Raw genomic sequence first — 57671 nt, 5'->3', positions numbered from 1 at the left:
CAAAATGGGTGATTATAAAAACCCATTATTATTGGCTTTGCGTTCCATAAATGAAAAAGGGGAAAAAGAAATTGTTAAAGATCCAAGAAGCCCAATGTTATCAGAACAATGGTTAGCGACAAACAAATTAGTATACATTTATGGCGCATATGATATTCGTGTTTATGGCCGCAAATATCATCGAACTTCTATTTATGTCAGCAAGCCGCTTCCACTTAACAGTAATGTTCGTCAAATTAGTTTAAGTACAAAAGAAAAACATCATTATATAACGATTGGTGGACAAGAAATAGATCCTGTCACAAAACAATCAACAGAACAACAAGTCAAAATTACGGATATTGAATATTATGTGACCTTTAAGAAAAACCCGCTTCCGAAAGATTGGAAGCCTATTTTGCCAGTAGAACAAAAGTATGTAGAAGGTGAATTATTATTAGGAGAAAATGTACAAGGGGATTATCCAGAGTTTCGAAATATGGACTTAATCATTTTTGAATTTCGTTTCCCGGTCGTCTCGAAAGAAACTGTAACCATTCGTCAAAATGGATATCCGATGACACCAGACATGTATATTATTAGTGATGATGGAAAGAAAGTTGGCATTAAACGTGAATATTATTCGCCATCCAGTATCTATACAGCAGATTATAAACCAGTGGATGACGCTTATATCATACGTATTGATCAACAAGACATAGGAATTGAACCAATGCCTTTTATAAATAAAAACGGTGAACTTGGAGAACGATTCGAAAAAGCAGATCATAACAATTCGATTGAACTAACATATTATCCTTATTTGTATCGAGATGTGTTGTTTCAATATAATCCAACAAAAGAAGGATACGATCAAGATGAAACTAAATATACCCCTCAAGAAATTTATTATCCAGTTATTGTTCGAGTAAATGGAGAAGAATTTAAAAATATTACTGACTATACAACAAATACGTATGATCCAGAACGATTAAAAGAAAATGGCGGAAAAACATTTGCGCATATTGGGAAAAAGATTATTTTTGGAACACCAATCAACGGCCAAAAAATCGAAAACATTGTTGTAGATTATCACTATGTTGCTACAGATATGCGAATTAAAGCTATTTTGCGTAGAAATCATGCGGGATATGAAAGTATTACACCAAGTTTATACAGTTACCAAATTCGTTGCCAATCTTTTGATCAGGAGGAATAGTGCATGAGTATTCGTCCAGTAGAACAAAATTCCAAAATGTTATACCTGCAAGCAAAATATCAATTTGACAAAGCAATGAAAAAATTCGAAGATGGCACCATTAAAAGCGAACCGCAATTAATTCAATCTGTATTTCAGGCATTTCAAGACTTCTTTACTTCTATTGGAAAACCTCATATGATTCCGAGATACGTAACGGAGCATGGTCCAGCATGGAGTGAAGATTACAATGAAATGTTAGATGAAATTCGAGCAGACTTGGAGTTATTATTCGAGGAAGCAAATTTATTAGGAAAAGCATTATATACAGACTTTAACTATAATGTGATGCAACATGATATGTTGCAGAAAGAATTTGAAGAAGTATTAGATAAAATGAGGGATCTAGAAATTTATGCAGGGTATTCGAAAGATGGCATCATTCGTATTGGCCGTGACGACTTTTTAAATACAAACAAAATCGATTTTGAGCATATTTCAGGAGTTCCTTTGGAAATTACCAAAGATGGTGTCACATTGGCGAAACGAGGAGAACCAAGAAATGTAGCCAAAAATGCAAAGGTAACGATTGTCACAGGAAACAAAAGATATAGTGATTTTCTTATTGGAGCAGATTCCAATGGATTTCCTGGCAACAATACCGAAATTACCGTTATTGCTGATCCTTTAATTTCTAGCGGAAATATGTATTCTTTTGTGGGGAGAGAAGATAATCACGGGAATTATGGCGCAGTCATTGATGGTAATCCAAACACTTGGTTTGAATATGAAAAAGTAAATCTTCGAGAACATGAAAAAGTAAGAGTGGCTAAAAATCTAGGATGGAAATACCAAGTATATGATGACAAAACTATAGAATATATAGGGGAACCTGAAAATGGCGTATTAAAACTGCATCTTCAAATTGTGTTGGATAAAGTAGAAATCATTAACCAAATCAATATTCGCATGTATACTCCACCAAATTATGGGGCAAAACCGGCCATTGTTAAAAACATTTTAATTTCTGATGGAGTAGAAGCACCAAAATCTATCCTGAAAGAAAGTAAACAAGATACGGATTATACATTTATTTTTCCGCCAATGAAAGCAAAAGTCATTTCTATTTTATTTGAGCAACCAGAAAAATACTATACTGATATCGGCCACATTTATTATGAGCAAAAAACAAATATACAAAATCCAAAAGATTATGTATTTGATACAGTAACGAAACAATACAAGCCGAAATATGCAACAAGAGTAGAAGGGCCATTAATCAATATTGAAGAGTTAGGCGTAAAAGTGGATATGAACAAAACAGATGTTAATGTGTATTATCCAATGAAAACAGCTGAAGACAGCAAAGGATACTCATTGCAAAATATCATTAACAATTTAACAACTCGTGTAGATTTAAGTACAGTGGATATGGGTGTTGAACGCTTTGAAGGATGGCGTTATTGTATCGGTATCCGAGACATTGAAATTCTGTCTTGCGAATACGAAACGACAGGAGAAATCGTAACAAAGCCGTTTTATTTCGATAAGCCATTAACCAAAATTTCGTTGTCTGTTCATGAAACTTTACCTGAATTATTTGCGAATAATCCAACGATTAAATATGATTGGATACAATATTTCATTTCAATTGACGATGGATTAACATGGCATCCGATTACTCCAATAGAACACGAATTATTATATGAAGATCAACCGCCAAAAATTTATACGATTGGGAAAGTATCTGAAGAAGAAGCGACAAGTGAAAAATACGGGTATTTAGAATCCGAATATCCGGTATATAGTATACGTTTAAAAATTCTATTTACTCGTCCAGAAGAAGGGGAATATGATACTTTTGCTGGTGAAACAGAAGAAAAGAATTATGCATTTATGACACCAACATTAAAGAAATATCTTTTCCAAGTAGAGACTTATAATGATGAATCAGACAGCCAAGAAAGTAAGAAACAAATTGTAAATTGGAGCAATTTAGAACAGCCGCCAAGTCCCTCTGATGATGATAATGAATATGGAAACAATGATGGTGCAGGAGGTTCTGATAATGGAAACGAAGGAGGTTCTGGCGGTAGCGGAAGTGGAGGATCTGGTGAAAGTGACACAGGCGATGACAAATTAAAAGTAACGATCACCAACAACGTTTCAATGTGGTGTTCTGATCAAGACTTTATCTTAAAAGGATACGCACAAGGACCTAACGATATTATAATGATTGAGCTTTATATAAATAATCAATTATTTGCGACAGTAGAAGGAAATGGAACACAACAGGAATTTTCATTTTCTATTCCAAAGCAAAACTTTCAACCGGATCAAATATTAACACTCACTGTGAAAGCATATGATTTTGAAACAGTTGGCCAAGCAAGCAAAATCCTGCAAATTATTGATTGTACAGGAATGCCAGAAGAAGATCGACCATCTGACGAGACAAATCAAGAACATATAAAAGTATCCATTGATAACAAAATTTCAACCCTATGTGTATGCAATCATTTATCCATAGTAGGAACAATTACAAGCGGCAACGCTATTCAAGGATATAAATTATTTATTAACGGTATTGAAATTGATCCAATGAATATAGGAGAACCGCCAAATGAATTGCCATGTGAAGAATCAAATTGGCCGGCATCGGTAACGAATGTGGTTTCTTCTAATGTCATTTCATTTTCTTGGACAATTCCATATTGGAAATTACACGAATTAGGATTTGAAGAAGGAAGTATTGTTGAAGTAACTGTAGCAGCGAACGATGAGCAAGAAGTTGGAAGTGATAGCTTCACATTTACAATTACAGCCTGTGGAGCAGGTGGATCAGAAGGCGGTTCAGGAGATGGTGAAGGAGGCGGATCAGGAAATGATTCCGGTCCTACAGTAAATGGATGCTACATTTTAGATACTGTGATCATTCAATATTATCATGAAGAAGAACGCAGAATTATGGAATTAGAAATTGGTTCAGATATGCTGCCATTTGAATTTAATAATGGTGGAGGCACTTGGGTAACGGTTGGATGGAGTGACAGCTTTAAAGGTGTTACAGTCATGATTACTAACGGATTTAACGAAAGCGGATCTGCATTTCAATTAAATGCAATTGGCGTTCGTTATCGAGACTTTTACGATAACCAACAAATAAAATGGGCATACAATATCTTAGAACAAAGTGAAGGAAACCGTAATTTAGAACTCATGTTAGGAAATCCAGAAGAAAGAGATTCAAGTACATGGGTGGATGAAATACAAAACGGAAACTATTCTAATGCGCCAAGTTTAGGTGGCATTAATGACTACGTTTCTGTTGTGTTTGGCAATGAGTGGGCGACTAATTCTTGTGGTATTGGACAGGAATTTAACATAGAAGAGCATAAAAAAGATCCAGACGCACCTCTAGAAGAAGATAAAGAACGAATTAGAGATTGCAAATTGCTGAAAAAAATTGTGTTTCAATATTACAATGATGCAAAACAATTAATGGGAATTTATCAAATTGATTTGAATGAAAACTATAAAGCTCTTTATAAGGTGGAAACGAAAAACGGCCAATGTGAAGTGCTGGTTGGATGGTATGATTTATTCAAAGGCATCTTAATGAATATTAAAACAGCTAGTGGAGATAACAATATATTATTGACTGCATTAGGAGCTGTTTATGAAGACGAATACGGGGATTTACGAACGACTTGGATAGAATCTATACGTTATCAAACATATACCGTGAAAAATTCCAATTTAATGATAGGAAAACCAAAATCATTAGACGAATGCCCATGGATTGAGGAAGTTAATCAAGGTAATTATGCTAATGCTCCAGTTTTAGGAAAACAAGGGGCAACATTGGTTGGTTTAATCAATGAAGAAATAAAAAATAGTATGTGTCCAGTGCAGTATGTTATTGATAATCATCCAGAAATGCCACCATTAGATCAAATTCCGCCGACAATTACGATAAATTCTGTGCCAAATCCTTATTGTTATCAACAGCTAAATCCAGATAACACATTAACGGTTTCTGGAACTGTACAAGATAATAATGGCATTGATCGATGGGAAGTATATAAAGATAATCAATTGATTGCTAGTGGAACAAGCACAGATTTTTCGACTAATATTCCAATTACTTTGCCATCTAAAGACCCAAAATTAGATATTTACCCAGACATGAATGTTTCAATTACGGTTAAAGCACGAGATATTTTCCAGAATGAATCGTCGCAAACTATTGTCATAACACTTAAAGATTGCACACCATATGCTTACACAGAAGGAAGCATTACTGTAAATGCAGAGATTTTATATGAAACAGATGTAACCATTGATTTAGGAAACTTTATGACAGAGTGGACAGAGTGGAACCAAAATCCTTCAGATCCAGGAAACTGGAGCGTTGTTAATAATGCAGGAAGAACGGAATTAACTAACCTTGTGAATCAAGGCACTCGTTCTGCTTGGTACAATAAAGCTCATTTAGCAAATACAGATTATAAAATTCAAGCAATAATACAAAGCAGGGGCAGCGATGATGACATGATGGGATTATTCTTCAGAGTCAATGAAAATGCCTCTGGACAAGTAATCGGCTTTTATTCTGTTGAATTTGATGGCCTACCTGGATCACATGTAAACGGACCGGGATTCCGTATTTTAAAATGGAGCTATAATGGAAGCTGGACAAGAACTGTACTTGCAGAAAATACTTCTTGGGCATGGACACAAATGCAATATAAAGTGTATCGTATTACAGTTTCTGTTTTAGGAAATCAAATATCTGCAAAACTAGAAGTAGATCCAAGTACAGGTGGATCTAGTGCAGCACCTTCTGGACCATTTACATTTACTGAAATAGGAACTCTTTATGCAGAAGATAATACTTACACACAAGGAGCATGGGGACCAATGACCGCATCTAACCCAAGCACATTTTTCTGGGATTTAAAAATGTCTGGTGTACAAAGTATTACGGCAAACGATGATTCAAACTTACAACAAGTAATTTGGGGTCAAGGACTGAATAAACCAACAAACAATGTTGATTTTGTAGATATTCCATTAACGAAAGCTATTAGTAGTTATTTCCAAACTCATATTACAAATGCGATCAATAACAGAGGAATTTCTCCTTCAAAAGTAATTGATGTACGATATGAAATTGTTAACGATACTGTTCCAGAAGATGTGCGTTTTGAACCATATGATGTCAATGAAAAACAAACATATAATGACAACGCTGTAATTGTAGCCAAAAACGTACAAGTATATAAATAGAAAGGGCGAATCATATGGGAATTAGAGATATCCAAATGAAAAGGATAATTGAACGCATCATTCGATATTATTTAAAACATGGGCGATATCCTACTTTTCAGACGATCACATATCATTTCAGCAAATGGCTTCGGGAACATACTCCCGGAGCTCCATCTTTTCATCCATTGACTTTTTTCAGAAAAGAAGTGTCTGATTCTAAACGACATAACCAAAATATCGAAAGAATTTACACGGATATATGTGATGCTTATCAAGCCACCATTGAACAACACAAACGAATCATGAGTAATTTTTATTACATCGAAACGGAAAGAAATAAATTATGGAATGAATTATCACGCTTATCAAATCAAATTGACGAATTGATTATGACAACAGGAAATGCCGATTTTAAATATTTTCAAGGTCAAACCATTAGTTTTGAAGATATGTCCATGATTGACCAAGAAAAAACTACAGCTTTTGTTGATTTATCTAATCAGCAAGTGACACTGAAAGAAAGCATCGCCAATACAAAAATCATCCCTATCAATCCAAAAAACGTAAAGTTTTCATTGTTAATGCCAGCAGAAAAAACAGAAGCATTAGAAAGTATTCAACGTGCATTTGATGGGAATCTGAATACAGCTTGGTGGCAGGTAGTAAAAAGCAAAACTCCTGGCTCTATTGAAGAAGAAACGAGCATGGGAATGAGGGCAGAACTAATCATTATGTTTGATAAAGAGGAAGAATTTAATGAAATTCGATATGTTGGTCATCATGGAAAACCAATTTACATGAAAATTGAATTCACTACAGATGGAGTTCAATTTATTTCATTGCCGGACAAAAACAACTATCGTAAAGTGATTCATGGAGATGTATGGCAGTTTCCAAAAATAAGGGCAAAGGGCATTAAAATGATATTTGAAAAGAAAGAACATGATGATCGTTCTGCAGGAGTATACCAATATTATTTCGGAGCGAAAGATATAACCATTATGAATAAAAGCTATGTAAGTGAAGGTGTATTATACACAAATCCGATTGAATTTTCTCAATCGATTCAAGAAATTAGCGGCTACTATGAGGATGATATCCCATTTAACACCAATATTCATTATGAAATTGCTTTGTATGAACCAGAAAAACATGTCAATGAATTAATTTGGTATCCAATTAGCTCATACGATGACGATCAAGCAAAATATCCAAAAGTAATTCAATTCAATTTCAAATATGTTCGAACTGTAGAAGCCAGTAAAGCAGAGCCAACCGGTCAAGTTATTAATGGCATGCAAGTATTCCGACTTATCAAAGACAACGGAGAAAGCATTGTATCTGAAATTTTGAAAGATGAAAACTCTACGGAAACCGAAGAAGCATTTGATCAAATCAAAAATGCACAGCTATTCCGGGGCATTAATCAATGGAGAAGGGAAAAGTGTTATGTTCCTTTTGACGGAACTATTCCATTGAACAACAAATGGACACAATTATATGCAGAACAACCATCTGTTATTAAAATTGATTATTTACCAATTGGAAACGTATTAACACTTCAAAAACAAAACGAAGGAATAGAAAACTTTTATCGTTTTACCACATGTGTATATATGGAAGAACCAAAAGTGCAGCCATTAAGTTTATCGATGGTTCACACTATGCCATCCGGAGCAAGAAAACGATTAGGCACATATTCTATTTACTTAAATAATGAACGATTAATTCCTCTCAATGATGAGGTTACGTTAAATCTAAAAAAGGGATGGAACGAAATTCAAATTTTATATCATTGGGGTGATTTAGAACTTCGGAAGGATATGAAAAGAGAAGACCTGCCGTATGAAACCTATATAGGGAAGTTTAATTTTGCAAAACAAAAGAAAATACGAGCTGACCTTATTCCTTTAACATATGTAGATGTTCATAGTCTGTATCATAATATCTCTCCTAATAATCGGAACTATTTCTCTATCCACGAAAGACAAATTGTATTAAATTATCAACCAAAAAATTGTATTTTCCAACTTGTTTATGAATCAGATACAAATGTAACACAAAACAATACTATTATATTAAGAGCCACATTAAGTCGAGACCCAAACGTTGTAGACATTACTCCAAAAATCAAAAGAATACGTCTTCGAGCAAAGTAGGTGAAACGCAATGGTTAATACACCAGCAATTCAAGAAATTCATTTGTATTTCATTGATCCTAACGGTCCATTTCCAGTTAAAATACCCTATGATGAAATTCAAAATGGTGTTACTTTAAGTACAGGGGAACAATTTTTAATTGAAGTTGATAAAAACAATGATCATCATATTCGTATCATCAATTTATTTAACAACTTTCAAAGCACTAAATTCGGAAGCATACTAGGGATTAAATATGTATATGATGATGGCAGCGTAGGATGGATTAAAAGAATTGTATCATCTGGCCATGGTGAATCTACCGCTATTCAATATGGAGAACGATTGGATATTGCTATCGGAAACTGGGTAGAAGAGAAAACATTAAATGAAGCAATGACATCTCCTCAATATACAGGAAGGCCATATATTGGATATGTGGAGAGTTGGGTTGTATATGAAATTGAACGTGTAGCACCAGAACCGGAACCGGAGCCGGATCCTGAACCAGAACCTGAACCGGAACCAGAGCCGGAACCTGATCCTCAACCAGATCCAGATCCAACACCAACTCCAGATCCTGAACCAGAGATTGAGCCAGAACCTGAGCCAATTCCAAATCCAGAACCAGAAGAGCAACCTAAAGATGAGCTGACATTGTATGATATTAAACCATATATACCTAATTATCCTTTACCGAACGTTGTAAAACGAAATGCAAGATACAGAGGTCCAAGAGAATCAGAAAAATATTTGCATAGCCACCAAGAGCAGATTTATGAAATTCGCCAAAATTGGAAAGCAATCAATGACTTCGCAGAATTACAGCAACAAACCATTCAATCGTTTTTCGAAGGAGAATCAGAAAAACCAAAGAAAAATATTATGATTTCAAGCACTAAAACTTTTCAAATTGAAAATAATATCAATGAATACGTATTATTGCCTCATATCGTTGTACGAAAAATCAATCACATTATGGTAAAATTAGATGGAGATGAAATATCCAACACATTTTATCAAGTTGCTGAAAATCGCTTGCAGATAGATTCATCCATATTAACCAATCATAAAGAAATCACAGTTAGCTTTGTAGCAGAAGTAGAAGTAGCTGAAGATCACATATTTGGATTAGAACCAATAAAATCGAAATTGCAATATCTAGATAAAAAGCTAGGGGAGCTAGAAAGGAGATATCAAACTTATGAGAATGCCTATCAGTAAAGGTGGTGGGGCTCGATTTCGAGGCCCTACTTCTTCTCATGAATATAATGTGAACGAAGATAATAAGTATTATGATTTACTAGAATTATATCGCCAATCTAATGAAAATGAACTGCAATTAAAAGAAGCTTACAAAGTCATCTTATCAGAACACCTTGCTTTACAAAATTACACCAAAATCTTAGAAAGTCGCATTTACGAATTAGAGAAAAAACTAACTGAGTTAGAAAACGATCAATTAATAAACGGTCGCTTTTTCAAAACAGCTTTTGTAGAGGATATGACGACCAAATTTCCAACAGAAACACAAGACCAAAACGAACGAGAAGCACGCTGTCAAATTGATTTACAATACCGTTTTGCTACCATCCCAATTATTCATCAAATACCGAAAACACATGCCATAGGAAAAGATCAGCAAGTAATTGTGCCAGAAGATCTCGTTGTCAAAGTAGGTCGAACAAATACAGGTGGAACAATCATCGAAAATGATATTAAGAATGCTTTTAATGGAGATAACAACTCTTATTGGAAGCGAGAAGTCATTTATTCCTTTGCAGAAGCACCAGAAGAAGAAGATGTCATCCTAGAAATTGAATTGCCATTAAAGTTAGTCAATAACCTTAATATTAATACCATTCTTGTTCATCCTCACCCGGAAAAAGGAATACAGATTAAAGATATACAAATTCAATATAACGGCAGCTGGAAACAAATTGAGGGCTTTGAGCAGATTGAATTACAATCTGTTAACATAAATGAATTCTCTTCACGCAAGAAATGGTACTTTCCAAGCAGACCAGTACAAAAAATTCGTATCACTTTAGTGCAAAAACATCCAATTACTATTCAAGATAAAAAAGTATTTGTGTTAGGGGCGCAAGAGATTGGAGTATATCTCTCCATTTTTGATCCAAATGGTGGTATTGTTTTAACACCTTTTGACATGTCTGATGTAGGAGTTTACAACATTGAAAGAATTGAACATATCTTCACTAATCGAAAAGCATTCAGCATAACAGAAGGATTAGATCATTTATTAGAAGGAACCATTTTTAATTATGAAGTTTATATTGAAAATAATGGTATTTTAACGCCAATTACAAACGTACAATGGGACAACCAAACAGCAAAACGTATATGGGTAAAAACACACTTATATCCTGATCCATCTACAGAGAATGGGGTGAATCCATGCTTGCATGCCGTTCGATTGCATTATACAAAAAGTTAAGAAGGGAAGATTATTATGAGACCAGTTATCAATGTATGGAGCTTATCTAACGTTCTGAATACAGACACAGGCATATTTGTTATGTTTGGAGCAGCAGTAGCACCAATGATGGAAAAAATTTATGGAAAGGATCACACCGCTGTGGTCTTATTATTAATCCTTATCATTATTCACGATTGGATTATGGGAGTTGCCGCTTCCATTAAAGATCGAACATATTCTTCTGAATACGGAATCAAAGGTATCTTCCGAACAATTTATATATGCTTATATCCGGCATTGGGAAATTTCATTGATTATGTATTAGGAACTCCAGGATTCCTGTTTCATGCAATTACGTTTGGTTTAATTTATCACTATTGGAAATCTGGCGTTGCTAATGCCGCAAGAGCAGGACTTGATAAATGGATTCCAGAGTCAATTATTCGGTTAGTCGAGTCAGAGATACAAGCTAAAGCTATGCGTGCATTAGAGCGACAAGCCTATTTAGAAGAAAGAATCGAAATACTATCAAAACAAAAGAAAAAAGAAGAAAATTAAAGAAAATGGAAGATGCCTATTGATTCTTCGTGTTCAGCATGCTATTATATTCGTGTGTAACACAATACATTATGATTTAGATAAAAACAAAAAGGAGAGTGCTCACCTTGCGCCCAGTTCTTGTTGAACAATTCTTCCCAAAAAACTTTGATGAAATCAAAAAAGTAAAGAAAGCATTAAAACAATGCAAAGATGAGTGGTTGGAGCAAAAGAAAGGGAAAAACGGCCAAATGGTCTCTTACATAGGTCATAATACGGTAAAACAAATTCTAGATCATGCTGTAGATGGAATTACATATTGGGATTTTGGGATCATTGACCAATGGAGAGAAGAAGTATACGCATATAACAAACAAACAGGGCAATGGTATTTTGATGGATATGTATATCATGTAAAAGGCTATATGTTTATTCCAGGCATCGGATATCGTGAACAATTTGGCTGTAAAGTTGCAGTAGGTGGAGTAAACAATCAAGATTCAGCATATAAATCAGCTGCTTCTAACTGCTTTACAAAATGTGCTTCCATGTTTGGTGTTGGAGAAGAAATCTACTCCAAAATCAAAGTGGAAATGGAAGCAGAAGAAGAAGACCAACAATATCAGCAGTTGCAAAAAAATCCAAATTACATGATTCAATCGAATCAACAACAAATTTGGGATCAACCTCCACAATACCAACAATATCATATATGGCCTGAACAAATACAGCAACCAGCACAACAACCGATAGCAACAAATGAGCAACAAGAATTAACGCAAATGTATCAAACTATTCAAGAAACAGATAGAGAAATGCAACAAGGAAACATACAAACACCGTTTGATTCACAGCCAAATTATCAAGCTACACAACAAAATTTCTATGCGCAACCACAACAAGCGGGAATGCCTAATCAGTACCAGCCTGAAACGAAACAATATGGAGCACCGGTAAATGTTCAACCACAAACACAATCATCATCAACAAATCAACAACAACAACAGCAACAACAAAATCAAGTAACCACAAATCCATGGCAAGAACAAGGAGTTATTGCTGAATTGCAACGATATCAACAACATAAAGCACGATTAAATATCACAGATGATAGTCAAATGATTGGATACTTGCGAGATTACTTCAAAGATGAAAAAGCAAACATCAATTATTTAACGCCAGAAAACATCAAAGGATTTAATGATTACTTAGAAACCATCACCGCATGAGGGGACGGAGGCTGGAAAAGATGAATAAAGAGTGGTTGGCATATTACTTTGTAACACAAATCACTCAAAAAACAGGAAACATCCAAGCACGTCTCGAACGTGCTTTGGATGCTATTGATAAATTATTGGAAAAAGGTTGGACATTGGAAGAGATTAAAAACGAATTAGATTTATTTGCGCAAATGTATCCACTTGCAGTGAAAAACATTTATCATATGGAGGAAATCATGGGGAATAAGCAACCACCTGGCAATTTGTTAGAGCCAGATGCTTTTTATTATCATAATGCATTACGAGAGACTTCTGCGCCAACAAAATTAGTGTATAACAAAGAAAAACAATGTTATGAACGAATTGATCAACCTTTCTTCTTAGAAATGAAAAAATGTTTTACCATGAATGATCTGTTGCGATATTGGTATAAATCCAATGGTATGAATCCAACAGAACATCATATTAAACAAGATACAGGACGTTTTGAATATCTCTTAGGAATGTACGACATTGATGAAATCTTGTTTGCCATTGATATTGCACAAGCAACTAGAAAAGACAATCAACAAAAGCCATTGAGAAATGTATTTGAATTAGAAAAATACATTGAAGAAGCAAAAGAAGCTATTCAATTAAAGAAAAGCGCAAGCCGTTTAGAAGGGATTGATCGAGTGTTTAAAAGAAGGGAAGCGCAATGACAGAAAACATGGTGTTTGTAGAATGTGGCGCAGATATTGTTTATCCAAATCAACAAAGATCTTTTACACGCAAGCATTATTTGCATCCATCTCAAGTGGATATGTTTCGTTATCATTTTCAAAACATCGGTGTGTATCACACGATGATGCAATACATTAATCCAATCTGGTATCAAGATGAAAAGGGAAGATGGTTGATTAATGCTAAAGACAGCCTAAAATATGGGGATTTTTATTTAGACTTTGACACCAATATTGAAACAGAAGATGATTTCCAAAAAATCAAAGAAGATGTAAAAATGGCAGTTCGATATCTGCAAGTAATTTTGCAAGTACCAAAAGAACAAATTCAATTTTATTTTTCTGGATATAAAGGTATTCATGTAGTAGTGAACGCACAAACCATTGGAATTGAACCACATGTATCATTGCATTTAATTTATAAAGAAATTGCACAAGATATCGCTAAATTTTGCAAACATGAAACGATTGATACTAGAGTATATGACGATAAACGAATGTTTCGAATGGTTAATAGCATTAATCGAAAAAGCGGAATGTACAAAATTCCGATCACTTATGAAGAACTGCAAACACTCACATATCAAGAAATTACAGTATTAGCACAACAACCAAGAGTAATTCCTATTCCTAAACCATCATTGTCTACAAAAGCCAAATTAGCGTTTCAACGAATTGCTGAAGAATGGACAAAACGATTGGAAAAACAAAAAGAGTTTACAGGAAAAATCATGGAGTTAAAAGTAGAACCTCCATGCATTAAAGCAATGAAAGAAAAAATCTTCCGGGAAACCATTGACGAACGAAATAATAGCGCAACTGCATTGACGAGCTTCTATTTTCAACAAGGAATAAGTCGAGAAGAAGCTTTATATCGAATGAAAATTTGGGCACAAGAGAATTGCACACCGCCGTTACCTCAAAAAGAAGTAGAAGTCATTGTTAATTCCGTATATAACCATCATTATCGATATGGCTGCGAAACATTTAAACGATTAAGCGGCGTATGCGACAAAGATCAATGTCCAATATTCAATAAAGAATTAAACAAAGAAGAAAATAAAGAGACCGTCACAGCATCATGAACAAAAAGAAGGGGGCAAGCCTATGTGGAATAACACAGCAGCGAATTCACCTATTAACTTTCAAACAATTCTTCAACAAATGGAACAACAAATACAAACAGAACAAAATGTCTTCGTAGAAGATCCAGAAAACAAAAATCAAATACGTGTAGCAAATCCAGAAAAACTTTACAATCGTGAACTAAATCCGATTGAATCACAAATGTTGCGCAAAATTGAAGCAGTGGATAATTACTCATGGAAACGTGGGAAAACTGGCGGTCCAACAACTGGATTTCCGCTATTTGATGCTGCCATTGAAGGTGGCATTCAACCTGGGCTAATTGTTCTGGCCGCTTCTCCAAACGTAGGTAAATCAGCATTTATGATGCAAATGCTCAAACAAATCTCAGAGAAAAACGAAAACGTATTTTGTGAGTATAATTCATTTGATGATACTGCATTTGAAATGCTTCCTAGATGGATTGCGTGCGATCAGCATATTACGATTGCACAAGCGAAAAACCCAGAGCGTTTTGAAGATCAACCGGAGATTTTAGAAAAACGAAATGAAGGATTAAAAAATTTATATCGCAATATCCATCGTTTTAGTTTGCGAGATGCGCTGGATGGCGGAACAAGTGTAGAGAGTATGGAAGAACGCATTAAAGAATTAAAAATGTATTTGCCAGAAGATACTCGTATTATCATCGGTATTGACAGTTTTTATGATTTGACTACAGAAAAACGTAACTTGCAAGATAAAGCGTTGTGGGATTACTTAGCACAAACAGTAAAAGGTTGGGTAGAAGAATACGACATTACAGTTATTTGCACAGCGCATTTACGTAAATTAAATGGCAACCGCAGACCAACGAATGATGATTTAAAAGAAACAAACCGTTTAGAATACGAAGCAAACTTGATTTGCTTGCTATACAACGAAGTGGGGATTAAAGAAGAAGGTGCAGATATTTATTGGTTGCATGAAGATGAAGAAACTAAAATGCCAGTAGTCGAAGTAAAATTCAGTAAGAACAAATTTGGTTCATTCAAAGGAACTCGTTTCTATGAATTTATTCCAAGCCAATCTTATTTTGTGGAAGCATCATTAGAAGCATGCAAGCGTTATGCGGCACTTATCCATCAACGATAAATCAAAACCACGGGGGAGAGTTGCCACTATGGAAGCTGTATACCTTTCATTTGACGTATACACAAATATGATTCAAGAATTAAAACATAAGTTTGAAAAAGTGGAATTTATTCTAAAACATTTTCCCGAAGCCAGAAATAACGACAACTATCTAATTTATTTATATTGGAGATTAGTAGATCAATGTGAAGCATTAGAAGATATTGTGCATGCAACTTCTCCAGAAGTCATTCGGCGAGCAAGACAAAAAATACAAAATGAATTGGGATTGTATCAGCCAACCAATGATAAAGTGCGCAAACGCAGAAGACAAGCAGAAAAAGTAATACGAAAACATATTCATGAATTATAAGTGAGGCGATTGATATGAACGTTACATTGGTACGAAAGTATTTGCGACAATTCATTAAAAACAGTGCAAAACAAAAGTTTCGATTAGATGAAACTATTCGGAAATACCAAGAAAACGAAAACACATTAAAAGAAAACATTATTGACCTGAAAGATTTAATTGCAGATATGAAAGCTAATCACAAAGATACTGCACAAATTGATATTCTCAAGCAAAATCAGCAACATAAAGAAGATATGCGCAATGACATGTTATCCATTATAGAAAGCTTAAAAGCAACAAAAGAAGAATTAGTGAAAAACATTCAAAGTCAGTTGAGTGAACTAACTGAAATTGAAATCAATATCGGTGGATTTATTCCTCATATTGTAACAACAGATTATCAAACAAAATTTGACGAAGAAAAGAATATCATTTCATTTGAAGAAAAAGGACATGCAGAAATCCATATTTCCACTTACTTAGAAAGCTGGAAAGATAGTTCACAATTGCGCATTTTAACGGAATAAAGGAGTGAGTATGTTGCTATTTTCTTATTATTTTGATATAGAAAAAACACATTTACTGAATTGTGGCTTTCAAATTCGCAATATAAAAGCAAAGCAAGATGGCAGCAAAGAAGTAGAATTCCTCGCCTACATTGAAGAAACACAAAATGGATATGCGGAAAAACGAGAATCCATAACAGGCGTATTTACATTTCCTATTAGTAGTCAAGAAGAACACGATATTGACTTTATTCGCACCCGTTACGAAAGCGAGAAGAAATGGATATTCGAGATCCGAAATAATAAAAATCCAGGCGAAAAAGTGATTATTGGTTTGATTAGTAAAACAGCAAATAAAAATCCATTAGGACTAGATATTTACCATGATGAAGATAATTATAAAGCAGAGCTGCGTGCTAATAACTTGTCTCAGTTAGAACAAAGCTATGTAGCACCAAAATTGACACAAACCGTTGCTTATGGAGATTTTAACGAGCCGGGATATCCATATGGATTTACTTCTTTAACAGCAAAGTATGATACTACTAATAAGTTATTCGAATTAAGTGATTTCAAACAAACATTCCGTGATCCGATTCCTCCATCTTCGGCATTTAGAATAGAAATGGATATTGCACCATTATCCGTTACGCCAAAAAGCGGATCTCATATTTTTTCATTATTCATTCGGAATTTAGGAGCAATTTGTTTATTGACGGATCGAATCGAATATAAAAAAGAAAATGATACAAACGTTCTTGAAGCTTATTTTGAATCTTATATTGATCCTTCTTATTTTTATAATAATGGATTTAAAACTAATGCAAAATTGATCATTACTGGAAATGAGAATGGAGAAATAAAAATTCAATATGGAGGATTAACAATTCAAGGAACATATGATAGCACGAAAGAAATTTCAGAAATGACACTCCAAAGTTATGAAGATCAAACTTCTACAGAGGGTTCTATTAAATGGATTCGATACTATCTCGATAACGTAAAAGTAACTTATACAAAATAAAGAGAGGAGAATGCATATGTTAATTGGACCAACATTAACACTAGAACAATTGGAGCAACATATGAGAACAAAAATCGATGACAATAAAATGGAGATTAACAAACTCAGCAAAGAATACACAAAAGCAAAACAAGAATTTCAAGTTACACCAAAAATGATTATTGATGAAGATGGTAAGCAAATTGTGAATCCTCGTTATTTAGAACTAGTAGATGAAATTAAAAAAATAGAAGAACGCATGAATGAAATTCATGAAGAAAATGATTTTCTAGCTTATCGCATTGAAGAATTGGAAAATATTGAAGAACGTTCTTCCGGAAAAGTTAAAAAAGATCGTGACAAAATCACTTTAACACTTAATGATTGCTTGAAATTAGGAATTATACCTAATGAAGAAGAAAAAGAAGAAGAATAATAGGTGATGTGTATGATTACTGTAGAAAAACAACGCATGTTAAAAAAATATGAAGAACGATTAGAGTTAAGGGAACGTTATGAAAAAGAACGCATTCGAGAAGTAACCATTCACGCAAAGAGAAGAGAACGCTATGGTAAAGAAGATATGTTGAATCTTCCTCGGCATTATACAAATTGCCCTAATTTTGTCGAATGTCCATTAGATTATAAATGCCGAAATTATAATCCGGCTTATATCGCATGTGTCAATTGTAAGCTGCATGAAATAGACGGCATTTGTCACAAAAAAGAAATTCACAATGAATCCACTTTTGCTTTCATGCTTACTCGTGAAAGAATCGATTTAGATGACCATAGAAGGGTATAAATTCATTCAAAAGATATTGCCAGTTTGAATAGGAGGTAAAAAATGAATCAGTCTAAAGAAACACCTGTAAAAACTTTTACATCATTTAACGGAATGGATGCAGTAGCAGTATTAAATGATACAATCATTGGTGAATTTGAAAAATATGAGTTTACAGAAAAATTGGGTGTCATTTTAGATGAAAATAGAAACAGAACCAATAAAAAATACTTCCAAGGTGTAATAACAATTTGTGTATTTGATAGAGAACCTACATTTAGGAAAGTGATGAAAAAAGAAGGAAATGAATTTACTATTTTCTTGGCAAATGAATTGGGACAAAAAGCAGCGATTCGATTTGATAATATTAGATTTATCAAACGGGAAGGTGGATTAAAACTTGATGATTGTGTAATGAGAGAAAAATACTATTTTGAATGTGATGATCACTATATCACCAATGAACCTTGGATATATGAGCCATTTGGAGAAAAACCATATCGTTTTATTGAAGAGAATCCTATAGATATAATTGACGATTATACTAGAACATTGTTTGAAAAACATGGAGAAATTGAATTCCTAAAGCACACTGTTAATCAAGGTTTGATTGTAAAAATCGAAAGAGATGATAAAAGAAATATATTTAAAGTGCGCATTAAACCTAAAGATAAAGAAAGACTGAAACCACGCTCAGTGACTAGTGGATTCCAAACAGAAGAAGGAACAATTCAATATGCAAAAAATCGAATAAATCATTATATTAGGGAGATGTCATATGATAAAAAAGAGTAAATTAATTACCATTATCGCATTTTTATTATTACTAGCTGGATGCAAAGATGCAGAATACTTTATGAATTTAAAAACTATAGAACATGTAAAAGTAAAAAATATTGAAGAAGAAAGAGAAGGGAAAATAGAATATACTTTTGTCACTTATGAAAAGAATGGCAAGGAATATGAAACAAGATTTGAAACACCAGATGATCAAGGGCTTGCAGATTATTATAAATCTGCAAAGTTATTTAAAAAAGAAATCTATCTTAATCTAGTTGTGGACAAAAAAGGTTACATTATCGTAGCTACATTATCAGAAGATAATAAACACTCCAAAGGGGTGAAGTAAATGGTTCGTAGAAATCAATCTGCATGGACAGGAATGAACTTTCATCAAATTATGATGCAACAAGCGATGCAACAAGCAAATAGTCCGGTCTACTGCCGCTACTGCGGCCAGGATATTAAACAACCGGGAAGAAACAGTACACAAACAGATTCTGGTCGTTGGTATGATGATTGGGAATTAAGATATAACGCTCATCATAAATGTCATGCCGCACACTTAGCTCAACAAAGAGGATATTAATTGTAGGGGGCAGGGGAAAGATGGAACAACATAAAGGTGTAGCCAAGTTCGAGAATGAATTAAAAGCAATTGAATCCGAAGACATTCGTGCATTTGCGCACAATGCCATTGTTGCAAGCCCACCAAGCTTTTGGAAAGATAAAGAGCTTGTAGCTTACACAAAGAAAGTATTTAAAGTAGTAAAAGAATTATTAGATCATGATAAAGTAAAATCGCCAATTAAAGATGTCATTTTAACCGGTGTATTATTAAGTGACGTAGCACTCAATGAATTAAGCGATCGATTTAAACATCTTCATCCATTAGCGGCTGCCAAAATATTAGAACCAGTTTCAAAAGATTTACATAAAGCATTATGGGAGGGTATTACTCGTATTATTGAGGCACACGAAGGAGAAAACACACCTTCCAAATTATTAGAGCCAAAGCCGGGAACACCAGAACATTTAGTATCATTAGCCCACCGATTAGTAAAAAATGAAGCTATTGATGTAAAAATTGAAGAATAAACCCCAACATATTGAGTTGGGGTTTATCTTTTTTGTCAAGATATTGATTATAAAATTTTTTGAGTTATAATAAGAATTGCATCTAATTGTAGCACAATACATAATTAAAATAAGATAAATAAAAAAGTGGAAGTGAAGGAGAGATTATTATGTATACAGATGAACTTATAGAATCATTAAATAAAGATATTGAACATTTTCCGCAAGTCTATCCAATTACACCAGACATGAAACATCATTTCGTAGGAATTTCCCGATTAGTCATGTTAGACCGATATTCATTTAAAGACACCAAATTAAAAACATTGAAAGAAAAAGATTTAGTTGTTCTCACAGTTAAAGAAGATCCAAAATGGCCTACTCGTGGTGTTGGATACATTCAAGAAATCGATTGGGATCAACGAATCGCCAAAATTCAAGTAGAAGAAGAATTCGTATTTGCATTAGAAGGGGAAGAAGCAGAAACAGGGATTGTTACACGACATTTAGATAGCATTGAAAAACCACTGGAGCTTTATTACGAACAGATTGCTAAACGTAATGCAACAGGGTTATCTGCAGTAGAAAAAACAAAAGAAAAACAAAAAGAATGGTTTGAAAAATTTTATAAAGTATTAAATCGATTAGATTTCGTTCCAGCTGGTCGAGTATTATATGGAGCAGGATCCGGAGCAAACGTCACATATTTTAACTGCTATGTCATGCCATATCCTCAAGATTCACGAGAAGGAATTGCTGAACATCGTAAAAAAGTAATGGAGATTATGAGCCGTGGCGGTGGAGTAGGGACAAATGGTTCTACATTACGTCCTCGCAATGCATTAGCTCGTGGAGTAAATGGAAAATCTTCAGGTGCAGTATCTTGGCTTGATGATATTGCAAAATTAACTCACCTCGTTGAACAAGGCGGGTCTCGCAGGGGTGCCCAAATGATCATGCTTGCAGATTGGCATCCAGACATTATCGAGTTCATCATATCCAAAATGCAAAATCCTAATGTTCTTCGATATATCATTGAAACAACAAATGATGAGCAAATTAAACAAGCAGCACAAGAGAAACTCAAATTTACACCATTAACAAATGAAGAACGAGCATTCTTAGAAGCTGTAGTGGAAAATATGGGTACAGTTACAGAAGCAGGGGAATTAGCTCAAAAGAAATTAAAAGAAGGTGGCACATGGTCTGTACACAATCCTGACTTTTTAACTGGAGCAAACATCTCTGTATGTATTACTAAAGAATTCATGCGTGCCGTGGAATTTGATTTGGATTATCCATTACGATTTCCAGCTATTGAAGAATACACTCCAGAGGAGATGGAATACTACAATAAACATTGGCATGAAGTAGGCGATGTTCGTGAATGGGAAAAAACCGGATTAAAAATACGAACATATCGATATATTAAAGCACGTGAACTATGGAAACTTATTAATATTTGTGCTACCTATTCTGCAGAACCAGGTATCTTCTTCATTGATACTGCAAATGAAATGACAAATGCTCAAGCTTACGGACAAAAAGTAGTAGCAACCAACCCTTGTTTTACAGGGGATATGAGAATACTAACAGATGAAGGATACAAAACATTTAAAGAGTTAGATGGAAAAGAAGTAAACATTATCAATATCAATGGAAAATCTACAAAAGGTCGTGTATGGAAAACAGGAGAGAAACCAACTGTTATTATTAAACTGTCAGACAAAAGAGAAATCCGATGCACCAAAGATCATCGCTTCATGCTAATTAATGGAGAAGAATGTGAAGCAAAAGATTTAGCAGGCAAACAAATTATGCCATACATTTTCCACAACGAAGAAACAGAAAAAGAGTTTGTAAAATATGGGTACATTCAAGGAGATGGAAACACTGGAAGATTAGCATCAAAAAGACACAAAGGACTAGAAATTAATTTTGGGAAGAAAGATAATGAAGTTAGAGCATATTTTAATCTGAATGGAACAAAACGAAAAGAGTATGTAACAGAATACAATAAAATATTAAAAGAATTAGGATTTAGTTCCAAACCATTGCCATATAGAACATTACCAAGTACATTTGAAAAATGGACATATGAACAAAAAAGAGCATTTTTGAAAGGGATGTATTCAGCAAATGGTTCAGTACTCAGTGTAGGAAGAATCGCATATAAAACCACTTGTTATGAATTGGCCCATCAATTAAAGCAAATTTTAAACGAACTGTTTGATATTGAAGCTTATATTACAACAAATTGTGAACATGATGTATCTTTTGAAAATGGAACATATACTTGCAAACAAAGCTATGATGTAAATATTGGAAAGTACAAAGATATGGTTACATTCTTCAATTACATTGGATTTATTCAATCATATAAAATGAAGAAATTAAAAGACATTTTAATGAAAAAAGCACCAAAAGTAATAAGTGTCAAAGAAACAGGTCAAATTGAAGAAGTATATGATTTCCATGAACCAGAAACACACTGGGGTATTGTAGAAGGAGTAATTGCTCACAATTGCGGAGAACAGCCACTCGCACCGTATTCCGTCTGCAATCTAGCGGCAATTAATTTATCGAATATGGCAAGCTTTGAAACAAAACAAGTGGATTGGGAACGTCTGAAAGAAGCAGTCAAAATTGGAGTTCGCTTACAAGATAATGTCATTGATGCTACACCTTATTTTTTAGAAGAAAACCGTAAACAAGCATTAGGAGAACGTCGTATTGGCATGGGTGTTATGGGATTACATGATTTATTAATTAAATGCGGTATTCGATATGGATCTAAAGAAGGCAATGAACTAACAGATAAAATTTTTGAAACCATTGCCACTACTGCGTATCGCACTAGCATCGAATTAGCCAAAGAAAAAGGATCATTCCCATTCCTAACACATGAAGACAAAGAAAAAGAATTAGAATTACGCATGAGATTTATTAACAGTGGATATATGAAACGAATGCCGGAAGATATTCGTCAAGACATTTTGAAATATGGTATTCGCAATTCGCATTTACTCACTGTTGCTCCAACTGGATCCACTGGAACCATGATTGGTTGCAGTACCGGACTTGAACCTTACTATGCATTTACGTATTACCGTAGCGGTCGATTAGGAAAATTCATTGAAGTAAAAGCAAAAATCGTTGAAGAATATCTAAAACATCATCCAGAAGCAGATCCAGATCAACTGCCAGATTATTTTGTTTCAGCAATGGATCTCACCCCAGAAGAGCATGCAGATGTACAATGTGTCATTCAAAGATGGGTGGACAGCTCTATCTCTAAAACGGTAAACGCTCCAAAAGGGTATACAGTAGAACAAGTGCAAACCATTTACGAGCGTTTATATCAAGGTGGAGCAAAAGGTGGCACCGTCTATGTGGATGGCAGTCGTGATGCTCAAGTATTGTCATTAACTGCAGAAGAAAACAAAGTTGAAGAAGTAGATGTTCAAGAAGAAATAAACAAACCACAAGAAGAACGAAAAGTAGGAACTGATATTGGCGATATTTGCCCGATTTGTCAAATAGGAACTGTTATTGATTCCGGAGGATGTCATACTTGTAATAACTGTAAGGCACAATTAAAATGCGATCTATAAATAAAAAGCGGGATATATTCCCGCTTTTACATATAAATATTAGGAGGGGATTCAAGTTGGAATTAATTGAAGTATATATAAAGAAAAAGAAAATAAAACAAATAGAAAATAAAAATAGAAGAATATATAAAAAAATTATCAAAGAAACATTCTTCAATAAAGATCCATATGAAGAAACATTTTTCAATAAAGATCCATATATAGATCAAGAAAGATTTATTATTAATTGGGATACAAATAAAAATATTATTAATATAACAAATAAAAATGGTTTTAATTGATCAAATAGAAGTTAAATCATATCTTCACAAACATAGGAGGTTATTTTATGGAACTAATCGAAATGTATATGAAGAAAAAAGCAAAATACATGGCAAAAAAATATTATACAAGAGCACCATATCCAATTCACTATAATTATTCCTATAATACAAATTCCCAACAAAAACAAAATTTAGTTTGGCATAATCCATATATGATTGGTATGCCTATAGATGCATTATAAAGAGGGTGATAAATTTGGAAATTACAGTTAGTGATTTATATGCTTTTAAATCATGTCCATTGCAATTTAAACTCACTAAAATCGATAAACTAAATAAAAAAATGAGAGAAGAAGATGGACTTCATGCAGCGATCATGAGTACCATTAGTTATTTCTACTATAAATTACAAGACGGCATTTTATTATCCATGGATGAGATCAAAGAAAAATTCGCAAACATCTGGTATGGAAAAACCAATTTGTATGACATCATGCACAATGGAAATCGTGACAAACGAGAAAAAGAACTGCAAGCCATTGGTATGTTGCATCAATTTTATCGTCAACAAAAACATAAGCCAGACAAAGTGATTGCTGTAAACCTTGATTTCCGTGTTCCATTTGGGCCGGATTTTTCCGTGAAAGGACATATTCCTTTAATTAGAGAAACACCAAGAGGAATGGAAATCGTGAATTTTAAAACAGGGAATCACAAATACAATGAGTTCTGGCAACGAACAGATATGGATATTACACTTCAAGCAATGGCGTTTGAGTCTATCTTTAAAAAACAGGTGGACAGTATTTGTATTCATCACCTGCGTAGCGGCCAGTCTTTCTTCGTAGAACGAAAAAAGAAAGATTATCAGCGTTTATATAAATCGATCACTATGATGAAAAAGACTATTGAACAAGGATGGTTTTATCCAAGAGAAAGCTATTTATGCGATAAATGTCCAGTTCAACAATTATGTATGGAATGGAGATAATAGGTTGCTCAAAAATGACCAGATTGATATTAATTTATATTTACGTGAAAAGGAGAAGAAAATATGAACGCTCAAGCATTTCTTACGATTTTAACTCATTTTGCTATTTGGAACATGGTGTTTTATTTTTACACTTTAAAACATCAAGATCAATCAAAAGAAGATAAAATCACAATGTGGTTATTCAATTTAGGAATATGTTCTATTTATATCGGTTCTTTTATTGCCCCAAAATTATTGTAGAAGGAGTGCAAGTAGTTGTATGAGAAAAGATTGGGATGCATACTTTATTGAAATTGCAAAAGTAACAGCTGAACGTGCAACTTGCACTAGACTCAAAGTAGGAGCAGTCATAGTTAACCATAATAAGATTGTGTCAACTGGATATAATGGCAGCATACACGGCCACGAACATTGTACAGATGTAGGATGTTTATTAAACGAACAAGGACGTTGCATTCGAACTATTCATGCAGAAATGAACGCTATTTTGCACGCAGATCGAGACAAATTAGAAGGTGCTACTATTTATGTAACACATGAACCTTGCGAATTATGCAGTAAACTCATTGCTCAAGCAGGAATCAAGCGTGTTGTATATTTAGAACCATATGAAAATAAATGGAATCGTTATTTCTTAAAAGATTTAGAGGTGATTCAATATGTTGAAAGAAATAATGTGCAGAATCAAGAAACAACATAAATATGAGTTTAGCGGCGCTGTTATTATGCATGGAGAAAAAATCCATATTCATATCTGTCCAAATTGCGGAAGTTATAAGAAGATTCATGTATAAGAGGGGAGATAAATGGAGTTAATACAAGCATATTTAGAAAAAAGAGCTAAAGAAGAATTTCAATTAACTATTTATACTATTGGTTCACCACTACCAAGACCAGAACCAAGACCAGCATTCGTACCTGAAGGTTTTACACAAAGAAAAAACGGAATAATCGTTCCAATAGAAAGAGAAGAAGAATTAGAAGAAAGAAAAACAAGAGGGTTAAACAGAATTGGTATATATCAACTGCTAAGAGAATCAAAAGAAGAAACCAAAGCAAGAAGAAAAGCACAACGTTGGGATTCATTGCAATTAGTGTCTTCATTTACTTTAATTTTTGCAAGTCTTTTATATGGGTTTTTAAGGATAGTTTGCGATCTAGAAATCTTACCTTTTCATCTCATCCTATTGCTTCCTCATGGATTTTGTTTTTATAAAAAGAGAAAAGCTGTAAAAGAATATACAAATATCACAATGAAAAAGCTTAATGCGAATTAGAAAGTATCTTGTATTGTGTTACAATATAAATAAAAACGTATGCACATCAAAGAGGAGGAGATTCACATGGAGGAAACAATGAAAAAAGAATCCGTATTTTATTTTGACGCACATGAGGTATTAGAAGTGCATCCTGCCAGTTTAGGTGATGACTTAATTGACTGGGGCTTACAAGTCATTATGGCTCCTTTAGCATGGGAAAAAACCAAAGGTGAAGGCATAAAAGTAGCTGTCCTAGATACAGGTGTCGATTTTAATCATCGTGACTTACAACAAAACATCAGAGATGTCATTGATTTCACGGGATCTCGTCATGGAGCATTAGATGTAAATGGCCATGGAACACATGTAGCTGGAATTGTTGCAGCAGTAGATAATCAAATAGGGATGATTGGCGTAGCACCAGAAGCCGAATTATACTGCGCTAAAGTGCTATCAGATACAGGTGGAGGGAACATAGAAAATATTATTAAGGGCATTCGATGGGCAATAGCACATCAAGTAGACATTATCAATATGAGCTTAGGCACATCTGTAGAACCAAGCAATGATTTGCATGAAGCAATTAAACTAGCAACCAATCAAGGAATCATCATCATTTGCGCAACAGGAAACAATAATGGACCAGTATGTTGGCCAGCTGCTTATAATGAAACGATTGCAGTAAGCGCAATGAACAATAGATATGAACGAGCAGAGTTCTCCAATTATGGCATTAAAAATGAAATTATTGCTCCAGGAGTAAACATTTTATCTACGTATAAAAATGGAACATATGCTAAGCTTTCCGGCACGTCTATGGCAACACCAATTATTAGCGGATCAGCCGCACTATTTGTATCATATTATAAAAAATTATATGGTAAACGACCTACAGTACAAGAAGTCCATCAAGCATTACTAGATGCAACAGTTGACTTGGGAAAAGAAGGAAAAGATGAGTATTTTGGAGCTGGATTGATTAATCTTGCAAAACTACTAAATTTATAAAGCAGGAGCAAAAAACTCCTGTTTTTTTATTAAAAAGTTTGCTATAATGTGTGTGTAACACAATACAATATATAATGAAGGGGAGGACACACATGGAAGTCCGAATCATTGAGGATCTTGGAAAAGGAGTCAAATTAGAAGAGCTAGCCAAAAAAGGAGAAAACAAGGGGGATCAAAAACAAAATGGAAATGGACATGATCGAAAAACGAATGAGACGAATCGGAAATAAAAAGAACTTCATGTTAGAAAGCCAAGCCAATGAGTTAAAAGAAAATAAAGAATTAGTCATCATGAATAAAAAGACAGATGGTGGAGTTACTACGATTGATTTGATTTTAGAGCCTGACAAATTCGACCAATTTGGCAGCGAATGCCGCTTGACTTACGATGAATACATCGATGTTCTCAATGAATTTATTGAAGAAGAGGAAGATACATGGCATGAATTACGTATGAAAGACCAAGTAAATGAAACACGAGATCGAATCATTGCGGCAACAATGATCAAATACGCAAAAGAGCACTACGGCATTAAAGAAGAAGATTTTAACGGCAAGGATATTAACTACCTCAAACGGTACGATGAAAAAGGACGTTTCCTAGGAGAAGCAGTGATTGTTACATTAACATTAATTCCAGAAATGAATATGAAAGTGAAATAAGGAGGATATGTATGATCGAGGTATTTCTTCATTGCCCAGATTGCGGAAGAAAACAAAAATATATAGATAAACCAAGAGACGGATACATTCATTGTCAATGCTCTCGTTGCGACACTCGTTTTGCTGTAGACGTTTTAAGTCTTGAAGAAATGGATGATGAAGACTATGAATGAACCATTGATCTTACCAATGATGATGTACGGGAAGTTCCGTGCAGAACGAGTCAAAAAAGATGAGAATGGAAACACTATATATAAGATCAATAAAAAAGGCGAGAAAGTGCCGGTTAAAGAAAAAGTATGGATCGAACACAAAGAAGAAAACGGAGATCCAGGTGTATACCCAAGTGTCAATCACATTTACGTCAACATGGCAAAAGGCCGAAAAAGATTATCTAAACCGGCAGAAGAATTAAAAGAAAAATGGGAAGCATTAGCTATGATGTGGGCAAAAGATAATAATTGGGAAATGACTAAAAAAGAAAAAGTGATCATTGAATTGACTGCTTATTTCCCGAATGATAATAAAGTTCGTGATACAAATAATGCATTCAAATTATTGATGGATGCACTAGAAGGAATCATTTATGATAACGATCATTACGCTCTTCCAAGAGTAATGGATTTTCAACGAGTTAAAGATGGAGAAAAACCATACTTTAAAATCAATATTTACAAAAAGGAAGATGAATATGAAGTACTACAACAAAGATACCGACAAGGAAGTGATGCAATACCAGCGGACGGGTGATGGCACCCAATTGCTGAAAAAATACGCTAATTTTATTCAAAAATATTATCAATTGCTTACTACTGGAGATGTTAACTTTCAAAATTACGATATTCGCATGTTCCTCAGTTATTTCATTCCTGATCCTGCATTACGTAAAGAGTTGCGAAGAGGAAAATATCATTCTAAAAGATGTAAAAAAGAAGCAAAAGCTGTTGTAGAAAAAATTAGGCAAGTATTTTCAGAGTTAAACAAAGAAGAAATATTGCATGAACTCATTATTCTCTTTTTGAAATGTGCGAAAAAATACAAACAAAAAGGAACTACCTTTTCCAAATATCTGTATAAAACATATAGAAATAACTTGAAAGAAAAGATATTAGAATTGCGAAAACAAAATAAACCAAAAGGAACAATATATTACTTTGATCCTGTATATAGAAATCAAAAGCAAGAAAGCGAAGATCAGCTTATTAAAAAAATAGATGCGCCCTTCCACATAGAACTAGATGAAGATTTGGCATTAAATCATCCATTATGGTTAACAGGATATTATGCCACTAACCCTTTTAGGCAGCTTACCAGAGAAGAAAGATTAATCTTGGCAAAGTATTATTATGAAAAATGCACGGATAAAGAAATTGGAAGACTACTAGGAAGAAATCCAAAATCAATTCATCGAATCCGCAAAAAGTCGATTGCAAAACTAGAAAACATGGCAAAAAGAGGGGAAATCAAATGGATCAGGTGGCAAAGGGAGTAGCCGGACTCAATCATTCAAACGAATTACACATATTTGAGTTTGAAAAAATAATTTGGGAAAAAGAAGTAAAAAGACATGAGAAAAGCATTCAAATTAAAAATGTCTACTTTCCAGATCGATTTTGGAAAAGAATTGGCTTATGTAGACAAACAGATTTAGACGAATTGAGAAAACAATACAATTAATCAAAAATCCTCCAGATTTCTCTTGATTTCAAATATTTTCTCTTATATAATGATATTGTAACACAATACAAAATCCTATCCTTTGCGCCAGATACTACAATAAAAATATTATGCAAAAAGGATGGGATTTATATGAGCCAATACGTAGATGTAGGATTCTCTAACTATGTAGAAGTAGACAAAATTATCGGTATCAGTCGGCCAGATTCTTCTCCAATTCGGAGACTTATTCAGCAAGCAAAACAAGAAGGTCGATTCATTGATTATACACAAGGGAAGAAGACAAGATCCATCATTATCAGTCAATGCGGAAATAATATTGTAGTCACAGCATCGGCTGTTCTGACAAGCACAATTGTCAATCGAATCGAACGTGCAAAACAACTTGCCACAGCTGTCGGAAACGATGCTAACGAAGAAACTGAAAATGAATAGGAGGCGAAATGGGAGATGGTCACAAACACCATCAACCACATTCATGTACACGGAGAGGATAGTGCTCTGGATGGTTATAATAAAGTAAAAGATTTAGTTGCTAGGGCGGTAGAAATCGGAAGCACGGCATTAGGGCTAACTGACCACGGTGTTATGAGTGGTATTCCAGATTTAATTACAGAATGTAAAAAAGCAGGGATTAAGCCGCTTCCAGGATGCGAAATATATATGACAAAAGACCGCACCATTAAAGGGGAGCAACTAAAGAAAATACGTGAAATCCTTTGTATTAGATATAGGATCACAGATAATAAAGGCAAACCAAAAATGAAGGTTCTAAGTGATTTTATCAGTAAGGTAAAAAAAGATTTTAATGTATTTGAGCAGGAAGCTCCACAGGTGCTGAAAGATTATCTGATGGAAGCTCCTGCTGATTTATTTTCTATTAATGATTTTGATGATACACCGGAAGGGAAAATTGAAAAATTTCGCAAAGACATTTTAGAATATTTAGACCATGATACATATCACATGGTATTGATAGCCATTAATAATCAAGGTCTGGAAGATCTATATGAGATCGTTTCAGATGCTCATATTAATGGTTTTTATGGTGATCCTCGCACCGATTTGGCTTTTATTCGCAGTAAAAATCTTGGAAAAAATATCATTGCTACTTCAGCTTGTTTGGGTTCATATTTTGCACATTTGATACGTACAAATCAAATAGACAGAGCAAAAGAGTTTATTCAAGAATGTAAAGAGACTTTCCATACATTCTATTTGGAAAAGCAAGCTACTCGAATCCCAGAACAACTTGAATTGAATAAGATTATTGACCAATTAGCAGAAGAAACAAATACACCAAAAATCGTAACAACAGACGTTCATTTTGCTCGAAAAGAAGAACATGGTATCCACGATATCATGGTCGCTGCGGCAATGAATAAATGTATTCAAGACGAAGACCGATATCACTATGCAGTTGACCATTACATGAAAACCGTTGAAGAAGTTCGTGAGATTGTTGATGATGAAGAAGCTATTCAAAACACATTAAAGTTAGCAGAAATTGTTGATGTGGATTTACCTAAAGAACCACTATTTCCAAAAGCCATTATTGAAGGTGACGAAACACCAGAAGAATTACTTCGCAAGAAAGCATGGAATGGGTTATTCCAATATTGCTTAAAGCGAAAAGACATCGATTACAATACATATGCAAATCGGCTTCAATATGAATTAGATGTTATTTGTAGCTTAGGCTTCTCCGATTACTTCCTCATTGAAGAAGATATGATTAACGCTACAAAAAGAGCAGGATTTTTAGTTGGGCCGGGACGTGGTTCAGCGGCAGGTTCATTAGTAGCATTTGCTGTTGGAATTACAACACTTGATCCAATCGAAAATGACTTGCTGTTCGAGCGATTTTTAAACCCTGAACGGGCCGGCTATCCTGATTGACTAACATTATTCATGATGAATAATGTTAACACAGTCGTCCTAGCTGGAAACAGTTAGGATTATCACTCGGTGAATTGCTGGAAAGCCCTTAGAGCCTTGATAACCACAACGTGACCGGAAACGGTGAGCGTGATGGTTTAAAAATATCAAGGATTGGGTAATCAGCAGCCAAGCCCCTAAGTCTCTTATTGAGATATGGGGAAGGTTCAACGACCATCCCGTGGGAGGGAGTAGGGCAATGCCCGAAGCGCCGAGCACCCAAACCGTAAAGGCCGGTGGGTGAAGATATGGTCTATTCCCTTTGCAAATATGCCGAAAGGCAGGGTGTAAAAGATCGATGTGGATTACAGTTACGCAGGTGCCCGTTGGGTGCAAAATTATCTAAAACGAAAATATGGAGATGACAAAGTTGCACAAATTGGAACAAAAGGTACATTAGCCGCAAAAGCATCCGTTCGTCTAGTAGGAAAAACACTTGGATATGATGCGCACATCGTTGATGAATTTGCAAAAGCTATTCCGAATAAACCAGGCATTAAATTAATCGAAGCATACAACCAAGAAGAGCGTGTTAGAGCATATGCAGACCACTATAAAGAATGGTGGGAAGCAGCATTAAAGCTTGAAGGTCACGTTCGTTCATTTGGCGTTCATGCCGGAGGAATTGTTCTTTCGCCAGTTCCATTAACCAAAGTCGTTCCTTTAAGACTAGATAGTGAAGGACTTGTCACTACTCAATATGACATGTCTTGGATCGAAAAGCTCTTGGTTAAATTCGATATACTTAAACTTGATACATTGGACTTGATTAAGAAAACACTTGAATATGCCGGACTATGGGGCAAATTCGATATCGAAGACATTGATTTAAACGATCCGTATGTATACGAAAAAGTTTACAATCAATTGAATCTAGGCGGCATTTTCCAATGTGAGTCTGACTTATATAAAAGCATTATTGCAGAAATGAAACCGAACTGTTTTGAGGATATATCGGTTATAATGGCGTTAGGCCGTCCAGGCCCGCTAGACCTAATCCCTTCTTACATCAGACGAAAATGGGGTTTTGAGAAAGTCACATATCCATTCCCTGAATTAGAACCTGTATTGAAAAAGACATATGGTATATTTGTGTATCAGGAGCAGATTATGGAATCATCTCGTATTATCGGAAATCTTACAATGGGACAGGCTGATTTACTAAGAAAGGGAATTGGAAAGAAGAAACATGACTTAATGAACCGATGGATAGATTTAATGATCTATGGTAGTGAAATTTATAAACAAAGACACGCAGAACTAACAAAGCAATATCCAAACCAAGAGGATATACCACTCAACGAAGAAGGAAAACCAATTATTTGGGTGGATTACGAATACGAAGATGTTCCATTTGTAGAAGGCGGCATAAACAGAGGATTTGATGAGCAAAAATTACTAGAATTGAAAAAGCAGTGGATTAAATTCGGAGATTATGCGTTAGAATGAGCCATTTATTGAACTTATTTATATTAAATGTAATTTAGTATATAGGAAGGAGAATTATGAAAAGCAAAGGCATACCATACAATCAGTTAACAGAAAATCATAAAGAACAGATTATTGAATTATATTACAAGAATGTATCTTTCGAAGACATACACAAAATGCTAGGAGTATCAATGAGATCAGTTAGTCGTGTTTTAAAAGAAGCTGGAATTAATACACGTTTAAAAAATAGGTACACATTAAATCATGATTATTTTGAAGAAATTGATACTGAAGAAAAAGCGTATTGGCTCGGGTTCTTATATGCAGATGGATTTGTAGGAAATGAAAAATATAATAATATTGTCTTATCTCTGAAACAAAGCGATATTGGACATATTGAAAAATTTGCAAAAGCTATATCTTACACAGGAGATATACGAATTACTAAAAGGGGAAATAGTTTTAAACCAACATCAAAACAAGCTATCATTAATTTCAGTTCTAAAAAAATGGCAAGTGATTTAAGACATTGGGGATTGTTTCCTGGAAAATCAACAAAAATGAAGAAATTTCCAAGCATTAATAAAGAGCTTATAAGACACTTTATTAGAGGTTATTTTGATGGTGATGGAAGTATAAGTTGCTATAGAAATATTACACGTAAAAAAGGAAAAACATATATATATCAAAAACCTAATATAAGCATAATTGGTACTGAATCATTTATTAAAGAAATGGCTACATACTTGCCACATGAAACACGTTTCATAGAATCACATAGTGAAAATATGATATATTTACTTGCAACAGGGAAGAAACCTGTATATACAATCATGTCATATTTATATAACAACGCAACAATATATTTAGAAAGAAAGTTCAATAAATGGCTCGAAATAGCGCCTTTATGCAGGAATGCATAAAGAAAAACCTCGAATATGCGGGGAAGCCCTTAGAGCCTTTGCTACCACCCTTTATGGGCACCAAGGGTAATGACCGAGGTATGGTAACAACGCAAAGGATTGGGTGATCCGCAGGGCTGATAGCGTAATTGCTATCCCCTCAACGACTGACGAGAGGCATCCAGACCGGATGATGATACAGTCTACTCCGCTACGAAATATCGGGAAACCGACGGTACTAAGGTCAATAAATCTCATTCAGCTTCTTATGCCAAAGTAAGTATAATTACCGCATGGCTCAAAGCCTACTACCCGGTTGAATTTATGGCAGCATTATTAACAATTGCTGAAGGTAAAAAAGATAAAAATGGTGATAATAAAACCGTTCGCTACATAAAAGAATGCGAACAAATGGGAATTAGAATTTTGCCACCGGATATCAACAAATCAAAAGATTCATGGACACCAATTCGTTACGATGAACCAAAAGACGGTTACATTGGTGAAATTCGTTTTGGATTATCAAGTATTTCCGGATTCAGTAGTAAAACAGTAGAGAATATCTTATTAGGACAACCATATGATTCCGTACAAGAACTGATTGAAAAAACAGATCCATCCAAAGTGGACAGAACAAAAATTATTAGCCTTATTAAAGCAGGGGCATTTGATTCGATTGATCCGAATCGAAATAAATTGCTGCGAGAATTTCTAAAAAATCGAAATGAAGATTACTCAGAGATCCCGGAAAGAACCAATAAATCACATATCATTCAATATGAACGTGAATTATTAGGTATGAGTATCTCCGTTCGATCCCGTTGGGAAACTATCGAAGATGGAAAAGAAAATATCCAATTTACAGGACATCTTTTACGTATTGATCCATTTATCGCAAAGAAAACAGGAATTGAACATTGTAGAATAACATTACAAACAGCAGAAGATGAAATACAATGCATGGTATTTAATCGGGAATGGATGCAATTTAAGCCATATGCCATTGTTGGAATGAAAGTAACATTTAAGGGCAAGAAAAGTGATGACAAACTGCTTGTTAACTATATACAAATACATTCAGAGTAACACCAAGGAGGAAACATTATGAAATGGCTTAAACAAACTTTCAAGAAATTAGAAAACATCCTTACAATTGTGATTGGAATTATTATTATTATGTGTTTTCTATATATACAAGAAATGTAATGGCTGGGGTAATCAAATATCCCAGCTTTTCTGGAGGTTTAAATCATGGAACTAATAGGAGCATATTTGCAAAAAAGGCGAACAAATATCACTAATCATCCATTACCCTTCATATTAATTACAACGATTAGTACTCTTACAGATATATCAGATCCTAAGATCAATATTAAAGTCTTAACTCTCATCAAAGATATTGAAATAAGAAGAAGGCTTGATTATATTCATCCTATTGGTCATATCAATTTTGGAGACGAATGCCGTGTTATCATGACAATTACTTTTCAAACTGCATCAGACATGTATACATTTTGGGATCATTTCAGAGAAAAACCATTTATAATCAACAATGACTGTTTTACTGGAAAAGCGAGAGTACTTGCACTTTCTAATTTTATAGAAACAGAAGAAGGGATTGATGTAAAATTAGAAGTTGCTATGGAGGAAATAACACTTAAAAACCGCAATATTGCTAGTTTTTTATAAAAATATATTGTAACACAATACATTTTGTTTTATTATTGTATCAGAAAGGGGAGAATCAAAGAAAATGACATCAGAATCTATGGAATTAACAAAAGCACTCACATTCACGGAATATCAACATTTGGCGCAACGAACAGCCAATCATGTTTTAAACGAAAAAACTCGCTTGGCTGCTGCTGGATTGGGTGTAGCAGGAGAAGCGGGAGAAATTGCAGATCACATTAAAAAATTTATTGCACATGGCCATGAATTAGATCATGAAAAACTTAGCAAAGAAATTGGAGATGTACTATGGTATTTAGCAGAACTTTCTACTTTATTAAAAATAGATTTAGCTGCAATTGCCATGAGAAATATTGAAAAGCTGAAAAAACGGTATCCAGAAGGATTTTCAGAAAAACGAAGCATTAATCGTAATGAAGAAGAAGAATAAAAATGGTGATGTTAATGGATATTATCCATTTTATCGCCACCAGTATTTTAGTCAGCCTATGGATAGGATTCTTATATTACATCAAATTTAAGGAGTGAGACAAATGGTTGCAATTAAAGATATTCCAGGTGTACAAGTTTTTCGAGATATACGAAACTCTCTAAAAAAACATCCAACTAAAAAATATAAAACTCGCTCCTTGGGAGTTATTACTCATATTGTCGTACATCACTCATTAACAAAAACCGGATCAGCAAAAGCATATGCCGAATATCATGTAGATACAAATGGTTGGCCAGGCATCGGATATCATTTTCACATTGCTAAAGATGGAAGCGTTGATTGGACAAACAGTTTAGAAACTATTTCATATCACGTTGGAAATAGCAATAAAACATCCATTGGTATCGTTTTAACAGGTGACTTCCGTGTAGAAAAACCAACTGAAGCGCAAATGAACTCTCTTATTGCACTAATTCGTTATTTGAAAAAACTATTAAGCATTCCAACAACTAATGTAAAAGGGCACTCCGAAATGCCGGGGTATTCATGGAAGCAATGCCCATGCATTGACATGAATGATCTCCGTAAAAAAGTAGATAGCTCTTTCGCATTGCCACAAAAACCACAAAACAATACACCAACACCAGATTATTATGTCGTACAACGAGGAGACACATTATGGAATATTGCAAAACATCTTAATACTACAGTCCAACAAATACTGCAATGGAACCCAGAAATTAAAGACCCAAACAAATTGCAAATCGGTCAACGTATTCGCTTAAAACCATCAGCATCTAATAACGCATCTTCCGGAACTAATGCTTCCACTCCAGCAAAAACCAAATATGTACTGCCAGATGGAATTTTAAAATTAGGAGACAAAGGGGAAAAAGTAAAACAATTGCAAAAAGCATTGAACGCCATCAATTTCAAGTGTGGCAAAGCGGACGGTATTTATGGACCAAAAACACAAGATGCTGTACGTAGATTTCAATCTATGTATGCAGCATTAAAAGATGACGGAATCTATGGGCCACAAACAAAACAATTTCTTTATCAAGAATTGAAAAAGAGGGGGCTGATTTAAATGGCTCTCTCTACTCAAGACATCAATATTCCAATCAAAACAACGAAAAAAGGCGGAAGAAGAAAATAAAGTAAAGGGGAAGAAGAGATGAACTATAAATATCTAAGCGACTTGCATGTATCATTTGATCATTTACGAAAGCGATTAGGATTACCAGAAGAAGTAGAAATCGTTCGAGCGCATGTGGATGATATTACCGGTTCTATTCATTTTATTTTACAAAGTCAAGAAGAAGTAAAACATATTACATTTCCTACGAGAAGAGGAGAAGTTCCTAGAAAAATAAGACTTAATGAACGTGATGACAATCATGATGGCGGAATAAAAGTGAAACTGCCAATATGGTGAACAATTACCAACAAAAGGAGAGCAGCAAGATGAGAATCTGTTGGACAAAAGGAGAAGGGAAGAAAGCATTAGAATATATTATTCGGCGCAGAAAGGAAAATGCTTCTTTTGCTGTTATTGCGGATGAAGTTAATCATCGTTTTCGTCTTAAAAAACCGGTTACTAGAAGTGCAGTAAGACACGCTTATTTAAAATATGTTGCCGATAACATAGAAAATGATTTACATACGACAACCAATACGGAAGAAATTGTGTCTATCTATGATCAGATTGAAAAAGAAGAGAACGAAGAAAATGAAATCGAAGAAGTCATTCGGCAAGCAAAGGAAAAAGCAAGACGAGAACGTGATAAACGCATCATGCAAAAATTATTAAAAGAGCGTGGTGCCACTGAATTAATTATTGAAATGTTTAAAGAACAAATACAAGCATATGAATGGATGGATATTCAACCTCCTGAACCTGTCAATATCTTCCCAAAAACAGAAGAAGCATTGCTTTTATTCTCTGATGCACAAATTGGTGAGCATATCACATTAGAAGAAACAAATGGACTTGGAGAATACAACATTCATATTTTTAAAAAACGGATGGATAGTTTGGTAAAGCAAATTCGTGAATTTACTTATATTCATCAATTGGCGCACAATATTGATACATTAAATATTTTTATGCTAGGCGATAATGTGGATGGCATTGGGATCTATCCGGGACAAGTTCACCACTTAGATGCTTTGGTTATTGATCAAATGCTAATTGGGAGTGAAAAAATAGCAGAATCTTTATTAAAACTATTAGGCACATTCAAAAAGATTAAAATTACAGGCATTGTTGGTAACCATGGACGTATTGGAAGAAAAGGAGAAAATCCAAGCTATGTGAATTTTGATTACTTGTTATACAAAATGCTCGAAAGACTATTGATTAACTATAAAGATAGAATTGAATGGCATATACCAAAATCCAATTGGACATTAACGCATATTGGAAAAGTTGGATTTTTGTTGTTGCATGGGGATACAGTCAAAGCATGGAATGGCATCCCTTATTACGGAATTGACAGAGCAGATGCACGATTAACCAAAATGCTCAGTGCGCATGGAAAAACATATCAATACTTATGTATGGGACACCATCATAATCCAGGAGATGTCGATTCAGCAAACGGAGAAAAAATCTTGAATGGAACAATGGTTGGTGGATCTTTATTCTCCATTAATCAATTACATACTACAAGCCGACCTAGTCAATGGTTCTTTGGAGTTGATCCAGAGAAAGGAATCACATGGAGATACAAAATTCTATTAGATGAGGAATAAAAGGGGAAATATGAATATGAACTGGGAATGGATTATTAAAAAAATATTCATTATCTCTGTTTTGACGATTTTTGGCCTTTTATATCATTATACTAATTTACTTGTTGCTTTATTATTCATGTTTTACATTCTATTAAACAATCAAATCAATATAATAGGAGATTTAATAGAAACAAAAGAAAAGACAGAGGAGATACAAGAAACATGGACGAGTATCTTTACTATACGAAAGCGTTTATAGGAATATTGCAGTCATCACTAAGCGAAGAAGAGTTAGAACGCTCCAAAAAAGCTGGCCTGGAAATGCTCGAAGCCATTACAAAAATCAGTGAAAAATATCAATTAAGCATTCTTGAAATGTTAAATACAACATTAGGAATTCATGAAGCAATATTAGAAACAGCACAAGAACAACTGGATAAATAACATAGCAGCAAGAAAAAGAAGGTGACAATATGCATCACAAATTATTCTGCTTAGTTGGCCCATCCGGGGTAGGGAAAGATACCATCAAAAAGGAAATTTTCCTACCCCATGTGATTTCTTATCGCACTAGACCGAAACGCAATGGAGAAATCGATGGAGTAGATGGATATTTTATCAGTAAAAAGGAGTTTATAGAACGAGATCAGCGAAATGAATGGATAGCTAAAACAGTATATGATGGCCATTACTATGGAATAACTAAAGATCAATTAAAAACATTATACGACTGCCCAATGATTTACGTAATTGACTGGAATGGAGTCATGACATTGAAAGAATCCTTTGCAAAGAATCCTGGATGGGATCATCACAAAATTATAAGCATCTTTCTTCACGCTCCTATTAAATCATTAAAACAACGAATGATTTCACAAGGAAGAGATCCAAACACGATTCAACGCAGACTCAATCAAGCAGAAAAAGATTACGAAGCAGCAAAATATTGCGATTATATAGTAGAAAACAAAGATGGACAACTAGATAAAACCATAAAAGATATTTATGAAATTATTATCCGAGAGTTGCTATCGTTATCCAAGAATTACTAAAACAAAAAACCTGCAATAATTGCAGGTCTAATATATAATGATTTATCTTTAAATAAGCAAGAAGACTCCCACCTCTTCAGGTGGGAGATGAATTGCGAACATAGTCTTTTAAAATTTTGACCACTAAATTACTAAAACTTCTATTATCTTGCTTAGCAATTTCTTCTAGTTGTTTTTTTAACTCCTTTGGAATAGTGATTAAAGTTCTCGTATTATCTTTTGAGATAGTCATAATATCACCTCTATATGTATTTTAACATGATGACACTCAATTGACAAGGTGATAACACTATGTTATAATAGCGTTGAAAGTGAGGTGATATCATGAAAATGACTTTTAAATATTATCCAAAATTAACTCCATTACAACAATCAATAATAGAAGAATTGTCTTATCACACAACAAAATTATATAACATAGTAAATTATGATAATAGAGAAAATGGATTTAAAAATTATATTGAAACTGAAAGGTTGTATAAACAAAATTATCATACACAATTTTTACATTCACATACTTATCAATGGTGTTTGAAAATATTAGAACAAAATTGGAAGTCATATTTTGCATCTATAAAAGATTATGAAAAAAATCCAAATAAGTATTTAGGAAAACCTAAACCACCAAAATTTAAGAATAATAAAAACAAAAAGAATGAGGTAATTTTTACAAAAGCAGGCATAAGATATAAAGATGGAATATTAAAATTATCATTATCAAAAATAATGAAAGATAAGTTTCAGGTTCAAAGTTTAAATTTTGACATGAAGAATGTCAAAATACCTGTAAACTTATCAAGAATACAACAAATTAGAATTCAATGGGATAAATCATCAAAAATGTGGTATTTGTTAATTATATGGGATAAAGAAGTAGAAAACAAAGTAACAGGTAATAATGTAATGGCAATTGATTTGGGATTAGATAATCTTGCTACTTGTGTATTTAAGGATAATGAACAATGTATTATTTTTAGTGGCAAGCATTTAAAAAGCAAGAATGCTTATTATAATAAAAAAATAGCAAGATTAACTTCTATTGCTATGAAACAATGTAATGATAGTAAAAATTTTAAAAGAACAAAGAAAATAATAAAATTACAAAAGAAAAGAAATGATTATATTAAAGATAAATTACATAAAATAAGTAAAAAAATAATAGAATTAGCTCTAACAATGAATTGTAATACAATAGTTATAGGTGATATTAGAGGAATCAAACAAGAAAATTACGCTAAGAGTTTTGTGCAAATACCACAACAAGAATTAGTCAATAAAATAAAATATAAGGCAGAGTTGGTAGGATTAAAGGTAGTAATGATTAATGAATCTTATACAAGTGGGTGTAGTGCAATAGATTTAGAAGAAATAAATAAAGCTAATTACAATAAGTCAAGAAGAATAACAAGAGGTCTTTTTAAAACAAATAATGGCATGTTAATTAATGCTGACGTAAATGGGGCATTGAATATATTAAGAAAATATATCAAAGGTATTCCCAGAGCAATACAAATTGCGAGGGATAATGGGTGCTTGAACCACCCCTTGAGAATAAGGGTAGTGTAAACTACCAAACTTCTCAAGAATCTCCACCTTCTGTAAGGTGGAGAGGTTCAAGGTTATGGATATAAATGCCAAATAACCCTCTTCTTGAGGGTTATTTGGCATGCCCAGCATTTGGTTTTCTCTTCATCCTTTGATTGATTTTTCGAACATGCGTATCATCCTAAAAAATTTTATACCGATAACTTGACGGGTATGAGGCGCTCTCCCCTCTTTTTATTATTGCGCTACTTCTGGTTTTTCGGAAGTGACACCAACATCTTTCCATGTTAATTTTGAGCTAGGGTCGACGGTAAAATTTTTCACACGATTGTTTACCGCATAAATAATCGAGCGGTACAGCGTCGGGATGACAGGTACTTCTTCATTCATCAGCGCTTGCCATTCGTTGTAAATTTTCTTGCGGTATTCTTTATCGAATGCTTGCTCGGAATGTCCTTTTTCTAACAATTCATCATTTTTCTCGTTCACCCATCGAGAATAGTTAAACATCACATCGCGTCCATATAATCCATACGGGTCCACATCGGTTCCAGTGTACCACGCCGCGGCGAACACATCGACTTTCGGGTTATCTTTTTCAACCATGTCATAGAACGAGTTGAATTCCGCCAAGCGGCCATCAACCAGTTGCACATTCAAACCGACGTCTTTCCAGCATTGCATGTAAAATTTCGCCAGCGGTTCGGCAATATCCCCGCCGCTCATTGACAGGAAGTTAATCGTAAACTTCTTGCCGTTTGGATCTTCACGGAAGCCGTCGCCATCGACATCTTTATATCCTGCTTCATCCAGCAATTTTTTCGCCTTTTCTGGATCATACGTATATCCTTTTGCGTTTTTATCATGGTATCCTGGGAAGGATGGCGGAATTAACGTCGTTGCCGGGAAGCGTAAACCGTGATAAAGTCTGTCTGCGACTTCCTTGTTATTAATCGCGTATGCCATCGCTTGGCGAAGCTTTTTGTTTTGGAATTTTGGATTATCCATCACGTTTTCTTGCTTCTTCGCATCCCAGTGGCCGAGTTTAAAACCGATGTAGTTGTAAGCTAAATCAATTTTGCCGACAAATTGAATGTTTTTTGTCCCTTTCGCGTTGACATATTGATCTGTCGGGAATTCCGCAATGTCAATCTCGCCTTTTTTAAGAGCTTGCAATACGACTTGCGGGCTGACGACTTTTAAAATAACGCCTTTTAAGTTCGGCTTTCCGGCCCAATAATCGTCGTTGCGGACGAATTCGACCGATTCGCCTGGAACGATCTTTTTCACTTTAAATGGACCAAAACCAATTGGGTTTTTGCGGATTTTATCCGATTTCGCCAAATCTTTAATTGGAACATCTTTTAAATAATGTTTTGGAAGCGGATATGCCCAAATGCCTGTCAGCACAGATGGATTGGCATGTTTCCATGTAATGGTTAGTGTTTTGTCATCAATGACTTTAATTCCGGAAATTTTGTCCGCTTTTCCGCTATGGTATTCCTCCATGCCGACAATGTCTTGAATGAGCGCATCTCCGTAGCGGACACCCGTATAATCTTTATGGCCGATGACTAAGTAAGCGTATTCTAAATCTTCCGCTTTCACAGGCTCACCGTCATGCCATTTGACATTATCTTTGATTTTAATCGTTATCGTTTTTTTGTCATCGGAAAGTTCGTATGTCGCTGCGCCATCATTCGTAATTTCATAGTCTCCGTTTGTACGGAAAAGTGATTCATCGAAAAATTGCAAAATTTCCGAATCGAATGTTCCTGTATATAACGCGTAGTTCAACGTTCCTTCAAATGGTGTATCGGATACTAATCCGTATTTTAATACACCATCTACGATTTTCCCGTCATTTTTGACGGTCATTGGGAATTTGCTGATGTCTTCCTTTTGCGCCGTTTGATTTTTGTTGTCTTTGTTGTTTGTGGAGTTGCTGCTGCACGCCGTTAATCCTAATAAAAGGACAACGAGCACCACAAAAAACTTCCACTGCCATTTTTTTCTCACTGTTTTTCTCCCCCTTTATCCTAATCGTTGTCTTGCATCCGCCGCGCGTTTTAACGCTTGGCCGATAAAATTTATACACAACATCATTACTAAAATAAGCAATGATGCTGGCAGCCAAACCCACCATTTATTTTGCAAAACATCCGGATTCATCGCATAGCTGACCAGCGTCCCTAGACTTGGCGTGCTTTCCGGCAATCCAAAGCCTAAATAGCTTAAGCCTGATTCAATTCCAATATTCCCGGCAAGGTTTAATGTTAAGTTTACGATGATGATCGAACTTAAATTAGGTAGAATTTGAAAAATAATAATTTTCCAATCTGGCGTACCGAGCGTTTTCGATGCACTTACGTAGTCCAATTCCCTCTCCGCCAGCGTTTTCGCTCGAATAAGCCGCGCCTTTCCTGTCCATAAAAAGGCACTCATAATGAGAATAAACGTAAAAACATTATATTTAGGGACAATCGCCACAAATACGATCACAATCATTAAAAATGGCAGCACAAGGATAAAATCGATAATACGCATGATAATATTATCAATAACTCCCCCATAATATCCGGCAATAAGGCCAACCGTAAGCCCGATCAAACCAGTGATCAGCGTGATTGCCAAACCAATGGTAAATGAATTTCTTGCACCGATAATAAGCTGCCCGAAAATATCCCTTCCCCCATAATCCGTGCCGAGCCAATGCTCTGCGGACGGCGGGGAGTAGATAGCCAGCAAGTCCACTTTGACAATTTCGTCTTGGTCTAATAATAATGAAGCTCCATATACAACGATCAAAATCAAGGAAAGAAGAATGAGAGAACCAAAAGCTAACTTATCCTTCACCAATTCACGCCACATAATAGAGAGACTTGAAGGACTTTTTTCATTTTTTGCATGGATATCGCCTAGTTCCGCTTTCATCATTGTGTCCCCCATTCTATTACTCAATGCGAATACGTGGATCAACAGCGCTTAAGATAATATCGGATAAAAGCGTCCCGATTAAGGTAGCAAGGCCGGAAATCATCACGAGCGCGGTGACAACGCTGTAATCCCGCTGCAGAATTGATTGCAAAAACAATTGTCCAATCCCTGGATAACTAAAAATAGATTCGAGAAAGATCGATCCGCCAATTAATCCTGTAATCTCATATCCTAAGAAAGCAGCAATCGGCAAAAACGAATTTCGTAAAATATGGCGCCAATAAATGCTTGATTCCGGCACTCCTTTTGCGCGCGCGGTTTTAACAAAATCTTTCAGCTTTGTATCGATAATTTCACTGCGCAAATATTGAATCGTCCCGACCGTATTGATCAGCGCTCCAGACAGAGCCGGAAGCAAAAGATGGTTCAGCTTGCTTACATAATAGTCAAACGTTCCTTTTTCCACTTGAATATCGACGCTTCCTCCCGTCGGAAACCATCCTAGTTTGAACCCAAAAATAAACAACATAATTAACGCAAAGATAAACAACGGTGTTGCAAAGCTAACGTAGCTGTATCCAACGATTAACTTATCCGCCCAAGAGTCGGTCCATCTTCCTGAAATAATTCCTAAAGGAATCGCGATCATATACGTTAGTATCAAAATCGCGGCAGATAACAAAATCGTATTCCACATTCGCCCAGCTAGCAAATCGTTGACAGGCTGCTGATGAGTATAGGACATGCCAAGATCTCCATGCAGCAAGTTTTTAATCCAACGTACATATTGAATATGTATCGGATCATTAAGTCCGAGCTTTTCTTTCATTTCCTCTAATGTTTGCGCATCCATTTTTGGATTTCCTGCCAATTGTCCTGTCAATGCATCCCCCGGCATCGCCTTTGCCAGCAAAAATACGAGAACACTTAAAAGAAATAGTTGCGGAATCATCATTATGATTCGTCGCAATATAAATTTCAGCATCGTGTCGTCTTCCCCTCTTTACGGAATCGCAACGGAATGCGTCTTGGAGATTTTCTTTAACGGATACGCCTTGCCTTCATCATCAAAGTAGCGATGGTACGACTGCTTGTATTCCCTTTCGACTTCTTCGCGAAGCTGAAACTGCTTTTTTCTCTGCCGCGGATCCGCGTTTGGAATTGCCGAAAGGAGACGCTTTGTATAAATGTGCTGCGGATTATTAAAAATTTCTTCGCTCGTTCCTTCTTCGACAAATCTGCCGCGATACATAATACCAATGCGGTCACACATATGACGGATAATGCCTAAGTCATGGCTAATAAATAAATATGTAAGCTGAAATTCTTTTTGAATCTCTTTCATAAAATTTAACACTTGCGCCTGCACCGATACATCCAATGCGGACACTGGCTCATCGGCAATAATGAGCTTTGGATTGAGCGTAAGCGCCCGTGCAATGCCAATCCGCTGCCGCTGTCCTCCGGAAAACTCATGCGGATATTTATAAATCGACTCTGGATTCAATCCTACTCTTTCGATAAAATATTGCACTTTCCGTTTTTCTTCTTGCGGCGATAGCTTTTCAAAATTGCGGATCGGTTCGGCGATAATATCAAGCACACGTTTGCGCGGATTAAGCGAAGAATACGGGTCTTGAAAAATCATTTGAATGTCTTTTCGATACGGGTAAAACTGCCTGCGGCTTAGTTTTGTTAAATCGGTGCCTTCTAATAAAATTTCACCTGCTGTCGCTTTAATGAGCCCGATAATCGCACGCCCCGTCGTCGTTTTTCCGCATCCTGACTCTCCGACAAGCCCATACGTTTCTCCTTGCCTCAGCTCAAAGCTAACATCGTCTACCGCCTTCACATAATCGATGATGCGGCGAAAAAATCCTCCGCGTACTGGATAATACACTTTTAAATGATTGACTTTAAGAAATGCCATGGCCCACGTCCCCTATATGATCATGTGGAAAGTAGAAATGCTGATAACATGTGCAGCGAACCCAATGTCCTGGTTCGACTTCTCGCAAAATTGGATTTGGTTCATGTTTTGACTCATCAATCCAGCTAATTCGCGATTTGAATCGACAGCCCGTCCGCGGCATTTTTTGCAAGGAAGGAACAATTCCTTGAATGACGTGAAGCTTTTCTTTACGAGTTTGCGCGGAAGGAATCGACTGCAATAATGAGCGTGTATATGGATGAAGCGGATGGTGGAATAATGTTTCCACATCTGCCAGTTCAACAATTTCCCCAGCGTACATGACCGCTACGCGATCGGCCATTTCCGCAACTACCCCTAAATCATGGGTAATCAAAATAATGCCGGTTTTCATTTGTTGCTGCAGTTCTTTCAATAGTCCCATAATTTGCGCTTGAATCGTCACATCCAAGGCAGTTGTCGGCTCATCTGCAATGATAAGCGATGGTTCGCAAGCAATGGCGATCGCAATCACAACCCGCTGTCTCATTCCCCCTGAAAGTTCATGAGGGTAACGATGATATGTTTTTTCCGGATTCGGAATGCCGACACGTTTTAACAGTTCTAACGTGCGCTGCCGTTTTTCCGCCGAGGATAATTTCGTATGATAGTCCATGCTCTCTTCAATTTGTCGTCCTATCGTCATCAATGGGTTCAATGCCGTTAATGGGTCTTGGAAAATCATTCCGATGTCTTTACCGCGAATTTTGTTCAACTGTGAAGTAGATAACGATAATAAATTCGTTCCTTTAAATGTAATGCTTCCTTCTAATTTTGTCTTTTGTGGCGGATGCAATCCCATCACCGCAAGTGCCAGAGCGCTTTTTCCGCACCCCGACTCTCCAACGATCGCCACTACTTCGTTTTCATTCACCGTAAGGGAAACATCATCAACCGCTGCATAATACTGATCTTGAATTCGAAACGAAACGCGTAAATGATCTATTTCTAAGATTGGTTTTCCGGTCAATATATTCTCCCCTTTATAAAATTTATCGAATTTTACAAATATTTTATTACATGTTTTTTACAAATTCAATTGATTTTTGGCTCTTCACCACAAAATGTACTTGACAATCAGGTTGTTTTCTGATCAAGGGTACAAAAAATGCGAAATTTCCTGTATGGTAAAGGTGACCAAACCATCAACCATGGAGGAAATTTCGCATGCAATCTCAGTTTATCAAAGATTTGATCACTTTACCAGGCTTTTATATAAATCCAGTTTGAAATTCCGACATGTTTAATCAACCTGCATCCTTGTCTATACTGCTCCTAAATGAGTAAATCAAAGGAGCGGAAGAAGAATGAGGAAAAAAGGATTACAAATTACAAACGATCATGGTTGGACGATCGAACGTCTTCAAGAACAGGAACGCAAAATGAAAAAGGCGAACATGGCAAAACGAATTGCAGTCATTCGTCTGATTATGCAAGGCTATTTGGGGATCCAAGTCGCTGATCTCTTGAATCTCCACCGTGAGACCGTTTCGATTTACGTGCAAAAGTTTAATCAAGGTGGGATGGATGCGCTATTAGAACGTCGATACGCCCCGGGCAGAAAGCCGTATCTATCTCCAGAAGAAGAACGGGAATTAAAAAAAATGCTGGAAGAAAGCACTCCTGCCGATGAAGGATACGGCATTGAAACGGGCTGGAATACCCGGATTATTCAACATGTGTTAGAAGAGAAATTTTCTGTCACCATGTCCCGTGGCGGTATTGGTGATATGCTTCATCGATGGGGATTTCGCTATACACGCCCTACGTATACCCTCAAACGGGCCAATCCACAAAAACAAAAAGAGTTTCAACAGGAGATGGAACTAAAATAAAATTGATCAAAAGGCGAGGATATGGGTATCGAAATATCCAGCGTTTTACTTTGCGTGTCCGTCTAGAGACCTCTATCACATTTTAACGTAAAAATCAAGTACATCTTTTGGTGATGAACCAATTTTTACTCCTTTCGGAAATATCATACAACAAAAGGGGTGAATTTCCATATTTTCGACATAACAAGACAATTTTCGATGAATGAATTTTGATTTACACGTAGTATCTTGATGACAGAGTCATCAAAATACCGATAAAGATTGTTTTCCGCCCCACGCACTCGCTTGTACGTATCTCTGTTAACGCCCATCAGATCAAGCAGTTCCCGACGACTCAATTTCTCTTTTCGTTTTTTCTTCCGTTTTTTCATGTCCACCACTCCAAAATAAAAACGCCACCCAATCGGGTGACGCCCTGCTTCAACATATCCCACGATACCATCATAACACGTCTAAACAGAAATATTCTGTCGTTTTTCTGTCATTTTTCTTTCAGTTTTCTGTCATTTTTAAAATTTATTATTCAGAATATCGTTAAGTATTTTCCCTTGGAAATATGATGTTTTCTTCGAATAATACGAATAGTTAGCATAATAAATAAATAGTATAAGTGCATTCAGATGATGTATAAAATTTTGTGTCAAGCATTTGTGTAAATTATCACTTTATTTCGGAACAAAAGAGCCATTTTTTTGCACAATTCTTCAGAAAGCCCTCTCCCCTTTTCTGAAAGAATGTGCTAAATTTTTTGTGAATTATTTCGGAAGAGAAAATCCATCGGTTCAGAGGAGGGGGAGGAGGACGTGATTCAATTTCATGACTTTGGCATTGACGTCCAAACGTATGCAGAGCGTGGAAAAGAAAACAACTTCCCTCTTCTGACACAGTGTCCGCATTGCCGGGCCAAGCGCCCGTTACCTCTTTGGATCGCTTCACGTGCATCGGGTTTGTCATGACGAGAGGAATGCCCTTCTCGTCAAGAAAGTAAGCGAGATTGAGCCAATAATGTCCCGTTGGCTCGATGCCAACGATCACCTCGGTTTTTTCAAATTCCTTCATGGCTTCCACGATGCACTGGTACAACCATTCCAATCCTTCTCTCGATTGCGGAACGGGAAACGATTTTTTCAGCACCCTCCCTCGCTCATCCACAAAGCAGGCATAATGTTTTTTCTTTGCGATATCCATCCCAACAACCATCGTTTGATCGGTGACTTGATTAATCTTCTTGTTTGAGATAGAATGCATGTATAGTCCTCCTTGGTATCCAAATTAGGGGTCAATTCGGTTGATTGACACCCCCGAATCATACCAAGAGGGCTTTTTTTATTCAAGTCCCCGGAAAAACTTCTAACAGGAATGCTCCTTTTTATTGCAACTTTAACTTTTGACTATAAATTTCATTTTTCGCAATATCAATCTCCATTTTTCATTTTCCGCAATTTTGTTTTGCATTTTTAGCAATTGTGATATGATTTTTCTAGAAATATAAGGGAGTAATGCAAATAATGAGTATACTCGGTAGCCGTTTAAAAAAATTAAGAGAAAAGCACAATCTTACCCAAGAACGTGCTGGAGAAATTTTTGGTCTTACGAAATATCAAATTCATCGTTATGAATCAGGTATAAGCAATCCTGATCCTGATATTATTAATAAATTTGCTGATTATTATGGTGTGTCTGCAGACTATCTCCTCGGTCGCACTGATAGTCCAAATCCACCAGAAAAAGATGACATTCCAGAGGAGTTAAATACTCTTGCCAAAATCAATCAGCTCATCAAAGAATACGGCATCGAACAAATGGGCTTCTTTGATATTGAGAAATGGAAAAGCCTATCGGAGGAAGAGATCGAGGAAATCATCAAGCACTTCGAGTGGGTTGTTCATAAAGCAAAAGAGAAGAATAAAGCAGCAAGAGAAGGCACCGAAGACTAATTTAGTTTTGGGTGTAACCGAAGAAGATCGGAAGCTAGGAGATAAAAAATTAAAGAGTTAGTGTGCATAGATAGAAAAATGCATTTTGGGAGAGGAAGAGTTAGAACCATGTATTTGGTTTACGTAGATGAAAGCGGAGATTCAGGAACAGTTAAAAGCCCAACAAGATATTTCATTCTCAGCGCTCTAATTGTTCATGAAAGCAATTGGAATAGATTTATCAATGACATTGTTGACTTTAGAAGAACCTTGCGCGATGCTTATAAGTTTAAGTTGAGAGAAGAGATACACGCAGCTGAATTTTTCCAGTCATCCAAAAAATATGCTCATATTCCAAAACACGTTAAATTGCAAATATGTAAAAAAGCCTTAGATTTTCAAGAGTCATTAGACTATATTCGTGTCATGTTTGTAATCATTGATAAACAAAGTGTACATATAGGAACAGATGTCTTTGAAATGGCTTGGAAATATCTTATACAAAGAATTCATAACACATTAGACAAGGGAAATTTCACTGACTTAATCAACGATGAGTTAGAAACAGGAGAGCAGACAACAAACCGGAAGGAAAATTTCATGCTAATTCCCGATAAAACAGATGACAAAAAACTGAAACAATTAGTTCGAAAAATGCGCAGATATAATCCTATTCCTAATAAATATGGAAATGGCTATAGAAACTTACCGCTTGAATTTATCGTAGAAGACCCTTTTACTAAAGACTCAGCAGATTCTTATATACATCAATTGGTGGATGTTAACGCATACTTTATGAAACAAAGTTTAGATCCAACTAAATACATGAAGAGTAAAAAAGCCCATAATTTCATCTACAGGCTGAACAAAGTTAGATGTACACATATCTCAAGTACTCAAGATGGTGTGTTGCTCAAGAATTAATAATGATAAAAAATAAAAGGCCCTCAACTGGGCCGGTAGGAGCCTACTCCCGGGTCTTGCCCGGTTTCAGTTCCACTTTCATTATACGATAAGCTTGACGTTTTTTCAATTCCTTTCACATTTTTTCATTTGCCTATATTGCAAAAGAGAGCAGAAGCCGGGGATAGGCAAAAATAACACGCTGTCAAAAGCGTGTATATTTTTACATATTAATTATTAATTGTCATTTTGCGCTATAGGAGATTTTTTTATCTATCAATATATAGTAGCTTGGTTATGATTTGCTAAAATGAAAGGAGTTATCTATATGCCTTTTAAAACAGCAATTGTCAAAACATTAGACCTAAAACTCGATGAACAAAATCCTAGATTTGTAGTAAATCAACAAAAGAATCTAACACAAGAAGAAATTATTAATTATTTACTTGAATACGAAGATATTTCTGGATTAGCAAAAAGTATCAACAACTATGGAGGATTGTTACCAGGTGAAAGACTTTTAGTTATATATGAAAACAACAACTATATTGTTCTTGAAGGAAATAGAAGGACCACTGCTATGAAATTACTTTTAGAACCTAGTTTAATACCTAATGAATACAAAAATGATTTTCCAATTATTACGGATATATGCAGAAAAAATATAGAAGAAATTCAAGTAGATATAGTTGATAGTCGCGATGAAGCATTATACCCCCTTACTAAAAGGCATATAGATGGAATAAAACATTGGAAGCCTATTTCTAAGCTATATTTTTATAAAAAACAGTTTGATGAAGGAAAAAGTATCGATGATTTAAAACGATTGACTGGAGAATCCAAAAAGAACATTAAAGAGTATCTCCGGAAGTTTAGCTTTCTAAAATGTATGATCGATAGTACTGGAAATAAAAGTATAACAAAAAAGACAATTATTACTCAATTAGAAACAGATTTAATTACTGGTCGAATATACAATGCATCAAAAAAACACTTTTCCATCCCTTATCATCCCGATACTTATGAGTTAGATTTCAGTAAAGTCCCTAATAAAAAAAAGGAAATATTTACTGATATATTACGTAATTTCGCCCATCTCATATGGTTTGAAAAGGATGAGAATATCAAATTGACAAGCCGCAAAATTAACAAAGTAGCAGACTTTGAGGAACTCTTTATAGATGGTAATGAGACAACCGAAGCTATACCTATTTATAAAAAAATAAAAGAAAAAATAGCCTTATTTAAAACTATACAAGACAATACAGACGGTAATGACGAGCTACATAAAACTAATAATTCACCTAAGGTCGAGCAAATTCAATTAGATTTAATCTCAAATAATCGAAATCAAAATGAAAAGAAAAATGAGGAAACCGAAACTCGTAAAAACGATAATGTACCAAAGAACAATAACACATTAAATAATAATACACCAAAGAATAATATTGCAAATATAAAGCCCGCTATACAGAATCAAAATAATGATTCAATAAGAAAACAACCAAAACCCAAAGAAAGAAAATTTCTATTTGAAGGAATTGTATATTCAGGAAAACATAAAGGAATTCAAAGAACTCTTTACGAAATTCAACGATTAGATATAGATAAATTTACATTAAGCGCAACCTATTTGATGAGAACACTACTTGAATGTGCTTTACAAGAATATTTAATCCACAACAATTTATTTAACAACTGGAATAAACCTAATTACGATCCATCACTTACTGATTTAATAAACTATTGTAAACAACACAATATTTTTTCGAGTATTAATAAAAACTTCCAAAGAGTTATTAACAATGCTCATGCTTTAAGAGACGCTGATGTACTAAACAGCATTGCGCACGCAAAATACAATTTACCTGATCCAAATACATTACGGAGTATCGAAAACAGGTGGTATATTTTTTTGGAGTTTCTTCTAAAATAAAATTCTTAGGTATGGCCAAAAATTGAAAATTGTGATACATTCATTTTAGGTGATGATATAATGAAAAGTTCTTCTCCCTTAAGATATCCTGGTGGAAAAGCAAAGATTTACAAGTTTATAAAGCATTTAATTGGGGTGAATGGTAGCACCACCTATATCGAACCATTTGCAGGTGGTGCCGGCGTAGCAATTGCCTTATTACTTAATAATGATGTAAAAAAAATAATTATTAATGATTATGATAAATCAATTTATTCATTTTGGTATTCTGTAGTATATCGATCTGAAGAATTGATTGAAAAAATCAGAAATTGTGACATAACGATCGATGAGTGGTATAAACAAAAAGAGATTCAAGAAGCAAAAAAAGATGTGGATGATTTGACTCTCGGCTTTTCCACATTATTCTTGAACCGAACAAATCGATCAGGGATTATTAAGGGTGGCGTGATTGGCGGTAAAGAACAAAAAGGAAATTACAAATTAAATTGTCGCTTTAATAAAGATGATATTATCCAAAAGATTAAGTTAATATCAAGTAAAAAAAAGTACATTAAAATATATAACATGGACGCTACTGAATTTATAGATGAAGTAATTAAAAAAACGAGGAATTCCTTTATATTTTTTGATCCGCCTTATTATGAAAAAGGTCCATCGTTATATACAAACTTTTATACCAAAAAAGACCATATTGAATTGGCCAAAAAGATTCAAACTGATTTAAAAAACAGAAAGTGGATTGTTACTTACGATCATAACGATGAAATAAAAAAATTATACGCAAACTTAAATTATCTTGAATACTATTTAACCTATAGTGCACAAAACAAAACAAAAGGCATTGAATACATGTTTTTTTCAAAAAAAACAAAATACAATGATCCATCAAAATATTTGAATGTATATAATTCATCAACGTTATAAAGCCCTTATACAGGGCTTTTTCTTTTTATTGCAAAACCAAACATTTGTTCCCATGATATAATATCCTTAGGAGGGGTATATATGGAGCTACGCCGCTACTACACGACCGCGGTGGAAGACTGGGTAACCAAGTTTTATACACGACTAAACATCTTTTATCCTTATCAAATCGATCCATCGTTCATTGTCCAGAAGATGAACATTTTCTTGCGTGAAAAGCCTTTTCCATCAACACATCAAGCTGTGGGCCGCTTTCGTTGCATTGTTGTCGACTCTCGGCTATCTAAATAAGAAAAACAAGAAGCCTTCTTTCATGAGTTGTGTCACATATTGAGGCACGTTGGTATACAGAGTATGATGCCTGAGGCTTTTCGAGAGCTGCAGGAACGGGATGCAAATCATTTTACTAAATACGCCGCTATCCCTTTTCATATGTTAAGATTTATTAACTGGCACGAATCATACATAGTTGAGCATATGTCCAATATGTTTAAAGTGACACCAGAGTTATGTGAAGAATGCTTAACACAGATTAGAAACCGTATAAGTCAAACAATCGAGTAATGAAACTAAAATTTGTAATCAACGGTGATAAAATGGTTCTTACGCTAATTTGGGGAGGTGACTTGTAAATTAGCACATTATTTCAGAATCCCTTTTTCAAATTATTTCAGGCGGATTCGGAAATAATGTGCAAAATTTTTGCGGATTGTTCCGGATTTTGCACATTCTTTCGGAACGTTTGCACGCTCTTTGGAGTGTTAAAGGGCGTCAAAAACAAATCCCTACGTATGGACATCACGCAACCGTTAGCTTATTAGGCGGTGTGAATATCAAAACGGGGGAATTTCACTGTATGGAAACCAATCAATGCAATGCACAGGCTTTTCTGCAATTTCTTCAATACACATTGGACCAGTATCCAGATAAACATGTCGTGATGGTCTTGGATAACGCAAAAATTCATCGCGCCAAAATTCTTCAGCCTTTTCTACATGAGCACGAAGAACGGTTGACTTTGATATTCTTACCTCCGTATTCACCGAATTTAAATTTCTCCCTTTCCACACAAGAGACTGAATATTCAGTCTCCTGTGTGGAGAAAATCAGTCCCCTATCAATTCAAATCCATTTCAGAGAAACCCTACCCCATTTACATTACACAAAATTCTTGACGGTACCCACACATCTTCCATAATAAATGTGTTTGTTTGATTTGATGTTGTTCTACTCTTGTGATAAACAATTATTTCACCTCTCTTTCTATAAGCTCTTGAATTTTCTTTTTCTTTCGTGATGAATACAATTTCATCGAATAACAATGCAATAAACTTACTATTTCTTCAAATATTTCTTGAGAATCTAATTTTTCACTACCAATTTCAGACATCACAACAATTTCAGTATTAAATTTTTTAAACAAATATTCAAACAAATCAAAACCAACACGACTTAATCTATCTTTATATGTAATAACCACTCTTTCAACTTTTCTGTCAATAATATCATCTAACATCTTAAAAAAATCTTTTCGTTTTTCAAAAGAAATTCCACTTGCCACATCAGCAAACACCCCATGAATTTTGTATCCTTTAGAAAAACAAAATTGTTTCAACAACTGTATTTGATTTTCTAAATCTTTCTTTTGTTTAGGCGTGGATACCCTTGCGTATATATATGTTTTTCTTTCTACACCATCAAGCAATAATGAATAAACACTATCTTCATCATAATCATATCTTCCATTAGGAAGAACTTTCACTTTAATAATTCCATCTTTTACATATTTAGTTAATGTTTGTCTTGTTATTCGAAGTAGTTTCAAAACTTCATTTGCTTTCAATTTATGCACCTCCTTTCATACAAAAATGTAGCAAATATCAACAATAAAATAAACATATTTTATTAAAAAATTTTAATATTTTATCAGACTATATATAGCAGCTCCGGTGTTTCCTTTTCTAATATTCTCATTGTCCGCTCGACGGTATTGGCGGTATAGACGTGATGAATGGGCAGCGAATAGGCGGAAACAAGCCAGCGGATCGCCGCGCTCTCATTTTCATCCCGCTCCGCAATCAATAGTTTCATCGGCTTCACCGACCTGTCGCCGCTCGCTGGCGGCGGTGGAAATGAACGAGCGCTTCCATGCAGAAAGCGGCCGCTAACGCAATCGTTTTTCGATTTTCATCGACAAGCGGATTCACTTCACAAATATCGAAACTGATCGTTTGTGGCTTGGAAATAATATAACGAAGCAAGGCGCGGACGATTTTCGGATCAAGCCCGAACGGCGAAGGCGCGCTCACTCCCGGTGCCGCGCTTGCACTCAACACATCCATGCAAAGCGTCAGCATCAGTACATCATAGTTTTTGATAAAATCGTCAATGATCTCATACGCGCGCTCTAGCGTTGCCAACGTCAATTCTTCCTCAAGCGCGTACGTGCATCCATATCGATTAGCGGTTTCAAATAACGCCGCTGGGTTGCCTAGCGTCTGAATGCCGAGGCAGCAGTATCCCGCGTTTCCATCTTCATCTAATATTTGCCGAAACATTGTTCCCGATGACGGTCCTTGTCTATATGGGCGCATGTCAAAATGAGCGTCGATGTTGATAATGCCAAGCTTCGTTTCCGAACCGACCGCCTGACGAACACCGAGATAATGCCCGTACGCGGTTTCATGTCCGCCGCCGATGACAACCGGCGTGATGTTATGGCAGATAAGGCGCTCTACCGCCTGGCCCAAATGTTTCTGGCTGTTTTCTAACTCTCCCCCTTCACAAGTAATTTCGCCCACATCGTAAAGTATTGTGTGAGACGGCAGGTGCCACGGCAGGTTTGCCAGCGCTTTTTTCACTTCCACCGGCGCGTGATACGCCCCTTGCCGTCCTTGGTTGCGGCGGACCCCTTCATCGCATTGGAAGCCTAATAAAGCAAAAGCGTTTTCTGCCTGCGTCTGTACCTGACCCATATCCAGCAAACGGATCTTTTGATGGACGCGAAAACTTTTTTCCTCGCTTTCGCTGTCGATCCGTCCCGTCCATCTCTCCTTGTCCAGCTGTTTGTACATAAAACGAGACCTCCCTACTTTCTTTATGCTTTTGCACGACACCAACGTCCTGAATTAGTCATCGCGTTGATTCATCTATATCGGGATCTGATCCTTATCCCCGTCTCGTAAATGATGTCCCTTCTTCCTCTTTCTCTCCCACTTCCCTTATTTCCTTCTTGTTTTGCCGCCTATTTTTAGTGTTCTTTATACGAAAATAATAGGATTGTTTCTAATAACTAGTGAACTTATCATTATTACCATTCGTTTTGCCATTGCCGAAATCAAACCGCGCCATTCTTTTTCCCATCACAAATACAAAGCAATCCACGAGCTTCACTGTGTCGGGTCAACGAAAATGGGATCAAAACGCATAATTTTTTATTCATGAATATTGCGTAGCCCCTTAACGATAAAAAAAGAAATCTTTTCATTCGCGAATAGGGTAATATAGAATCTTATCATTTTCAAAAAAAGGGTTGTAGCTATGGCAAAAAACGTCAACTTGCATGGAGCCATAGCTGTAAAAGCGCACCGCCAGCCTGTGATACGTCGCTTGGCGTTCAATTAGTGGAAACAGGCGAAAGATATGCGAAAGGAAAATGGGCGATCGGGTGACATTGGCTAAACGGAAACGGCGGCATCATGGGGGATTTGTCAGTGCGGCGGCCTATATTATGATGGCGTATGCGATTACGACGTTGCTTCATAAAGACCAAACATTTGTCTCGATCAATCTGCATACAACATTCCACCGCCCCGACCGTTGCCG

General features: G+C 35.3%; 63 protein-coding genes and 5 pseudogenes (2 of these 68 cut by a window edge). 57 read left to right on the top strand and 11 right to left on the bottom strand.

The features are described from left to right. From B9L23_RS07570 to B9L23_RS07360, 45 genes are all read left to right on the top strand, one after another. Positions 1–1198, top strand: partial view of a hypothetical protein gene (locus tag B9L23_RS07570; protein ID WP_089097175.1) — the 3' portion only. 1289 nt of this gene lie to the left of the window's left edge; the window shows 1198 of its 2487 coding nt (coding positions 1290–2487); its start codon lies beyond the left edge, outside the window; the stop codon is at positions 1196–1198. A gap of 3 nt (positions 1199–1201) precedes the next feature. After that, positions 1202–6469, top strand: coding sequence for an Ig-like domain-containing protein (locus tag B9L23_RS07565; RefSeq protein WP_089097174.1), 5268 nt, complete (start codon positions 1202–1204; stop codon positions 6467–6469). A gap of 14 nt (positions 6470–6483) precedes the next feature. After that, a complete protein-coding gene (locus B9L23_RS07560) occupies positions 6484–8610 on the top strand; it encodes a hypothetical protein (RefSeq protein ID WP_089097173.1) in 2127 nt (708 codons plus the stop codon). A gap of 10 nt (positions 8611–8620) precedes the next feature. Then, the gene (locus B9L23_RS19955) at positions 8621–9814 is read left to right on the top strand and encodes a hypothetical protein (protein WP_141103849.1); all 1194 of its coding nucleotides are present in this window, start codon (positions 8621–8623) and stop codon (positions 9812–9814) included. Continuing rightward, entirely contained in the window at positions 9795–11048 is a 1254-nt protein-coding gene (locus B9L23_RS07550) for a hypothetical protein (RefSeq protein ID WP_089097172.1), read from the top strand. The genes B9L23_RS19955 and B9L23_RS07550 overlap by 20 nt, the downstream gene beginning before the upstream one ends. Before the next feature lie 15 nt (positions 11049–11063). Continuing rightward, the gene (locus B9L23_RS07545; RefSeq protein WP_089097171.1) at positions 11064–11588 is read left to right on the top strand and encodes a phage holin family protein; all 525 of its coding nucleotides are present in this window, start codon (positions 11064–11066) and stop codon (positions 11586–11588) included. Between the two features lie 98 nt (positions 11589–11686). Then, the gene (locus tag B9L23_RS07540; protein ID WP_141103848.1) at positions 11687–12796 is read left to right on the top strand and encodes a Rad52/Rad22 family DNA repair protein; all 1110 of its coding nucleotides are present in this window, start codon (positions 11687–11689) and stop codon (positions 12794–12796) included. Between the two features lie 20 nt (positions 12797–12816). Beyond that, positions 12817–13488, top strand: coding sequence for a hypothetical protein (locus B9L23_RS07535; RefSeq protein WP_089097169.1), 672 nt, complete (start codon positions 12817–12819; stop codon positions 13486–13488). Then, a complete protein-coding gene (locus tag B9L23_RS07530) occupies positions 13485–14594 on the top strand; it encodes a primase alpha helix C-terminal domain-containing protein (protein ID WP_089097168.1) in 1110 nt (369 codons plus the stop codon). The genes B9L23_RS07535 and B9L23_RS07530 overlap by 4 nt, the downstream gene beginning before the upstream one ends. A gap of 22 nt (positions 14595–14616) precedes the next feature. Then, positions 14617–15729, top strand: coding sequence for a DnaB-like helicase C-terminal domain-containing protein (locus tag B9L23_RS07525; RefSeq protein ID WP_245842314.1), 1113 nt, complete (start codon positions 14617–14619; stop codon positions 15727–15729). A 28-nt stretch (positions 15730–15757) separates the two neighbouring features. After that, the gene (locus B9L23_RS07520) at positions 15758–16081 is read left to right on the top strand and encodes a hypothetical protein (RefSeq protein WP_089097167.1); all 324 of its coding nucleotides are present in this window, start codon (positions 15758–15760) and stop codon (positions 16079–16081) included. A gap of 14 nt (positions 16082–16095) precedes the next feature. After that, the gene (locus tag B9L23_RS07515) at positions 16096–16590 is read left to right on the top strand and encodes a hypothetical protein (protein WP_089097166.1); all 495 of its coding nucleotides are present in this window, start codon (positions 16096–16098) and stop codon (positions 16588–16590) included. Between the two features lie 13 nt (positions 16591–16603). Next, entirely contained in the window at positions 16604–17593 is a 990-nt protein-coding gene (locus B9L23_RS07510) for a hypothetical protein (RefSeq protein ID WP_141103847.1), read from the top strand. A 16-nt stretch (positions 17594–17609) separates the two neighbouring features. Beyond that, complete coding sequence (locus B9L23_RS07505; protein ID WP_089097164.1) at positions 17610–18008, top strand: hypothetical protein; 399 nt, start codon at positions 17610–17612, stop codon at positions 18006–18008. A 12-nt stretch (positions 18009–18020) separates the two neighbouring features. Next, a complete protein-coding gene (locus B9L23_RS07500) occupies positions 18021–18377 on the top strand; it encodes a hypothetical protein (RefSeq protein ID WP_089097163.1) in 357 nt (118 codons plus the stop codon). Positions 18378–18419: 42 nt separating this feature from the next. Beyond that, entirely contained in the window at positions 18420–19151 is a 732-nt protein-coding gene (locus tag B9L23_RS07495; protein WP_089097162.1) for a hypothetical protein, read from the top strand. After that, positions 19135–19485, top strand: coding sequence for a hypothetical protein (locus tag B9L23_RS07490; RefSeq protein ID WP_089097161.1), 351 nt, complete (start codon positions 19135–19137; stop codon positions 19483–19485). The genes B9L23_RS07495 and B9L23_RS07490 overlap by 17 nt, the downstream gene beginning before the upstream one ends. Then, the gene (locus B9L23_RS07485) at positions 19486–19725 is read left to right on the top strand and encodes a hypothetical protein (protein ID WP_089097160.1); all 240 of its coding nucleotides are present in this window, start codon (positions 19486–19488) and stop codon (positions 19723–19725) included. It abuts the gene before it with no gap. A gap of 20 nt (positions 19726–19745) precedes the next feature. Further along, the gene (locus tag B9L23_RS07480) at positions 19746–20234 is read left to right on the top strand and encodes a hypothetical protein (protein ID WP_089097159.1); all 489 of its coding nucleotides are present in this window, start codon (positions 19746–19748) and stop codon (positions 20232–20234) included. 149 nt (positions 20235–20383) lie between these two features. Beyond that, complete coding sequence (locus B9L23_RS07475; RefSeq protein WP_089097158.1) at positions 20384–23827, top strand: ribonucleotide reductase N-terminal alpha domain-containing protein; 3444 nt, start codon at positions 20384–20386, stop codon at positions 23825–23827. Positions 23828–23883: 56 nt separating this feature from the next. Then, a complete protein-coding gene (locus tag B9L23_RS07470; protein WP_089097157.1) occupies positions 23884–24108 on the top strand; it encodes a hypothetical protein in 225 nt (74 codons plus the stop codon). A gap of 47 nt (positions 24109–24155) precedes the next feature. After that, the gene (locus tag B9L23_RS20380) at positions 24156–24332 is read left to right on the top strand and encodes a hypothetical protein (RefSeq protein ID WP_169712529.1); all 177 of its coding nucleotides are present in this window, start codon (positions 24156–24158) and stop codon (positions 24330–24332) included. Between the two features lie 14 nt (positions 24333–24346). After that, positions 24347–25081, top strand: coding sequence for a PD-(D/E)XK nuclease family protein (locus B9L23_RS07465; protein WP_169712528.1), 735 nt, complete (start codon positions 24347–24349; stop codon positions 25079–25081). Between the two features lie 63 nt (positions 25082–25144). Continuing rightward, complete coding sequence (locus B9L23_RS07460) at positions 25145–25324, top strand: hypothetical protein (RefSeq protein WP_089097155.1); 180 nt, start codon at positions 25145–25147, stop codon at positions 25322–25324. Between the two features lie 19 nt (positions 25325–25343). Then, the gene (locus tag B9L23_RS07455) at positions 25344–25784 is read left to right on the top strand and encodes a deoxycytidylate deaminase (protein ID WP_089097154.1); all 441 of its coding nucleotides are present in this window, start codon (positions 25344–25346) and stop codon (positions 25782–25784) included. Positions 25785–25890: 106 nt separating this feature from the next. Beyond that, on the top strand, positions 25891–26361 hold the full coding sequence (locus tag B9L23_RS07450; protein WP_089097153.1) for a hypothetical protein: 471 nt from the start codon (positions 25891–25893) through the stop codon (positions 26359–26361). A gap of 66 nt (positions 26362–26427) precedes the next feature. Further along, on the top strand, positions 26428–27351 hold the full coding sequence (locus tag B9L23_RS07445) for a S8 family peptidase (RefSeq protein ID WP_245842313.1): 924 nt from the start codon (positions 26428–26430) through the stop codon (positions 27349–27351). Between the two features lie 92 nt (positions 27352–27443). After that, positions 27444–27581, top strand: a complete 138-nt coding sequence (locus B9L23_RS20375) for a hypothetical protein (protein WP_169712527.1) — start codon at positions 27444–27446, stop codon at positions 27579–27581. Next, positions 27535–28014 carry a hypothetical protein gene (locus tag B9L23_RS07440; protein WP_169712526.1) on the top strand — a complete coding sequence of 160 codons (480 nt, stop codon included), beginning with the start codon at positions 27535–27537 and terminating at the stop codon, positions 28012–28014. The genes B9L23_RS20375 and B9L23_RS07440 overlap by 47 nt, the downstream gene beginning before the upstream one ends. Before the next feature lie 11 nt (positions 28015–28025). Continuing rightward, entirely contained in the window at positions 28026–28187 is a 162-nt protein-coding gene (locus B9L23_RS20370; protein WP_169712525.1) for a hypothetical protein, read from the top strand. Continuing rightward, positions 28180–28764: a RusA family crossover junction endodeoxyribonuclease gene (locus B9L23_RS07435; protein ID WP_211278798.1), complete on the top strand. Its 585-nt coding sequence runs from the start codon at positions 28180–28182 to the stop codon at positions 28762–28764. Before B9L23_RS20370 ends, B9L23_RS07435 begins: the two co-directional genes overlap by 8 nt. Beyond that, complete coding sequence (locus B9L23_RS07430; RefSeq protein WP_169712524.1) at positions 28706–29506, top strand: sigma factor-like helix-turn-helix DNA-binding protein; 801 nt, start codon at positions 28706–28708, stop codon at positions 29504–29506. Before B9L23_RS07435 ends, B9L23_RS07430 begins: the two co-directional genes overlap by 59 nt. Next, on the top strand, positions 29482–29691 hold the full coding sequence (locus B9L23_RS07425) for a hypothetical protein (protein ID WP_089097150.1): 210 nt from the start codon (positions 29482–29484) through the stop codon (positions 29689–29691). Before B9L23_RS07430 ends, B9L23_RS07425 begins: the two co-directional genes overlap by 25 nt. 132 nt (positions 29692–29823) lie before the next feature. Next, positions 29824–30126: an extracellular matrix/biofilm biosynthesis regulator RemA family protein gene (locus B9L23_RS07420; protein ID WP_089097149.1), complete on the top strand. Its 303-nt coding sequence runs from the start codon at positions 29824–29826 to the stop codon at positions 30124–30126. 15 nt (positions 30127–30141) lie between these two features. Continuing rightward, on the top strand, positions 30142–31590 hold the full coding sequence (locus B9L23_RS07415) for a PHP domain-containing protein (RefSeq protein WP_089097148.1): 1449 nt from the start codon (positions 30142–30144) through the stop codon (positions 31588–31590). A 339-nt stretch (positions 31591–31929) separates the two neighbouring features. Then, positions 31930–33078: a DNA polymerase III subunit alpha gene (locus B9L23_RS07410; protein WP_245842312.1), complete on the top strand. Its 1149-nt coding sequence runs from the start codon at positions 31930–31932 to the stop codon at positions 33076–33078. A gap of 56 nt (positions 33079–33134) precedes the next feature. Further along, positions 33135–33983 carry an RNA polymerase sigma factor sigma-70 region 4 domain-containing protein gene (locus tag B9L23_RS07405; RefSeq protein WP_089097146.1) on the top strand — a complete coding sequence of 283 codons (849 nt, stop codon included), beginning with the start codon at positions 33135–33137 and terminating at the stop codon, positions 33981–33983. A 303-nt stretch (positions 33984–34286) separates the two neighbouring features. Next, the gene (locus B9L23_RS07400; RefSeq protein ID WP_089097145.1) at positions 34287–35048 is read left to right on the top strand and encodes a helix-hairpin-helix domain-containing protein; all 762 of its coding nucleotides are present in this window, start codon (positions 34287–34289) and stop codon (positions 35046–35048) included. A 165-nt stretch (positions 35049–35213) separates the two neighbouring features. After that, on the top strand, positions 35214–35651 hold the full coding sequence (locus B9L23_RS07395) for a hypothetical protein (protein WP_089097144.1): 438 nt from the start codon (positions 35214–35216) through the stop codon (positions 35649–35651). Between the two features lie 64 nt (positions 35652–35715). Further along, entirely contained in the window at positions 35716–36084 is a 369-nt protein-coding gene (locus B9L23_RS07390; RefSeq protein WP_245842310.1) for a nucleoside triphosphate pyrophosphohydrolase family protein, read from the top strand. A 103-nt stretch (positions 36085–36187) separates the two neighbouring features. Further along, positions 36188–37177 carry an N-acetylmuramoyl-L-alanine amidase gene (locus B9L23_RS07385; RefSeq protein WP_089097143.1) on the top strand — a complete coding sequence of 330 codons (990 nt, stop codon included), beginning with the start codon at positions 36188–36190 and terminating at the stop codon, positions 37175–37177. 87 nt (positions 37178–37264) lie between these two features. Next, positions 37265–37525, top strand: a complete 261-nt coding sequence (locus B9L23_RS07380) for a hypothetical protein (RefSeq protein WP_089097142.1) — start codon at positions 37265–37267, stop codon at positions 37523–37525. Next, positions 37519–38844: a metallophosphoesterase family protein gene (locus B9L23_RS07375; RefSeq protein WP_141103843.1), complete on the top strand. Its 1326-nt coding sequence runs from the start codon at positions 37519–37521 to the stop codon at positions 38842–38844. Before B9L23_RS07380 ends, B9L23_RS07375 begins: the two co-directional genes overlap by 7 nt. A 204-nt stretch (positions 38845–39048) precedes the next feature. Then, entirely contained in the window at positions 39049–39270 is a 222-nt protein-coding gene (locus B9L23_RS07365) for a hypothetical protein (protein WP_089097139.1), read from the top strand. Between the two features lie 29 nt (positions 39271–39299). Beyond that, complete coding sequence (locus tag B9L23_RS07360; protein WP_089097138.1) at positions 39300–39878, top strand: guanylate kinase; 579 nt, start codon at positions 39300–39302, stop codon at positions 39876–39878. Positions 39879–39954: 76 nt separating this feature from the next. On the opposite strand, the gene B9L23_RS07355 is transcribed toward B9L23_RS07360, so the two are convergent. Continuing rightward, positions 39955–40110, bottom strand: coding sequence for a ribbon-helix-helix domain-containing protein (locus B9L23_RS07355; RefSeq protein ID WP_089097137.1), 156 nt, complete (start codon positions 40108–40110; stop codon positions 39955–39957). A gap of 92 nt (positions 40111–40202) precedes the next feature. On the opposite strand from B9L23_RS07355, the gene B9L23_RS07350 reads away from it, so the two are divergent. After that, the gene (locus B9L23_RS07350; RefSeq protein ID WP_089097136.1) at positions 40203–41444 is read left to right on the top strand and encodes an RNA-guided endonuclease InsQ/TnpB family protein; all 1242 of its coding nucleotides are present in this window, start codon (positions 40203–40205) and stop codon (positions 41442–41444) included. Between the two features lie 216 nt (positions 41445–41660). Here B9L23_RS07350 and opp4A read toward each other — a convergent pair whose 3' ends face one another. The 5 genes from opp4A to B9L23_RS07325 are packed head-to-tail and all read right to left on the bottom strand — an operon-like array spanning position 41661 to position 47299. Continuing rightward, positions 41661–43442, bottom strand: coding sequence for an oligopeptide ABC transporter substrate-binding protein (gene opp4A / locus B9L23_RS07345; protein ID WP_089097135.1), 1782 nt, complete (start codon positions 43440–43442; stop codon positions 41661–41663). Between the two features lie 15 nt (positions 43443–43457). After that, complete coding sequence (locus B9L23_RS07340; protein ID WP_089097134.1) at positions 43458–44360, bottom strand: ABC transporter permease; 903 nt, start codon at positions 44358–44360, stop codon at positions 43458–43460. Positions 44361–44376: 16 nt separating this feature from the next. Further along, positions 44377–45345, bottom strand: a complete 969-nt coding sequence (opp4B, locus tag B9L23_RS07335) for an oligopeptide ABC transporter permease (RefSeq protein ID WP_062753252.1) — start codon at positions 45343–45345, stop codon at positions 44377–44379. A gap of 18 nt (positions 45346–45363) precedes the next feature. Continuing rightward, a complete protein-coding gene (locus B9L23_RS07330) occupies positions 45364–46290 on the bottom strand; it encodes an ABC transporter ATP-binding protein (protein WP_089097133.1) in 927 nt (308 codons plus the stop codon). Beyond that, positions 46277–47299 (bottom strand): ABC transporter ATP-binding protein, encoded by a 1023-nt coding sequence (locus B9L23_RS07325; RefSeq protein ID WP_015863592.1) that lies wholly within the window; start codon positions 47297–47299, stop codon positions 46277–46279. Before B9L23_RS07325 ends, B9L23_RS07330 begins: the two co-directional genes overlap by 14 nt. Positions 47300–47636: 337 nt before the next feature. Here B9L23_RS07325 and B9L23_RS07320 point away from each other — a divergent pair, with 337 nt between their 5' ends. Then, positions 47637–48164, top strand: a complete 528-nt coding sequence (locus B9L23_RS07320; protein ID WP_089097132.1) for an IS630 family transposase — start codon at positions 47637–47639, stop codon at positions 48162–48164. After that, positions 48146–48250: pseudogene (locus B9L23_RS21660) on the top strand (transposase); the annotation flags it as partial. The gene B9L23_RS07320 and the pseudogene B9L23_RS21660, both read left to right, overlap by 19 nt. Before the next feature lie 57 nt (positions 48251–48307). On the opposite strand, the gene B9L23_RS07315 reads toward B9L23_RS21660, so the two are convergent. Further along, positions 48308–48535: a hypothetical protein gene (locus B9L23_RS07315; protein WP_089097131.1), complete on the bottom strand. Its 228-nt coding sequence runs from the start codon at positions 48533–48535 to the stop codon at positions 48308–48310. A 432-nt stretch (positions 48536–48967) separates the two neighbouring features. Here B9L23_RS07315 and B9L23_RS20905 point away from each other — a divergent pair. Continuing rightward, a pseudogene (locus tag B9L23_RS20905) lies at positions 48968–49081 on the top strand (DUF6431 domain-containing protein); the annotation flags it as partial. Here B9L23_RS20905 and B9L23_RS07305 read toward each other — a convergent pair. Beyond that, positions 49053–49412: pseudogene (locus B9L23_RS07305) on the bottom strand (IS110 family transposase); the annotation flags it as partial. The pseudogenes B9L23_RS20905 and B9L23_RS07305 overlap by 29 nt on opposite strands. Positions 49413–49672: 260 nt before the next feature. On the opposite strand from B9L23_RS07305, the gene B9L23_RS07300 reads away from it, so the two are divergent. From B9L23_RS07300 to B9L23_RS21655, 7 genes are all read left to right on the top strand, one after another. Then, a complete protein-coding gene (locus B9L23_RS07300) occupies positions 49673–50101 on the top strand; it encodes a helix-turn-helix domain-containing protein (RefSeq protein ID WP_089097130.1) in 429 nt (142 codons plus the stop codon). A 108-nt stretch (positions 50102–50209) separates the two neighbouring features. Continuing rightward, the gene (locus B9L23_RS07295) at positions 50210–51004 is read left to right on the top strand and encodes a DUF3800 domain-containing protein (protein ID WP_169712523.1); all 795 of its coding nucleotides are present in this window, start codon (positions 50210–50212) and stop codon (positions 51002–51004) included. A 307-nt stretch (positions 51005–51311) separates the two neighbouring features. Then, entirely contained in the window at positions 51312–52919 is a 1608-nt protein-coding gene (locus B9L23_RS07290; protein ID WP_089097128.1) for a ParB/Srx family N-terminal domain-containing protein, read from the top strand. Positions 52920–52979: 60 nt separating this feature from the next. After that, complete coding sequence (locus tag B9L23_RS07285; RefSeq protein ID WP_089097127.1) at positions 52980–53846, top strand: DNA adenine methylase; 867 nt, start codon at positions 52980–52982, stop codon at positions 53844–53846. Positions 53847–53927: 81 nt separating this feature from the next. Then, positions 53928–54137 (top strand): hypothetical protein, encoded by a 210-nt coding sequence (locus tag B9L23_RS20900; protein ID WP_245842308.1) that lies wholly within the window; start codon positions 53928–53930, stop codon positions 54135–54137. A gap of 63 nt (positions 54138–54200) precedes the next feature. Beyond that, positions 54201–54410 carry a hypothetical protein gene (locus B9L23_RS21510; protein ID WP_342745048.1) on the top strand — a complete coding sequence of 70 codons (210 nt, stop codon included), beginning with the start codon at positions 54201–54203 and terminating at the stop codon, positions 54408–54410. A 127-nt stretch (positions 54411–54537) separates the two neighbouring features. After that, positions 54538–55044 carry an IS630 family transposase gene (locus B9L23_RS21655; protein ID WP_245842306.1) on the top strand — a complete coding sequence of 169 codons (507 nt, stop codon included), beginning with the start codon at positions 54538–54540 and terminating at the stop codon, positions 55042–55044. Between the two features lie 48 nt (positions 55045–55092). Here the strand turns inward: B9L23_RS21655 and B9L23_RS07265 are convergent, their stop codons facing one another. From B9L23_RS07265 to hutG, 3 genes and pseudogenes are all read right to left on the bottom strand, one after another. Next, complete coding sequence (locus B9L23_RS07265; RefSeq protein WP_062753241.1) at positions 55093–55689, bottom strand: IS607 family transposase; 597 nt, start codon at positions 55687–55689, stop codon at positions 55093–55095. An 89-nt stretch (positions 55690–55778) separates the two neighbouring features. Continuing rightward, positions 55779–55937, bottom strand: a pseudogene (locus B9L23_RS19940) (AraC family transcriptional regulator); the annotation flags it as partial. Between the two features lie 5 nt (positions 55938–55942). Next, positions 55943–56920 carry a formimidoylglutamase gene (gene hutG, locus B9L23_RS07260; protein WP_089097126.1) on the bottom strand — a complete coding sequence of 326 codons (978 nt, stop codon included), beginning with the start codon at positions 56918–56920 and terminating at the stop codon, positions 55943–55945. A 466-nt stretch (positions 56921–57386) separates the two neighbouring features. Between hutG and B9L23_RS07255 the strand changes: the two are divergent. Next, positions 57387–57671: pseudogene (locus B9L23_RS07255) on the top strand (hotdog fold thioesterase) (it continues 131 nt past the right edge of the window).

The organism is Parageobacillus galactosidasius (assembly GCF_002217735.1).
Classification (GTDB): Bacteria; Bacillota; Bacilli; order Bacillales; family Anoxybacillaceae; genus Parageobacillus_B; species Parageobacillus_B toebii.
The sequence above is the reverse complement of the archived record's forward strand: the minus strand, read 5'-3'. Positions and strand labels throughout refer to the sequence as shown.

Coding starts and splice junctions, on each gene's coding strand:
- B9L23_RS20375 (WP_169712527.1), top strand. CDS start 27,444: ATGGAAGTCCGAATCATTGAGGATCTTGGAAAAGGAGTCAAATTAGAA.
- B9L23_RS07525 (WP_245842314.1), top strand. CDS start 14,617: ATGTGGAATAACACAGCAGCGAATTCACCTATTAACTTTCAAACAATT.
- B9L23_RS07475 (WP_089097158.1), top strand. CDS start 20,384: ATGTATACAGATGAACTTATAGAATCATTAAATAAAGATATTGAACAT.
- B9L23_RS07390 (WP_245842310.1), top strand. CDS start 35,716: ATGACATCAGAATCTATGGAATTAACAAAAGCACTCACATTCACGGAA.
- B9L23_RS07505 (WP_089097164.1), top strand. CDS start 17,610: ATGTTAATTGGACCAACATTAACACTAGAACAATTGGAGCAACATATG.
- B9L23_RS20900 (WP_245842308.1), top strand. CDS start 53,928: ATGGAGCTACGCCGCTACTACACGACCGCGGTGGAAGACTGGGTAACC.
- B9L23_RS07385 (WP_089097143.1), top strand. CDS start 36,188: ATGGTTGCAATTAAAGATATTCCAGGTGTACAAGTTTTTCGAGATATA.
- B9L23_RS07320 (WP_089097132.1), top strand. CDS start 47,637: ATGAGGAAAAAAGGATTACAAATTACAAACGATCATGGTTGGACGATC.
- B9L23_RS07415 (WP_089097148.1), top strand. CDS start 30,142: ATGGTCACAAACACCATCAACCACATTCATGTACACGGAGAGGATAGT.
- B9L23_RS07405 (WP_089097146.1), top strand. CDS start 33,135: ATGAAAAGCAAAGGCATACCATACAATCAGTTAACAGAAAATCATAAA.
- B9L23_RS07545 (WP_089097171.1), top strand. CDS start 11,064: ATGAGACCAGTTATCAATGTATGGAGCTTATCTAACGTTCTGAATACA.
- B9L23_RS20370 (WP_169712525.1), top strand. CDS start 28,026: ATGATCGAGGTATTTCTTCATTGCCCAGATTGCGGAAGAAAACAAAAA.
- B9L23_RS07495 (WP_089097162.1), top strand. CDS start 18,420: ATGAATCAGTCTAAAGAAACACCTGTAAAAACTTTTACATCATTTAAC.
- B9L23_RS07360 (WP_089097138.1), top strand. CDS start 39,300: ATGCATCACAAATTATTCTGCTTAGTTGGCCCATCCGGGGTAGGGAAA.
- B9L23_RS07520 (WP_089097167.1), top strand. CDS start 15,758: ATGGAAGCTGTATACCTTTCATTTGACGTATACACAAATATGATTCAA.
- B9L23_RS07300 (WP_089097130.1), top strand. CDS start 49,673: ATGAGTATACTCGGTAGCCGTTTAAAAAAATTAAGAGAAAAGCACAAT.
- B9L23_RS07375 (WP_141103843.1), top strand. CDS start 37,519: ATGGTGAACAATTACCAACAAAAGGAGAGCAGCAAGATGAGAATCTGT.
- B9L23_RS07565 (WP_089097174.1), top strand. CDS start 1,202: ATGAGTATTCGTCCAGTAGAACAAAATTCCAAAATGTTATACCTGCAA.
- B9L23_RS07350 (WP_089097136.1), top strand. CDS start 40,203: ATGAAAATGACTTTTAAATATTATCCAAAATTAACTCCATTACAACAA.
- B9L23_RS07515 (WP_089097166.1), top strand. CDS start 16,096: ATGAACGTTACATTGGTACGAAAGTATTTGCGACAATTCATTAAAAAC.
- B9L23_RS07450 (WP_089097153.1), top strand. CDS start 25,891: ATGGAGTTAATACAAGCATATTTAGAAAAAAGAGCTAAAGAAGAATTT.
- B9L23_RS07425 (WP_089097150.1), top strand. CDS start 29,482: ATGGATCAGGTGGCAAAGGGAGTAGCCGGACTCAATCATTCAAACGAA.
- B9L23_RS07530 (WP_089097168.1), top strand. CDS start 13,485: ATGACAGAAAACATGGTGTTTGTAGAATGTGGCGCAGATATTGTTTAT.
- B9L23_RS07355 (WP_089097137.1), bottom strand. CDS start 40,110: ATGACTATCTCAAAAGATAATACGAGAACTTTAATCACTATTCCAAAG.
- B9L23_RS20380 (WP_169712529.1), top strand. CDS start 24,156: ATGGAACTAATCGAAATGTATATGAAGAAAAAAGCAAAATACATGGCA.
- B9L23_RS07395 (WP_089097144.1), top strand. CDS start 35,214: ATGGAACTAATAGGAGCATATTTGCAAAAAAGGCGAACAAATATCACT.
- B9L23_RS07435 (WP_211278798.1), top strand. CDS start 28,180: ATGAATGAACCATTGATCTTACCAATGATGATGTACGGGAAGTTCCGT.
- B9L23_RS07490 (WP_089097161.1), top strand. CDS start 19,135: ATGATAAAAAAGAGTAAATTAATTACCATTATCGCATTTTTATTATTA.
- B9L23_RS19955 (WP_141103849.1), top strand. CDS start 8,621: ATGGTTAATACACCAGCAATTCAAGAAATTCATTTGTATTTCATTGAT.
- B9L23_RS07550 (WP_089097172.1), top strand. CDS start 9,795: ATGAGAATGCCTATCAGTAAAGGTGGTGGGGCTCGATTTCGAGGCCCT.
- B9L23_RS07480 (WP_089097159.1), top strand. CDS start 19,746: ATGGAACAACATAAAGGTGTAGCCAAGTTCGAGAATGAATTAAAAGCA.
- B9L23_RS07560 (WP_089097173.1), top strand. CDS start 6,484: ATGGGAATTAGAGATATCCAAATGAAAAGGATAATTGAACGCATCATT.
- opp4B (WP_062753252.1), bottom strand. CDS start 45,345: ATGCTGAAATTTATATTGCGACGAATCATAATGATGATTCCGCAACTA.
- B9L23_RS07315 (WP_089097131.1), bottom strand. CDS start 48,535: ATGAAAAAACGGAAGAAAAAACGAAAAGAGAAATTGAGTCGTCGGGAA.
- B9L23_RS07290 (WP_089097128.1), top strand. CDS start 51,312: ATGCCTTTTAAAACAGCAATTGTCAAAACATTAGACCTAAAACTCGAT.
- B9L23_RS07330 (WP_089097133.1), bottom strand. CDS start 46,290: ATGGCATTTCTTAAAGTCAATCATTTAAAAGTGTATTATCCAGTACGC.
- B9L23_RS07285 (WP_089097127.1), top strand. CDS start 52,980: ATGAAAAGTTCTTCTCCCTTAAGATATCCTGGTGGAAAAGCAAAGATT.
- B9L23_RS21510 (WP_342745048.1), top strand. CDS start 54,201: ATGATGCCTGAGGCTTTTCGAGAGCTGCAGGAACGGGATGCAAATCAT.
- B9L23_RS07400 (WP_089097145.1), top strand. CDS start 34,287: ATGGCAGCATTATTAACAATTGCTGAAGGTAAAAAAGATAAAAATGGT.
- B9L23_RS07535 (WP_089097169.1), top strand. CDS start 12,817: ATGAATAAAGAGTGGTTGGCATATTACTTTGTAACACAAATCACTCAA.
- B9L23_RS07500 (WP_089097163.1), top strand. CDS start 18,021: ATGATTACTGTAGAAAAACAACGCATGTTAAAAAAATATGAAGAACGA.
- B9L23_RS07455 (WP_089097154.1), top strand. CDS start 25,344: ATGAGAAAAGATTGGGATGCATACTTTATTGAAATTGCAAAAGTAACA.
- B9L23_RS07440 (WP_169712526.1), top strand. CDS start 27,535: ATGGAAATGGACATGATCGAAAAACGAATGAGACGAATCGGAAATAAA.
- B9L23_RS07365 (WP_089097139.1), top strand. CDS start 39,049: ATGGACGAGTATCTTTACTATACGAAAGCGTTTATAGGAATATTGCAG.
- B9L23_RS07420 (WP_089097149.1), top strand. CDS start 29,824: ATGAGCCAATACGTAGATGTAGGATTCTCTAACTATGTAGAAGTAGAC.
- B9L23_RS07485 (WP_089097160.1), top strand. CDS start 19,486: ATGGTTCGTAGAAATCAATCTGCATGGACAGGAATGAACTTTCATCAA.
- B9L23_RS07445 (WP_245842313.1), top strand. CDS start 26,428: ATGGAGGAAACAATGAAAAAAGAATCCGTATTTTATTTTGACGCACAT.
- B9L23_RS07460 (WP_089097155.1), top strand. CDS start 25,145: ATGAACGCTCAAGCATTTCTTACGATTTTAACTCATTTTGCTATTTGG.
- B9L23_RS07430 (WP_169712524.1), top strand. CDS start 28,706: ATGAAGTACTACAACAAAGATACCGACAAGGAAGTGATGCAATACCAG.
- B9L23_RS07340 (WP_089097134.1), bottom strand. CDS start 44,360: ATGATGAAAGCGGAACTAGGCGATATCCATGCAAAAAATGAAAAAAGT.
- B9L23_RS07295 (WP_169712523.1), top strand. CDS start 50,210: ATGTATTTGGTTTACGTAGATGAAAGCGGAGATTCAGGAACAGTTAAA.
- hutG (WP_089097126.1), bottom strand. CDS start 56,920: ATGTACAAACAGCTGGACAAGGAGAGATGGACGGGACGGATCGACAGC.
- B9L23_RS07380 (WP_089097142.1), top strand. CDS start 37,265: ATGAACTATAAATATCTAAGCGACTTGCATGTATCATTTGATCATTTA.